General features: G+C 41.9%; 59 protein-coding genes and 1 pseudogene (2 of these 60 running past the window's edge). 50 read left to right on the top strand and 10 right to left on the bottom strand.

Annotated elements, in window-relative coordinates:
* On the top strand, window positions 1-989 hold the final stretch of the coding sequence (locus DWX62_RS12470; RefSeq protein WP_029257221.1) for a type IA DNA topoisomerase. It extends 1,108 nt beyond the left edge of the window; only the last 989 of its 2,097 coding nucleotides appear in the window; its start codon lies beyond the left edge, outside the window; its stop codon occupies window positions 987-989.
* A 5-nt stretch (window positions 990-994) separates the two neighbouring features.
* On the opposite strand, the gene DWX62_RS22130 is transcribed toward DWX62_RS12470, so the two are convergent.
* Window positions 995-1,168 (bottom strand): hypothetical protein, encoded by a 174-nt coding sequence (locus DWX62_RS22130; protein WP_172986020.1) that lies wholly within the window; start codon window positions 1,166-1,168, stop codon window positions 995-997.
* A gap of 19 nt (window positions 1,169-1,187) precedes the next feature.
* Between DWX62_RS22130 and DWX62_RS22125 the strand changes: the two genes are divergently transcribed.
* The 14 genes from DWX62_RS22125 to DWX62_RS12405 all read left to right on the top strand — a co-directional run bounded on the left by DWX62_RS22125 (window position 1,188) and on the right by DWX62_RS12405 (window position 13,647).
* On the top strand, window positions 1,188-1,424 hold the full coding sequence (locus DWX62_RS22125; RefSeq protein ID WP_172986019.1) for a hypothetical protein: 237 nt from the start codon (window positions 1,188-1,190) through the stop codon (window positions 1,422-1,424).
* Window positions 1,425-1,808: 384 nt separating this feature from the next.
* Entirely contained in the window at window positions 1,809-2,027 is a 219-nt protein-coding gene (locus DWX62_RS12460) for a hypothetical protein (RefSeq protein ID WP_005644267.1), read from the top strand.
* Between the two features lie 37 nt (window positions 2,028-2,064).
* Window positions 2,065-3,015 carry a PRTRC system protein E gene (locus DWX62_RS12455; RefSeq protein WP_119216143.1) on the top strand — a complete coding sequence of 317 codons (951 nt, stop codon included), beginning with the start codon at window positions 2,065-2,067 and terminating at the stop codon, window positions 3,013-3,015.
* Window positions 3,016-3,019: 4 nt separating this feature from the next.
* Window positions 3,020-3,241, top strand: a complete 222-nt coding sequence (locus tag DWX62_RS12450) for a PRTRC system protein C (RefSeq protein WP_119216158.1) — start codon at window positions 3,020-3,022, stop codon at window positions 3,239-3,241.
* 5 nt (window positions 3,242-3,246) lie between these two features.
* The gene (locus DWX62_RS22290) at window positions 3,247-3,414 is read left to right on the top strand and encodes a hypothetical protein (RefSeq protein ID WP_227225234.1); all 168 of its coding nucleotides are present in this window, start codon (window positions 3,247-3,249) and stop codon (window positions 3,412-3,414) included.
* Window positions 3,415-3,452: 38 nt separating this feature from the next.
* Window positions 3,453-4,361, top strand: a complete 909-nt coding sequence (locus DWX62_RS12445; protein ID WP_243636272.1) for a hypothetical protein — start codon at window positions 3,453-3,455, stop codon at window positions 4,359-4,361.
* Window positions 4,362-4,366: 5 nt separating this feature from the next.
* Window positions 4,367-5,068, top strand: a complete 702-nt coding sequence (locus DWX62_RS12440; protein WP_120172907.1) for a prokaryotic E2 ligase family D protein — start codon at window positions 4,367-4,369, stop codon at window positions 5,066-5,068.
* Window positions 5,065-5,853 carry a PRTRC system ThiF family protein gene (locus tag DWX62_RS12435; RefSeq protein ID WP_005644258.1) on the top strand — a complete coding sequence of 263 codons (789 nt, stop codon included), beginning with the start codon at window positions 5,065-5,067 and terminating at the stop codon, window positions 5,851-5,853. Before DWX62_RS12440 ends, DWX62_RS12435 begins: the two co-directional genes overlap by 4 nt.
* Before the next feature lie 498 nt (window positions 5,854-6,351).
* Window positions 6,352-7,560 carry a site-specific integrase gene (locus DWX62_RS12430; RefSeq protein WP_009276712.1) on the top strand — a complete coding sequence of 403 codons (1,209 nt, stop codon included), beginning with the start codon at window positions 6,352-6,354 and terminating at the stop codon, window positions 7,558-7,560.
* Between the two features lie 462 nt (window positions 7,561-8,022).
* On the top strand, window positions 8,023-8,559 hold the full coding sequence (locus DWX62_RS12425) for a UpxY family transcription antiterminator (protein WP_009276713.1): 537 nt from the start codon (window positions 8,023-8,025) through the stop codon (window positions 8,557-8,559).
* Window positions 8,560-8,569: 10 nt separating this feature from the next.
* Window positions 8,570-9,715 carry an MraY family glycosyltransferase gene (locus DWX62_RS12420; protein WP_120172906.1) on the top strand — a complete coding sequence of 382 codons (1,146 nt, stop codon included), beginning with the start codon at window positions 8,570-8,572 and terminating at the stop codon, window positions 9,713-9,715.
* A 12-nt stretch (window positions 9,716-9,727) separates the two neighbouring features.
* Window positions 9,728-10,525, top strand: a complete 798-nt coding sequence (locus tag DWX62_RS12415; RefSeq protein WP_120172905.1) for a polysaccharide biosynthesis/export family protein — start codon at window positions 9,728-9,730, stop codon at window positions 10,523-10,525.
* A gap of 9 nt (window positions 10,526-10,534) precedes the next feature.
* Window positions 10,535-12,925, top strand: coding sequence for a polysaccharide biosynthesis tyrosine autokinase (locus DWX62_RS12410; protein WP_120172904.1), 2,391 nt, complete (start codon window positions 10,535-10,537; stop codon window positions 12,923-12,925).
* An 8-nt stretch (window positions 12,926-12,933) separates the two neighbouring features.
* On the top strand, window positions 12,934-13,647 hold the full coding sequence (locus tag DWX62_RS12405) for a CpsB/CapC family capsule biosynthesis tyrosine phosphatase (RefSeq protein WP_120172903.1): 714 nt from the start codon (window positions 12,934-12,936) through the stop codon (window positions 13,645-13,647).
* Window positions 13,648-13,935: 288 nt separating this feature from the next.
* Here DWX62_RS12405 and DWX62_RS22005 read toward each other — a convergent pair whose 3' ends face one another.
* Window positions 13,936-14,079 carry a hypothetical protein gene (locus tag DWX62_RS22005; protein ID WP_165859019.1) on the bottom strand — a complete coding sequence of 48 codons (144 nt, stop codon included), beginning with the start codon at window positions 14,077-14,079 and terminating at the stop codon, window positions 13,936-13,938.
* A 271-nt stretch (window positions 14,080-14,350) separates the two neighbouring features.
* Between DWX62_RS22005 and DWX62_RS12395 the strand changes: the two genes are divergently transcribed.
* The 16 genes from DWX62_RS12395 (at window position 14,351) to DWX62_RS12305 (ending at window position 30,374) form a co-directional block, all read left to right on the top strand.
* Window positions 14,351-14,668, top strand: coding sequence for an Arm DNA-binding domain-containing protein (locus DWX62_RS12395; RefSeq protein WP_120172901.1), 318 nt, complete (start codon window positions 14,351-14,353; stop codon window positions 14,666-14,668).
* Window positions 14,669-14,828: 160 nt separating this feature from the next.
* A complete protein-coding gene (locus DWX62_RS12390) occupies window positions 14,829-15,140 on the top strand; it encodes a glycosyltransferase family A protein (protein WP_120172900.1) in 312 nt (103 codons plus the stop codon).
* A gap of 678 nt (window positions 15,141-15,818) precedes the next feature.
* Complete coding sequence (locus tag DWX62_RS12380; protein ID WP_120172898.1) at window positions 15,819-17,273, top strand: oligosaccharide flippase family protein; 1,455 nt, start codon at window positions 15,819-15,821, stop codon at window positions 17,271-17,273.
* A complete protein-coding gene (locus tag DWX62_RS12375) occupies window positions 17,243-17,884 on the top strand; it encodes an acyltransferase family protein (RefSeq protein ID WP_120172897.1) in 642 nt (213 codons plus the stop codon). Before DWX62_RS12380 ends, DWX62_RS12375 begins: the two co-directional genes overlap by 31 nt.
* Before the next feature lie 665 nt (window positions 17,885-18,549).
* Window positions 18,550-18,912, top strand: coding sequence for an acyltransferase (locus DWX62_RS22495; RefSeq protein WP_279387160.1), 363 nt, complete (start codon window positions 18,550-18,552; stop codon window positions 18,910-18,912).
* A 2-nt stretch (window positions 18,913-18,914) separates the two neighbouring features.
* Window positions 18,915-20,189 carry a hypothetical protein gene (locus DWX62_RS12360; protein WP_120172895.1) on the top strand — a complete coding sequence of 425 codons (1,275 nt, stop codon included), beginning with the start codon at window positions 18,915-18,917 and terminating at the stop codon, window positions 20,187-20,189.
* 14 nt (window positions 20,190-20,203) lie between these two features.
* A complete protein-coding gene (locus DWX62_RS12355; protein WP_120172894.1) occupies window positions 20,204-20,995 on the top strand; it encodes a glycosyltransferase family 2 protein in 792 nt (263 codons plus the stop codon).
* A 13-nt stretch (window positions 20,996-21,008) separates the two neighbouring features.
* Window positions 21,009-22,109 carry a glycosyltransferase family 4 protein gene (locus DWX62_RS12350; RefSeq protein WP_120172893.1) on the top strand — a complete coding sequence of 367 codons (1,101 nt, stop codon included), beginning with the start codon at window positions 21,009-21,011 and terminating at the stop codon, window positions 22,107-22,109.
* Window positions 22,106-23,380, top strand: a complete 1,275-nt coding sequence (locus DWX62_RS12345) for a nucleotide sugar dehydrogenase (protein ID WP_120172892.1) — start codon at window positions 22,106-22,108, stop codon at window positions 23,378-23,380. Before DWX62_RS12350 ends, DWX62_RS12345 begins: the two co-directional genes overlap by 4 nt.
* A 248-nt stretch (window positions 23,381-23,628) precedes the next feature.
* On the top strand, window positions 23,629-23,937 hold the full coding sequence (locus tag DWX62_RS12335; protein ID WP_165859018.1) for a hypothetical protein: 309 nt from the start codon (window positions 23,629-23,631) through the stop codon (window positions 23,935-23,937).
* Window positions 23,934-25,049 (top strand): glycosyltransferase family 4 protein, encoded by a 1,116-nt coding sequence (locus tag DWX62_RS12330; RefSeq protein ID WP_120172889.1) that lies wholly within the window; start codon window positions 23,934-23,936, stop codon window positions 25,047-25,049. Before DWX62_RS12335 ends, DWX62_RS12330 begins: the two co-directional genes overlap by 4 nt.
* Before the next feature lie 16 nt (window positions 25,050-25,065).
* Complete coding sequence (locus DWX62_RS12325; protein WP_133303672.1) at window positions 25,066-26,400, top strand: hypothetical protein; 1,335 nt, start codon at window positions 25,066-25,068, stop codon at window positions 26,398-26,400.
* Entirely contained in the window at window positions 26,397-27,605 is a 1,209-nt protein-coding gene (locus DWX62_RS12320) for a glycosyltransferase family 4 protein (RefSeq protein ID WP_120172887.1), read from the top strand. The genes DWX62_RS12325 and DWX62_RS12320 overlap by 4 nt, the downstream gene beginning before the upstream one ends.
* Entirely contained in the window at window positions 27,602-28,507 is a 906-nt protein-coding gene (locus DWX62_RS12315; RefSeq protein WP_120172886.1) for a phosphotransferase, read from the top strand. The genes DWX62_RS12320 and DWX62_RS12315 overlap by 4 nt, the downstream gene beginning before the upstream one ends.
* Before the next feature lie 8 nt (window positions 28,508-28,515).
* Entirely contained in the window at window positions 28,516-29,616 is a 1,101-nt protein-coding gene (locus DWX62_RS12310; RefSeq protein WP_165859017.1) for a glycosyltransferase family 4 protein, read from the top strand.
* A 5-nt stretch (window positions 29,617-29,621) separates the two neighbouring features.
* Entirely contained in the window at window positions 29,622-30,374 is a 753-nt protein-coding gene (locus DWX62_RS12305) for a WecB/TagA/CpsF family glycosyltransferase (RefSeq protein ID WP_120172884.1), read from the top strand.
* A 386-nt stretch (window positions 30,375-30,760) separates the two neighbouring features.
* Here DWX62_RS12305 and DWX62_RS22000 read toward each other — a convergent pair whose 3' ends face one another.
* Window positions 30,761-30,937, bottom strand: coding sequence for a hypothetical protein (locus DWX62_RS22000; RefSeq protein ID WP_165859016.1), 177 nt, complete (start codon window positions 30,935-30,937; stop codon window positions 30,761-30,763).
* A gap of 895 nt (window positions 30,938-31,832) precedes the next feature.
* On the opposite strand from DWX62_RS22000, the gene gmd reads away from it, so the two are divergent.
* The 10 genes from gmd to DWX62_RS12250 all read left to right on the top strand — a co-directional run bounded on the left by gmd (window position 31,833) and on the right by DWX62_RS12250 (window position 43,528).
* Entirely contained in the window at window positions 31,833-32,924 is a 1,092-nt protein-coding gene (gene gmd, locus DWX62_RS12300; RefSeq protein WP_120172883.1) for a GDP-mannose 4,6-dehydratase, read from the top strand.
* On the top strand, window positions 32,921-33,865 hold the full coding sequence (locus DWX62_RS12295) for a GDP-L-fucose synthase (RefSeq protein WP_036657607.1): 945 nt from the start codon (window positions 32,921-32,923) through the stop codon (window positions 33,863-33,865). The genes gmd and DWX62_RS12295 overlap by 4 nt, the downstream gene beginning before the upstream one ends.
* A gap of 18 nt (window positions 33,866-33,883) precedes the next feature.
* Window positions 33,884-35,230, top strand: coding sequence for a sugar phosphate nucleotidyltransferase (locus DWX62_RS12290; protein ID WP_120172882.1), 1,347 nt, complete (start codon window positions 33,884-33,886; stop codon window positions 35,228-35,230).
* A gap of 324 nt (window positions 35,231-35,554) precedes the next feature.
* The gene (locus tag DWX62_RS12280) at window positions 35,555-37,828 is read left to right on the top strand and encodes a Helicase associated domain protein (RefSeq protein ID WP_120172881.1); all 2,274 of its coding nucleotides are present in this window, start codon (window positions 35,555-35,557) and stop codon (window positions 37,826-37,828) included.
* 226 nt (window positions 37,829-38,054) lie between these two features.
* Window positions 38,055-40,367 carry a hybrid sensor histidine kinase/response regulator gene (locus DWX62_RS12275; RefSeq protein WP_120172880.1) on the top strand — a complete coding sequence of 771 codons (2,313 nt, stop codon included), beginning with the start codon at window positions 38,055-38,057 and terminating at the stop codon, window positions 40,365-40,367.
* On the top strand, window positions 40,342-41,652 hold the full coding sequence (locus DWX62_RS12270) for a sigma-54 dependent transcriptional regulator (RefSeq protein WP_120172879.1): 1,311 nt from the start codon (window positions 40,342-40,344) through the stop codon (window positions 41,650-41,652). The genes DWX62_RS12275 and DWX62_RS12270 overlap by 26 nt, the downstream gene beginning before the upstream one ends.
* Before the next feature lie 306 nt (window positions 41,653-41,958).
* Entirely contained in the window at window positions 41,959-42,375 is a 417-nt protein-coding gene (locus DWX62_RS12265) for a hypothetical protein (protein WP_243636271.1), read from the top strand.
* A 215-nt stretch (window positions 42,376-42,590) separates the two neighbouring features.
* Window positions 42,591-42,908 (top strand): helix-turn-helix domain-containing protein, encoded by a 318-nt coding sequence (locus DWX62_RS12260; RefSeq protein ID WP_008777760.1) that lies wholly within the window; start codon window positions 42,591-42,593, stop codon window positions 42,906-42,908.
* A 15-nt stretch (window positions 42,909-42,923) separates the two neighbouring features.
* The gene (locus DWX62_RS12255) at window positions 42,924-43,220 is read left to right on the top strand and encodes a helix-turn-helix domain-containing protein (protein ID WP_008777759.1); all 297 of its coding nucleotides are present in this window, start codon (window positions 42,924-42,926) and stop codon (window positions 43,218-43,220) included.
* The gene (locus DWX62_RS12250) at window positions 43,217-43,528 is read left to right on the top strand and encodes a helix-turn-helix domain-containing protein (protein ID WP_005644200.1); all 312 of its coding nucleotides are present in this window, start codon (window positions 43,217-43,219) and stop codon (window positions 43,526-43,528) included. Before DWX62_RS12255 ends, DWX62_RS12250 begins: the two co-directional genes overlap by 4 nt.
* 68 nt (window positions 43,529-43,596) lie before the next feature.
* Here the strand turns inward: DWX62_RS12250 and DWX62_RS12245 are convergent, their stop codons facing one another.
* The 4 genes and pseudogenes from DWX62_RS12245 to DWX62_RS12225 all read right to left on the bottom strand — a co-directional run bounded on the left by DWX62_RS12245 (window position 43,597) and on the right by DWX62_RS12225 (window position 49,527).
* Window positions 43,597-44,898 carry a site-specific integrase gene (locus DWX62_RS12245; protein WP_120172877.1) on the bottom strand — a complete coding sequence of 434 codons (1,302 nt, stop codon included), beginning with the start codon at window positions 44,896-44,898 and terminating at the stop codon, window positions 43,597-43,599.
* Window positions 44,899-44,919: 21 nt separating this feature from the next.
* Window positions 44,920-46,143, bottom strand: a complete 1,224-nt coding sequence (locus DWX62_RS12240; RefSeq protein ID WP_120172876.1) for a site-specific integrase — start codon at window positions 46,141-46,143, stop codon at window positions 44,920-44,922.
* A gap of 591 nt (window positions 46,144-46,734) precedes the next feature.
* A pseudogene (locus DWX62_RS12230) lies at window positions 46,735-49,230 on the bottom strand (DEAD/DEAH box helicase family protein); the annotation flags it as partial.
* Window positions 49,231-49,317: 87 nt separating this feature from the next.
* Window positions 49,318-49,527, bottom strand: coding sequence for a helix-turn-helix transcriptional regulator (locus tag DWX62_RS12225; RefSeq protein WP_106068618.1), 210 nt, complete (start codon window positions 49,525-49,527; stop codon window positions 49,318-49,320).
* Between the two features lie 123 nt (window positions 49,528-49,650).
* Between DWX62_RS12225 and DWX62_RS12220 the strand changes: the two genes are divergently transcribed.
* Both DWX62_RS12220 and DWX62_RS12215 read left to right on the top strand, forming a co-directional pair.
* Entirely contained in the window at window positions 49,651-50,478 is an 828-nt protein-coding gene (locus tag DWX62_RS12220; RefSeq protein ID WP_119979495.1) for a GIY-YIG nuclease family protein, read from the top strand.
* A 91-nt stretch (window positions 50,479-50,569) separates the two neighbouring features.
* Complete coding sequence (locus tag DWX62_RS12215) at window positions 50,570-51,082, top strand: DUF6155 family protein (protein WP_119979477.1); 513 nt, start codon at window positions 50,570-50,572, stop codon at window positions 51,080-51,082.
* Window positions 51,083-51,183: 101 nt separating this feature from the next.
* Here the strand turns inward: DWX62_RS12215 and DWX62_RS12210 are convergent, their stop codons facing one another.
* Entirely contained in the window at window positions 51,184-51,459 is a 276-nt protein-coding gene (locus tag DWX62_RS12210) for a hypothetical protein (protein WP_032585669.1), read from the bottom strand.
* 877 nt (window positions 51,460-52,336) lie between these two features.
* Here DWX62_RS12210 and DWX62_RS12200 point away from each other — a divergent pair.
* The 7 genes from DWX62_RS12200 to DWX62_RS12175 all read left to right on the top strand — a co-directional run bounded on the left by DWX62_RS12200 (window position 52,337) and on the right by DWX62_RS12175 (window position 56,861).
* A complete protein-coding gene (locus DWX62_RS12200) occupies window positions 52,337-53,248 on the top strand; it encodes a helix-turn-helix domain-containing protein (protein WP_120172875.1) in 912 nt (303 codons plus the stop codon).
* Between the two features lie 99 nt (window positions 53,249-53,347).
* A complete protein-coding gene (locus tag DWX62_RS12195) occupies window positions 53,348-54,454 on the top strand; it encodes a site-specific integrase (RefSeq protein WP_120172874.1) in 1,107 nt (368 codons plus the stop codon).
* Window positions 54,455-54,588: 134 nt separating this feature from the next.
* Window positions 54,589-54,888, top strand: coding sequence for a glutaredoxin-related protein (locus tag DWX62_RS12190; RefSeq protein WP_117887529.1), 300 nt, complete (start codon window positions 54,589-54,591; stop codon window positions 54,886-54,888).
* 2 nt (window positions 54,889-54,890) lie between these two features.
* Window positions 54,891-55,214 (top strand): alpha/beta hydrolase, encoded by a 324-nt coding sequence (locus tag DWX62_RS22280; protein ID WP_243636270.1) that lies wholly within the window; start codon window positions 54,891-54,893, stop codon window positions 55,212-55,214.
* A gap of 36 nt (window positions 55,215-55,250) precedes the next feature.
* Window positions 55,251-55,481 (top strand): hypothetical protein, encoded by a 231-nt coding sequence (locus DWX62_RS22275; RefSeq protein ID WP_243636269.1) that lies wholly within the window; start codon window positions 55,251-55,253, stop codon window positions 55,479-55,481.
* A 261-nt stretch (window positions 55,482-55,742) separates the two neighbouring features.
* Window positions 55,743-56,426 (top strand): hypothetical protein, encoded by a 684-nt coding sequence (locus DWX62_RS12180; RefSeq protein WP_120172873.1) that lies wholly within the window; start codon window positions 55,743-55,745, stop codon window positions 56,424-56,426.
* 66 nt (window positions 56,427-56,492) lie between these two features.
* Entirely contained in the window at window positions 56,493-56,861 is a 369-nt protein-coding gene (locus tag DWX62_RS12175; RefSeq protein WP_120172872.1) for a helix-turn-helix domain-containing protein, read from the top strand.
* A gap of 274 nt (window positions 56,862-57,135) precedes the next feature.
* Here the strand turns inward: DWX62_RS12175 and DWX62_RS12170 are convergent, their stop codons facing one another.
* The gene (locus DWX62_RS12170; protein ID WP_120172871.1) at window positions 57,136-57,333 is read right to left on the bottom strand and encodes a hypothetical protein; all 198 of its coding nucleotides are present in this window, start codon (window positions 57,331-57,333) and stop codon (window positions 57,136-57,138) included.
* 8 nt (window positions 57,334-57,341) lie between these two features.
* Window positions 57,342-57,671 carry the 3' portion of a hypothetical protein gene (locus tag DWX62_RS12165; protein ID WP_120172870.1) on the bottom strand. Its footprint extends 168 nt past the window's final position, so only the last 330 of its 498 coding nucleotides appear in the window; its start codon lies beyond the right edge, outside the window — the gene reads right to left on this strand; the stop codon is at window positions 57,342-57,344.

The following is a 57,671-nucleotide window of genomic DNA, read 5'->3' as shown; positions in this document are numbered from 1 at the left end:
CGCTGATTATCACCGGTATCGTCCCTGAGGGATTGTCCGAAGCGGAATCCACGGTTTATACTCTGATAGCCGGCAGGATGCTGGAAGCCTTCTCTCCCCCTTGCGAGAAAGAACTGCTGCTCATGGAGTGCGTATGCGGGGGACTGGACTTCCACTCCCGTTCCACTGTTATCGCCAATCCGGGCTGGCGGGCGGTGTTCTCCCGAAAGGAGGACCGGGAAAAGGACGAGCCGGAAAGAGACGAAGGCACAGCATCTTTTACAGAGGGTGAGGAAATACCGGTCATGGGACATGGACTGTCACAGAAAAAGACATTGCCCAAACCTCTTTATACGGAAGCCACCCTGCTCACGGCTATGGAGAACTGCGGCAAGGAAATCACTGACGGACAGGCACGCGAAGCGGTGAAGGATACGGGTATCGGTACGCCTGCCACCCGTGCCGCCATCATCACGACCCTGCTCAAACGTGACTACATCGAGCGTTCCGGCAAGAGTATCCGTCCGACGGAAAAGGGGCTTTATCTCTATGAATCGGTAAAGGACATGATGGTGGCTGACGCGAAGCTGACCGGCACATGGGAAAAAGCACTGGAACAGATAGAGGGGCGTACCCTCGATCCGGAAAGCTTCATGCTCTCCATCAGGGAATACACGGGAAAAGTGACCGGCGAGATACTGCGTCTCAAATTTCCGGAGCCGTCATCATGCGTCCTTGCCTGCCCCAAGTGCAAGACCGGCAACGTGGTGGTGAAGTCCAAAGTCGCGAAATGCGACCGTGAAGGATGCGGACTGCTGGTGTTCCGCCATTTTCTGAACAAGGAACTGACGGACCAGCATCTCGAACAGCTTTTCTCTTCCGGTTCCACCCGACTGATCAAGGGTTTCAAGGGCAAGAAAGGGGTGTCTTTCGATGCGGCAATCATTTTTGACGAAAGTTTTAACCTGAAACTTTCTTTTCCAAAATCCAAGGGCGGGAAAGGTAAATGATACCGTCATTCCAATTCCGGGGCAAAGGTAGCGGAACCGCCCGTTTCCACCTGCAAGGTCGGGCCTTGCAGGTTTCGGGGGAAAATCATCCTCGCCCTGCTCCGGTATTTTCCCCGAAAACCTTGCCTGTGGAGGCGGTCCGCATCCTGGCCCCTGAAATTGGAAATGACATGTTTCACCTTTTAATAGCAAATGATCATGAAAGCAAAGGAATGTATCGAAAAACCGAGAACCGGCAAATGGATAAAAAGAATGGCACTGGCCGCCGCAGCCTTCATAATGTTCAGTTATCTTTATTCAAGAGGGATTTCACCGGTATGGGCGGCAGTCGCCATCGTCTGTTTCAGGGGATTCTTCAGGTTCCTCTATAAAATCGCCTGCCTTCTGGTAGCGGCGGCGATACTTTTCTGCATCCTCAGCTGCCTGGTATTCTGATTCCACCGGCATACAATATCGGGAAATGAAACAAATGCGGCATATAAACCACTGCAACACCTTGCAGGACAGGGCTGTCCCAACGGACGGCTCTTTTGGTATCCCATACTTTATGAAGACAAGGATGACGGGATCAGGGACGGAAAGGAAAGAGAGGCATATACAGCCATTGGCAGACCGGGAACTACAGGGCAAAGTTGGCAAACGCTTCTTTTCGGACGGCAAGGCCGGGACCCTTCGGGTTTCGCGGAAAAATCATCCTCGCCCGGAGGGCTTGCGGTATTTTTCCCGAAAGCCTTGCCTTTCCGGAAGCGTCTGCCGTAAAGCCCATGTAGTTCAACGGGCTGCCAAAGCCCGAGTATCCACAATTAAAATGATAAAGTCATGAATCAAGCAATCATCTCAAGACCGCCGACGGCACCGGTACAGATACCAATGCCGATACCGGCAAGAAGAAAGTACCATGTCCCGGAACCGACCGTCAAATTCCCTCCACGGGAAAAGGGCGGACCCGTACACATCTCCACACTGCTGGACCCGATACTGGAGATAAGCAGTCATCCTGACCGGAACAGGCTGCTGGCGGAGTTCTTCAACAGATAGAAAGAATACGGTTATTCACACTTTAATCCATATAATTATGTTTTTTACAGCAATCAACCAGATGATGACAGAAGGAGTCGACCTGACACTCGTCATCCGTAAAGCGAACGGACAAATGGCGGTATCCGTACTGCCGAAGTCAAACGGGCTGAAAGACGAAGCCCAGAACCACATTATCCCGTTGACCCTCAAGGGAGTTCCGCAGGAACTGGATACCGGATTCCTGCAAGCCGTCGCCCGGCCGGTGCAGAAAGCTACGGGACTGATCACCAACATGGCGCAGTTCGAGGCACAGACGGAAAAGGCCGCTTCCGAGAGCAAGGCGGCGAAGGATGCAAAGGCCAAGGAGACGAAAGAGGAGAAAGAGAAACGGGAGAAGTACGAGAAGCATCTCAAGAAAGCTGAGGAACTGATTGCCGCGGGAAACCATAAGGATGCAGTGACGGCTCTCGGACAGGCCCGACTTTATGCCAAGCCGCAGGACCAGAAGAAGATTGACGAGATGCTTGAGCAGCAGAAAAAGGCCATGAACCGGGGAAGCCTGTTCGAGCTGATGGAAGAATCGCCTGCACCGCAACAGCTTCGGTCACAACCACCGGCAGCAACGGCACAACAGTTGCAGCCTGCACCGCACTGTCCACCGCAATCCCAGGCATCAGGACCGGCGGGCGGACAAATTCCTGACGGGCAGCAGCAGACAATGTGGCCGCCACAGCAGCCTGCGCAAAGGCCTGCACCGCATCAGGCTCCCCCACAGCCGCAATACGCCGGACAACGGCCGATGAGCCGCCAGCTCCCTCCACAGCCTGTATATGCGGAACAACAGATTTCATACCGGCAGGAACAGGAGCAAAATCCCGAAGACCTCTATCCGTACTATCAGAGGGGACAGGAAGTCCCTACCTACCGCCCGGAAGATTATGAGGAATATCCCGATTTTCCGCAATCCATGTTAGAACCCAATGTTTCACATTATCAAAGCATTTAATATTATGGCATTAGAAATCAAGGGAATGACACGTTCATTCACATTCAAGAAAGGCAACGGTATGATCACACTCGATGACCCGAACACGTCGGACAGCCCCGAAATGGTCATGAACTACTACTCGAACTTCTATCCGGAACTGACCACGGCAACGGTGCACGGGCCGGTCATCAAGGAAGACAAGGCGGTGTATGAATTCAAAACTACCATCGGGATAAAAGGATAAAAGCAATGGGAAAGGACAATAAAAAACAGAAGAAATCATGTGTACCATTGGACGAACAGCAGGTGGAACGGCTTGCAAGGCTCATCATCGGACAGACCGTACGCAATATCCGTTACAGTACGGACAGGAAAGAAAGGATTACGGCACCGGGGGGTGCCGTTCCTCTTTTCTGAACGCCACGTTTCAGCCAAAACCTTTACCGAGTCTTGTCGTGGAAGATTCCGACGGGAAAAGGCATAATCTCATCACGCGGGAGAACTACGGATTTCTGCGTGACTCCTTCTTCAGATATGCCTATCTGATGGAGAAGGAGGCGGTACATACCCCGGGCCGGACGTTCGGGGAAGGGATCGCAAGGCTGCACGAGGAGATGGATGACCTTGTCGGTGAGGGGCTGAACGTCAATATTGAAGAGCAAGACGGACGGTTGCTGTTCAAGCTCTGGAAAGCCCATCATTGGGGAAAACTGACACTGTATTATTTCCCGATGAAATTCGTGGAGGCTCTCGGACCGGAATTGAGGCGTATCTCCATCACGTTCATCCATGAATTGATGAAGGCAAACGGAATACAGACCGTTCTAGACGAGGACGACACGGAATATGTTCTGACCTGGATTTCAGAGGAAGTACCGGAAGAGGCCCCGGAGGAAAGGAAAAAACGGCTGAGGCTCCTGCACTCCTACGAGAACGGCAGAATAAAGAGGCTGCTCCAAAGGGTGGAACGCAAGTGCTACTACAAGAACCTGCCGAAGGCACTTGACAGGTATAAAGCTCGGAACGACTACGAACGGTCGCTGGTTTCCGCCATGAAGGAGGGGTTACAATTCCTGTCACCGAAACGCGGCATCATGGAATACTGCTACGATCCTTTTTATGAGGAGGAACCGGAGTTCCACCCCATGTACCTCTACCAACAGATACGTGTAATCTATGACAGTTACGATATGGTGACGGACTATCTCGTGAATTGTTACAATTCCCACAGTAGGGAGACTTACGACATCATACCGGTCACGACACTCGCCCTGTCTCCCGAAACGGGAGAGCTGTTCCGCATGGATGACTACCCGGAACGCTTTTTCAAATGGGCGGACAAATTCATCAACATAATAATTTGAACACTATGATGGAAACAAACGAACTTACAAGAACTTTGAAGACCCAGCTTATCCCCAAGGCGGCACTGATAGCCTACGCCTCGGAGGATGACAAGAATTTTTTTCTGGAGATACGGGACATAAACGATCGTGGAAACATGGCGGAAGGCAGGCCTATAACGCAGGAATTCATGAACGAGCTTGTAAAGGGATATTCGGAAAGGCATAGCAGCACGCCTTACGGAAAAGTACCGTCCAACCTAATCTATTGCGATTCACGCAAGGGCAGCGAGCGGTATGTATGGTACAATCCCCCGCATAAGCGGATGATGTTCTTCAGCTCCGACCTCAAAATAGAAAATGCGGAATACAACCTGCCGGGAGTGATTTACGAGGCGGGGGAACATGGGATGAGGATATATGCTTACAAGGATGACATGCCCGGCAAGGATACGCTGCTATATGTCGCGCCGTTCTTCAACGTGACCGGCTCCAGCGTATGCCTGGGCTCTGCCAATATAGACTTGCCAAAGAACCTGACATACGAAAGCCTGCTGCAATACTGGGAAAAGAAATTCTGGCTGACGGAGTTTTCGCACTTGGGAGGCAACGGAAATCCGACCCGGTCGAACCTTGTGCTAGTAACGAAAACGGCCAGGAACAAACCATTCGACCTCAAAGAGTTGAAACCGTTGAACAATATGAAACTTAAAGACATACTGACATGAAAAGAGTACATTATACCGACAGTTACCTGATGAGTCCGCAGCATCCGGTAACGGTAAACCTGATCGGAGCGGGAGGAACCGGGTCGCAGGTACTCACCTGCCTGGCACGTCTTGACACAGCTCTGAGGGGACTCGGACACCCGGGACTGTTCGTTACACTGTATGACCCCGACACCGTGACGGAAGCCAACATCGGTCGCCAGCTTTTCGGACCGTCCGACCTGGGACAGAACAAGGCACAATGCCTCGTCACCCGGATAAACAATTTTTTCGGGAATGACTGGAAGGCGCAAGCGGACATCTATCCGGCAGTATTGAAGGATACCAGACGGGACAACCTGGCCAATATCACGATTACCTGTACCGATAACATCAAGTCACGGATCGACTTGTGGAATCTGTTGAGGGCTTTGCCGCAACCGACATACTGCACTTACGAGACCCCCTTGTACTGGATGGATTTCGGAAACACGCAGACCACGGGGCAAGTCGTGCTGGGTACCGTACCGAAGAAAATCAAACAGCCGGCGTCCAAACTTTATGAAACCGTCAATTCGCTAAAAGTCATCACCCGCATGGTGAAATACGCGAGAGTGAAGGAAACCGATTCCGGCCCGAGTTGTTCGCTGGCTGAAGCGTTGGAAAGACAGGACCTGTTTATTAACTCCACACTGGCACAACTCGGATGCGGCATCCTATGGAAGATGTTCCGAAACGGAGTGATCGAGCATAACGGATTGTACCTGAATCTGGACACGATGAAAGTGAACCCGATAATCATATAGACAGGTCAGCAGTTATAAATTCTTTCGCTTGAATGGAAAGAGTTCAGGAAACAGCCTCTCCATTTTGAGTTTTCCATTTTCTATATGGCAAGATATTCTTTGCATTGGCTCTGACACTCCGTTTCAAGTCTTCACGCAATATACAGAACGCGGTCTTTTACTTTATCATAAGTAGATGTTGGAAATTAGTTATACATTAAAATTTCGTTATTGTACTGTAGCTGCTTGTTCTGTACTCAGCTATGTGACTGAGTGCAGGGCGAGCAGATGCGGTGCAAGAACGTGATTTTAAGTATAACTAATTCTTAAGAATAGTATAAACTAATTTTCAACATCTACTTATTATGTCATATTACTCAATACAATGCTTTAGATAAAAATAATTAAAGCGTCTTTTATCAATCAAGAATAGTTTAGCTGGAGATATACATAACAGCTTGAAGTTTTTTGAATTACTTCCTGTTTTATTCCATATGTTAAACTAATAATTGATTGTTTATGACTAGTGTAAAAGTAAAATTCAGTCCTTCATCCGTTATCCTTAAAGAGGGAACGGTTCATTATCAAATAATTCATCATTGTAAAGTACGGCATATCCGCACCGGTTACAAACTGTTTCCAAGTGAGTGGATTTCTGCTTCCGGTGAAATCAATGTCTCGGCAGGAAGTGGAGAAGGCCGAAAAAGCTATCTTGCCGCATTAAAAAATCAAATTGATAAAGACCTTTTCCGAATAAAGAAATGCATCAACCGATTGAATCAGGAAGACAGCCCTTTCACTGTGGACCGTATAATAGAACTTTACACTGCTCCTGAAGGGAATTGCACTTTCCTTTTATATGGAAAAGAACTGCTGGTAGAATTGAGGCAGATAGGTAAGGTACGCACAGCTGGTACCTATCAGTGTGCCTTGAACAGTTTTGAACGTTACTTGAATAACCGTGGAGATGTCCCGTTGGATGAAATGGATTCCAATCAGATGATAGCTTATGAAAGCTGGCTCAAAGGGAATGGCATCTGCCCGAATAGCTGTTCGTATTATATGCGTAACCTCAGGGCCATTTATAACCGGGCCGTGAATGAAGGGCTTGTTGTTCAACGAAATCCCTTCAAGCATGTCTATACCGGCATAGACAAAACGAAGAAACGGGCGGTTTCCCTCAGCGTGATTCGAAGAATACGGGATTTGGATCTTAATAAGAAGTCTCTCATTTTTGCCAGAGACATCTTTATGTTCAGTTTTTATACACGTGGAATGTCCTTTGTGGATATGGCATTCCTGAAAAAGAAAGACCTCCAGAATGGAATCCTGACCTATCGGAGAAAAAAAACCGGTCAGCAATTGTTTATCAAATGGGAAAAGCCCATGCAGGAACTTATTGATAAATACAATACCTCTGAAACTTCCTACCTGCTACCAATTATTCAGAACAATGGTGTGGACGAATGGCATCAATACCAAAATGAAGCGCACCGTATCAACAGAAATCTGAAACACATTGGCAAACAAATGGGTCTGGGTATTCCACTTACCACCTATGTTGCCCGCCATGCTTGGGCCAGCATCGCTCAAAGTAAAAATGTTTCTTTGCCTGTCATCAGTGAGGCACTGGGACATGATTCGGAGCAAACCACCCGAATTTATCTTGCCTCTTTAGACACATCTATTGTAGACAAGGCAAATAGTCTCATTTTGATGTCTATATAAATAAATACCGAAAAAGGTACATATCTTCTTAAGAGAAGTATATTTCGTTTGCAAAAGTACGAAAAAATCTAAAAATCAAGGCATAAAGCGAACTTTTTTTACTACTTATTTTTAAGAATCTTCAACATAATGCGTAAAATGAAAAACAATCATCCCCATATATCCTCTAACATGACTTTGTTTATCAAGTTATTATCGCTTTATAACTAAAAGATGTACTTCTCTTAAGAAGATAAAGTGACTATCGCTACTCTTTCAAGTTCATTATATAGATGTACTTCTCTTAAGAAGAGTAGTATGTTTTAGTATAAGTGAACACTTGCCTTTTAGAATAGCGATGCAAGGGATGATTAAAGGAATAAAAGATTCCTACTTTTGGAAAGTATTTTGTAACTGCCTGATTATTAACAAATAGAATAATCGTGCAGGATTGGTGATATTTGCCTGAACTAAAGTATATCAATGGGAAATACTGAATACGCACAATGGTATGTCATGCGTGATTTAAAACGGTGTAATGCTAAAAAGCCGGCATACAAACAACTGCAAGAAGCAGGAGTAAAGGTGTTTGTCCCCTTGAAGTGGCAAATCATTTTGCAAAAGGGCAAAAAGGTGCGTGAGAAAGTTCCGGTCATTCAAGATTTGCTCTTTGTTTATGATTCCCGTCAGCATTTGGACTCCATTGTGGAAAGAACCAAAACGCTTCAATACCGTTGGTTGCGGAATACGTTCCGGGAGCCTATGACTGTGTCTGATTTGGAAATGGACAGATTCATACAAGCCGTCAGCAGTTCCGATTCACCCAAATATTATTTGCCGGAAGAAATAACCCCTCAGATGTGCGGACATAAAATTCGGATTATAGGAGGCGCTCTCAATGGATATGAGGGCTGTTTGCTTAAAATACGAGGCAGCAAGATAAAACGCTTGCTTGTCGAATTAAAGGGTTATCTCGCTGTTGGTGTGGAGGTTCTTCCTGAGTATATTCAATTTGCCTGATACGATATTTATGACTGTTATTTCAAATGTAATGGACAATTCCAGTGCCTTTTGGGTTGTCAACTCCTTGTTTGTATTCGCCTTGAGCGTATTTTGTGCCGGCGTCTTGATTCCACAAATCTTGTTGATATCATTTCGTAAGCGTCTGTTTGATGTGCCTGATGAACGGAAGATCCATCAGGGAGTAGTACCCCGTTTAGGAGGGATAGCCTTCAAGCCGGTTGTCTTTTTCTCGGTGGCACTTGCTTTGGGACTCAATATGTTGTTGGGATACGGTCAGCTTCTTGGTAATATCGGCAGTGAAAGCCGCCCGTTGGCATTCGGCTTCTGTACCATTATGATGCTTTATCTGGTTGGTATGGCTGATGACCTGATTGGTATCCGTTACCGTGCCAAGTTCGCCATACAGATTATTTGCGGATTACTGGTCATTGCAGGCGGGCTGTGGATCAATAACCTGCACGGTTTGCTGTTTATTCACGCTCTTCCTGAATGGATTGGATACCCCATTACCTTATTCGCCGTGGTATTTATTATCAATGCCATCAATCTGATAGATGGGATAGACGGATTGGCTTCCGGATTGTGTGGAGTGGCTATGCTTTTTTATGGATTGGTGTTTTTTATAATAGGCGAATACATTTATGCCCTGCTCGCTTTTGCGACACTTGGAGTGCTCGTCCCCTTTTTCTATTATAACGTATTTGGAGATCCTGCCAAAAAGAACAAAATATTCATGGGTGATACCGGCAGCTTGACGATTGGTATGATGACTTGCATTTTAAGTCTGAAACTGCTTAACGGGTTTCCGGTAAATCCCTCTATGCAACAGCCTAATGCTTTCTTTTTAGCCTATTCACCGCTTATCATTCCCTGTTTTGATGTGGTACGGGTTTATTTGCACCGTGTGCGAAACGGAAAGAATCCCTTTTTGCCAGATAAGAACCATATCCATCACAAAATGCTTGCCATTGGTATGAAGCAGCGTACAGCCATGATTACCATTGTGCTTATATCCGTCTGTTTTACCCTGTGCAATATTTTGCTTTCACGTTATATAAATGTAACCTTACTTTTAGTACTGGACATCTTTATATGGACCTTGGGTAATCTATGGTTAACCCGTAGAATCCATATAGCTCATTCGAAACTATAGTTTTATATCAATATGAATTTTTGCAAAAATTTAATTGGGGCAATATTACTCCTGTTTTTAGGAGCTTGCTCAACTTCAAAAGAAGTCGTTTATTTTCAAGATTTACGTCCGGGCGAAAGTGAATTGGCACTTACTGATCCGGTAGAGATTAAGATTCAGCCGAAAGACAAATTGTCTATTTTAGTCAACAGCCAGGATTTGCGCCTAACCAACCTGTTTAACTTGCCGATTGTTTCTCAACAGATCGGCATGGAGGGCTCTTCCGGTTCTAATCGTGGTGTGTCCGGTTATACGGTAGATTCCAAAGGGAACATTGACTTTCCCGTGTTGGGAGAAATCCATATAGCCGGTATGACCCGTGAAGAGGTGGCTACCTATATAAAAAAAGAGCTACAGTCGCATGATTTGATTAAAGACCCTGTTGTTACGGTGGAATATATGAATCTCAGCGTAGCCGTAATGGGTGAAGTGAACAATCCCGGCCGTTTTAGTATCGACAAGGATAACCTTACCATCCTGGATGCCTTAAGCCAAGCGGGAGACCTCACTATTTACGGAAAGAGAGAAAAGGTATTAGTATTACGTAAAGAAGAAGGAAAACAGCGGGTTTATGGTGTCAATCTCTGTTCGGCTGAGCATCTTTATACTTCACCTGCCTATTATCTGCAACAGAATGATGTGGTATATGTGGAGCCTAATGCCACCAAAGCCCGTCAGTCTACCGTAAACGGGAACAATGTGCGCAGCACCTCTTTCTGGATTTCCCTGGCTTCTTTATTGACCTCCATCGCTGTACTTATCGCTAAATAAAAAAGAGAAATGGCTACTATTCAGAATAAATCAACAGTACAAAATACGCAGGATTTCATTACCATACAGGATTTGTTTTACCTCTGTCTCAACAAATGGCACTGGTTTGCCATTTCATTGGCCTTATGTTTGGGGGTTGCGACCTTTTATCTGTTGAGAACCCCATCGGTATATGTCAGAACTGCCTCTATTTTGATTAAGGACGATTCCAAAGGGAAATCTTCTTCTACGGATATGGAGTCTTTTTCCGATCTGGGACTGTTTACGACCAACACCAATGTCTATAACGAGATGGGAACTTTGAAGTCTCCCGACATCATGCGTGAAGTGGTGTCTCGATTGCATTTGGAAATGAATTATCAGACAGACGGACGTTTTCATAAACAGACTGTGTATGGAAACCAACTTCCTGTCCAGGTGGTGATTCCTAATCTTTCCGAGAATGAATCCGCAACTTTCGAACTGCATCTGGCAAAGGATGGTGCAGTGGAATTATCCTCTTTTACACGGAATGGAACAGAAATAGAAAATGATGGTTTTGTGAAAGGCAATTTGAATGACAGTATTCAAAGCCCCCTAGGTCCTATTGTCGTTATTCCATCGGCTGCTTATTCAGGCAAAATAGAAAGTACCATTTATGTAACCCGCCAGTCTTTGTCTGCGGCATCAGCTGGCTGTTCTGCTCGCTTGAATATATCCCAGAACGATGAGAAGTCCAATATCATCACGCTGTCTTTCCAGGATGTGTGCACCCAACGGGCGGAAGATGTGCTCAATACCCTTATATCCGTTTACAATGAGAACTGGGTAAGGGACAAGAATCAGATAGCGGTCAGTACATCCATGTTCATCAATGAGCGTTTGGGTGTGATTGAGGGTGAGCTTGGCAATGTGGATGATGATATATCTTCTTTCAAAAGTGAGCATTTGCTGCCGGATGTACAGGCGGCAGCAAATATGTATATGACTCAAGCCAATGAAGCCAATGCCGCAATTCGTGAATTGAACAACCAGACATATATGGCCCGATACATAAAGAACTATTTGACCAATGAAAACAATAAACATCAGTTACTCCCTGCCAATTCCGGCATTGAAAATGCAAACCTTGCCACACAGTTGAATGAATATAATACCAAGTTATTGGAGCGCAATAGCTTGGTGTCTCATAGTAGTGCCAAGAACCCCTTAGTCAGGGAAATGGACAAGTCGTTGGATGATATGCGAAGCGCTTTGATCACTTCCATTGACAACCAAATGGTAGCTTTGCGTGCACAAATCAGAAGTTTGGAGGCCATTGGGGGACAGGCAACTTCGCAGATTGCCTCCAACCCGAAGCAGTCCAAATACCTGCTTAGCGTGGAGCGCCAACAAAAGGTGAAGGAGTCACTTTACCTATATCTGTTACAAAAACGTGAGGAGAACGAGCTTTCTCAGGCATTTACGGCCTACAATACCCGTATTATAACAAAGCCTGGAGGAAGCATGATTCCTACCGCTCCCGTAAAGAAGAACATTTTCCTGGTGGCTTTTGCCTTGGGTATATTGATACCGATAGTCATTGTGTTCATGCGTGAAAACATGAATACCCGTGTTCGTGGAAGAAAAGACCTGGAGGGCTTGAGCGTTCCTTTTATCGGAGAGATTCCTTTGTCTATACGTGGCAAGAAAAGAGTAAAATCACATGAGGAACATACCATTGTGGTTAAAGAAGGAAGCCGTGATATTATGAATGAGGCTTTTCGTGTCTTGCGTACCAATCTGGAATTCATGATTGGCAAAGATCAATCCTCCAATGTGATTGTAGTTACCTCGTTCAATCCGGGCAGTGGAAAATCGTTCTTGACCATGAACATAGCCATGAGTCTTGCCATCAAAAATAAAAAAGTATTGGTTATTGACGGCGACCTTCGCCATGCCTCTGCTTCAGCTTATATCCATTCGCCCAAAATTGGTTTGAGTAATTATTTAGGAGGACAAGTGGATCGGATTTCTGACATTATTGTTACAGATGAGAAACATGCTTCATTCAGTTTCATCCCCGTAGGTACCATCCCTCCCAATCCGACCGAACTGTTGTTTGATGACCGGTTACGGGAAGCAATCGATACTTTAAAGCAACAATATGATATTGTATTGATTGACTGTCCGCCGGTTGAACTGGTAGCCGATACGCAAATCATAGAGAAACTGGCCGATCGTACGATTTTTGTGGTACGTGCAGGCCTGTTGGAGCGCAGCATGCTTCCAGAGTTGGAAAATATTTACCGAGAAATGAAGTACAAGAATATGTCTGTAATTCTCAATGGAACGGAAGGATCTGGCGGACGGTACGGTTATCAATATGGTTACAAGTACGGCTACAATTATGGATATGCCGGATATACGAAGGAAGAGTAAACGGAAAGATGTGGTCTTTTAGAAAGCGTATCAGCCTTGCTGACAGTGGAATCTTTCGGGAATTCACCGACTGGCACTGTCATCTGCTCCCCGGAGTGGATGACGGCGTGCAGACAATGGAAGAGAGTCTGCAAATCCTATCCCTCTATGAACAGTTGGGTGTAAAAGATGTTTGGTTGACTCCGCACATCATGGAGGATATGCCAAATACGACATCCGTTCTGAAAGCCCGTTTTGAGGAATTGAAAACTGTTTATCAAGGAGACATCGCACTGCATCTTGCAGCTGAGAATATGCTCGATAACCTCTTCGAGGAACGCTTGGCGAAGAGTGACCTGCTTCCGTTGAGCAAAAACGGGAAGCACCTATTAGTAGAGACTTCCTACTTCAATCCTCCGATGGGACTGAACAACATCCTACTCCGCATCAAGTCGAAAGGATATACACCTGTTCTGGCGCATCCTGAACGGTATAATTACATGGAGGAGAGCGACTACCGTCAATTGAAAGGATTGAGTGTAAAATTTCAACTTAATCTCTTCTCTTTGGTCGGTGCATACGGAACAGAAGTAAGGAAGAAAGCCAGATGGCTGATGAAAAAAGGTTTCTATGACTTGGCGGGTAGCGACACACACGGTCTCGCTGTCTTGGAGTCAACTATATACAAACAAAAATTACCACAAACCGGCTATGAACAGGTGTTCAAAGCCGATCTATGGTAACTGAAAACAGATTAAGTAGCAGATTCAATGTTATGGTATTCACACATTCGTAACTATTCAGCGATAAATATTTTCACTAATGGTTGTATTAAGAAGAAAATAGTTTTATATTGAAAAAATAAAAAAGAATATGTAAACAAATAGAAAGTAGATGTATCTATTTTGTATGCTTTTCTCTTTTTCTTAGCAAACACTATCATCGGAAACATCTGATTATCAACATTGTTTAATCGCTGAATAGTTACATACATTCTTTTAATTGTTAATTATGTGTAAAGTAAATTTGTATCATGTCAGAAGGACACGGACATGATGTACCGCACCGGACACTTTATCTTTATAATCGGACTCTCCGAAGTCTTCCAATGAACTGCGGATCGTATCCGTGAAATGTTTCTTATTTCTGAAAGCCAAGCCATCATTGCCAACCATTATGACAACATTTATAAAAAATAGATAGTGTGTCCAGTTTGATGTCCTAGCTTTTAGTTCAAAAAAGATATGATATAAGTTCCAAAGTTCTGATAATCACACCTCTTTAAAACATAATGACCTCATGAATTAGCAATACTTTTTCGTCTGTTAAAATTGTACCTAAAAACAATACTATTTTAGTTAATAATCAATAGATTAAGTTGTTAATTCAATATCAAAAACGAGAACGTAGAACTGGACACCCTAAAAAATAGATGCTTACAAGAGAATGCCTACAGTCGTTGCACGCTTAGAACCAAGTAAGAAAAATGCCGGGCGTGGTACGGTCTATTATCGAATCTACAAAGGGCACAATCGGAGGATGGAATTTTCTTCTCGTCTTCACATATCTGTTATTTCTTGGGATGAAACCAAGCGGACAGTAAAAGGAGATAATCCCGAAGCTTGTCGCTTCCGTACCCAAATCCGGACAGACCTTGAACTTTTGCGCAAAATCATTACGGAAGATGATGCCGGTCTTCTGACTATGGGCGACATAATACATATTTTCAAACGCCAAAGAACGGTTTTTCATCATCCAAAATAGAAAGATGGAAATTTTTAAAAAACTTTTAACGGATGTAGGGACTATGTCAACATGATGTATAGTAAAATCACTTTGGCTGTAAGTTACTATTAAATTCAGATTCTATATAGATTTTGTTTAACATTTGGCATATTTAAAATATTAAATTAAGACAATCTTTATGAAATTATCAATTATCATACCAGCTTACAACGTTGAGCAATATATAGGTAAATGTCTGGATTCCGTTTATAAATATCCCTCATCTGAAAGGGACTTTGAGGTGATAGTTATTGATGATGGTTCATCGGATAACACCTTGACTATTGCAAATGACATAAAGTATGCACATACGAATCTAAAGGTAATCCACAAGGAGAATGAAGGTGTGTGTACTGCTAGAAATTTAGGATTGGAGGAAGCAAAGGGTGAATATGTCATGTTTGTAGATGCCGATGACTGGATAATGGGGGGGGGTAAAACAGCTTATTGAAAGTATAGATAGGCATAAAGGGGCAGAAGTAATAGCTTTCCGTTGCTATTTGGATGACGGGACAACAGAGTTCGGAAAATGGAACTTCCCAACATACAAAGTATATAAAGGAACCGACTTGTTCTTGTCACATGGTTTTGTCCGAGGCAGTGTGTGGGGGGGCTTTCTATTCCCTGAAATTTCTGAATAGGTATTCCATAAGATTTCCGCTTGGTATCACACACGGTGAGGACACATTTTTCTCTACCCTTGTAGGAATGTATGCAGAAAACTACCAATTTGAAGACAAACATATATACACCGTTTACGCAAGACAAGGAAGCGCATGCAGGACACATGATATGAAACGGGTATATCGATATAAAAACAACTTGATAACCATTAACGAATATCTGAACGATCATCCAAACCTTACCGAAGAACAAAAAAGCATGATGAGAAATCTCTTATTCAATGTGCTAAGTAGTTCCATCATCATGTATATGTTCGTAGGCGGGCGCAATCCATGGTATCTAAAACGAATGTTAGGAATCAAGCAATACCTGCCCATCAGTATCAACGGTGTATCAAACATGATAACGAAAAACAAGATACGGTTAATGAATTTCTCGTACGTACTGTATTTCGTATTGTATCAAATGTATTTTAAATTCAAGAAAATAATATAGGATTACAATAATGGTAAGCAGTGTAAGAAGCAATTTCCTTTGGAATTTATTACTTAATATATCAGGTTACTTATACTCCATTCTCACATTTCCATATGTAACACGGGTATTGGGAGCTGAAGGACTTGGTATTGCGAGTTTTGCTTTGAGCATCGTTGATTATGCAATACTGTTGGCTTCACTCGGAATAAGTGCAGTAGGAATACGTTATATCGCACAAAATAGCGACGATGAGAAGAAAAGGACAGAACTGTTTAATGGGTTGACTTCGATACATTTGACTTTGTCGCTTGTTTTGTTACTAATTTACTTGCTTTTTGTTACCTATATTCCCCAATTAAGCGAATATAAGACACTTTATTGGATAGGCGGAACAAAGATATTGTTCAATGTCTTTCTCGTGGAATGGTTGTTTCAGGGTATGCAGGATTTTAGATATATCACACTGCGAACCTTGTTTATAAGGACACTATATATTTTAGGTGTCTTCCTCTTTGTCAGGGATAGAGGTGATTATGATAACTACTTTTATGTGACCATTGGTCAAATAGCCATCAATGCCACAATAAACTGGAAATATTCAAGGCGATATGCCAGATTTAAGTACAGTATTCGGAAATGCAAAGAATATCTTTTTCCTATCTTATCTATGGGAATAGACAAGATACTGCTATCCTTCTACGCTACATTCAATGTCCTGTTTTTGGGATTCAGTTGCGGGAATCTTGCAGTAGGCTACTATACAGCTGCAATAAAGTTATATACAATCATCCTGTCTGTAATCGTTGCATTCAACTCTGTATTCGTTCCCTATCTTAATGATATCTATGCAAAAGGTAACCTGAATGCATTCCGAGAGATAATCATAAGGTCGATACGACTGATTAGTACAGTATCTATACCTTTAATTGTAGGTGGAATCATACTGGCACCACAGATAATCATGTTAGTCGCAGGGTCAGGTTATGAGAATGCAGTCTTCCCTTTCAGGGTGATACTCATTCAAGTCTTGTTTGTCGGCTTGGCACAAGTATTCAAAGACCAGATATTATTGACATATAAAAAATTCAAGCAGATACTTTTTGTCACATGTTTGACAACCAGTCTTTCACTTTTGATGATTGTCATATTAGTTCCTCATTATGCAGAAAAAGGAACGGCATTGGCTGTTGCAGTACCGCACCTGATTGAAATTATCATGTTTACTCACTATGCACGTAAATGCATAGACATTCCCCCTATATATCAGCATTTGGCTACTAATTGTCTGATTAGCGTTCCCATCATTGTAATATGCGAAATCGCAAAAACATATATAAACCATTATGTGATAGTATTGGTGACAGCTATCATTATTTCTTTTATCTATTGGACTTTTGTGAAGTTCTATATCATAAAAGACACACTTTTGTTAGATCAAATAAAAAAGATAATATGTCAAGTTGTGCCGAAAAAGAACGGGTAGTTTGGATTGACTGGGCAAAGGCATTACTAATTTATTTTGTCGTAGTGGGACATGCCGGTTGTAAAGACAATGTACAAATCATATTGTATGCATTTCATATGCCCGCATTCTTTGTCATTTCCGGCTATCTGTATAGACCTAGACAATGCCTGAAAACCATCAAGTGTCTGGTCATTCCCATTATCATCTATTCCACCGTTAATTTAGTTTTCAAGTTTGCCTTGGACATGACAAGACACGGATGCATAGACCTATTCCATTATGCTACGATGTCTTGGAGGGCTTTTTATGCAGTGGCATGGGGGAAGGATGGTTACGTCACCTTATTTGTCGGAGTATGGTTCGTCGTTGTACTCGCCTTGTGCCGTTGTCTTATGGGAGATGTGAAGTACTTCAAATTCATCAGCCAACATTACATTGAATTAGCACTTTTGATGATGTTATGGATGGTTTGTGAAAAACATATATTTCCGACTAATTCGAGTGATATACAAGATATGTATCTTTATAGAGTACTATCTTGTTTCCCATTCATGGCATTAGGGAAATTCATAAAAGAACAACAGCTACAACTTGTTGGTTTTATGAGTTATAAATTACCCCCCCCCTAAAAATCTGCAGGGTACATTAAGCAAAATACTAATCTTGATATTGGGTATTATTGTTGTACTGGACAATGGATTGGTCTATGTATGGAGTAATGATTATGGTGATAACACGTTCGTGTTTTTCACAGGTGCAATCATTCTGTCATTTTCATTGTTCAAAGCCTGCAACTATTTAAAAGCAAATATGTTTATCAAGACCATAAGTAACGGAACACTGATGATATTGGGTGTGCATAGCATAACAATAGTAGTATTCCATAACGCCCTTGAATTGTGTCATATAGCCAATACATCCATCGAACCGTGGATAGTCGGATTGCTAACAATGTTTGTTTGCTACTATCCTATCCAGTGGTTATCTTTAAAATTTCCCATCTTGTTGGGTAAATAAAATCAATCCATGCAACAGTTTCAGAGTTTATTATGTAACTTCTACCTCTTTGTGAAATATTTGCTGGGGGGGGGTAAAACGACGTTTGACTCAAACAATTGTCGTCACAATATTAAAGAACGCGAAAGCCAATTTTTATGAAAAGAGTATTATTTTTTATGGAATGCCTGTCTTGAACATTCAAAAAGGAGCGAATATCTTCATTGGACAACATTTTATATGCACATCAGGCATACAATATCCAATAGACAACAGAATATGCAGTAAGATCAATGTCATGAAAGATGCCACATTGTCCATAGGGGATGATGTGGGAATGTCGAATACGTGTATTCACTGTCATAAAAGCATTACCATCGAAAAGGGAACAAAGATAGGTGCGGGATGCTTGATTGTTGATACGGACTTCCATAGTCTACATTGGGAAGACAGAGCCGATCATACAGACATAGAAAAAAGACAGTGTAAGCCAGTCCATATAGGAGCATACGCATTCATCGGTACTAACAGTATCATACTGAAAGGTGTAAATATCGGAGAAAAAGCAATAATAGGAGCAGGGAGTGTCGTGTCAAGAGATATTCCATCCGGTGAAATTTGGGGTGGTAATCCTGCCAAATTCATCAAGAAGATACCATAGTCATGATAAAAGAAATCGAAGTAGTAGAAGAGAGGTTGATATTCCAGGATTATATTCTATTTATCATCATCTTTCTCTGCACATATTTTAATTGGGGAGTCTGGAGTACGGTGACATCATTTTTGCCGCTACTGAAATTAATGGGTGCGCCATTGTTGTGCTTTATTCTTTCGTTCTACTTATTTTCCCATTCGCTAATGAGGAATTATAGAACCTTGTACCAACCTCTCCATTTATTAATCATCATAGCTTCCTTTTGGACTTTTTTCAAACTTTTCCAAACCATACAGACCACAGGATTCAATGCCGCTTTTACCGTATATCGTCGCAATTATATCGTTCTACCCTCATTCCTGCTGTGTATGCCCTATATATCAGCAATGAGTATTCAACGACTTGAAAAATTCGGTGGTCTAATACTGAAATGGATTATTCCGCTGACAATCTTGTATGTACTACAATGCTGTGGCATCCCATTGTTCTCCAGCAATATTACCTACCAAACAAGTGGAGAAGTCACAGTACTTCGCAACATCTTAGGTATGCCACCTGTACTTCCTGTGATTTTAGCATTTTGCTTTGTTTGTTACCTCAAACTCCACGAAAAGAGATTCTTGAAGTTTGTATTGATTGCTCTTTTCGTAACCTTTATTTCGTTTACGCGCAGCCTGATTGCATCTGCCGCTTTTGTAGTCACACTTGCAATGCTATTTTATATTTGGAAAAATGGTATGCACTCCCGCTTGTTCATGTTGGTGTTCTATGTCTTACTGGCTACAATGCTACTGATGATCATCTACCCCTCGGCATTTTACTTTTGGGACAATCTGATAGATAACACCCTAAATTCACAGCTTGCCAAGAATCAAGGCACCTATGCCTTTAGACAACGACTGATTGAGAAAGTTATCATCAAGTTAGAAAATCATGATGATATTCTAACAGGATTAGGCTATGTGAGAGATGTCGCCAAAGGAAAATACAGCTTCGTCTTAGGAGGAGATACATATATTGCCCCCATTCTATGGTGCGAAGGCTTCATCGGACTTATTTTACGATGCTTGCCGTTTGTATATCTCTTATGGAGCGGTTTTAAGTTGTATAGCCATTCTTTAGACGAAATGGAAGAAGTAATTGGAATAGTGATTCTGGCTTGCGTACTTTCAGAAATTCCCAATTACGTGCAATCATCGGTTATCATGCATTATAATCATGTGATGGGAATGTTATATATGCTTTTGGTATATGCATATAAAAGACGTAATGAAATTGATTAAAACAAGATAGCTATATGCTTAAAATTTCAGTTGTAACAGTGTCGTTCAATCAAGGACGATTTATCCGTCAAAACATAGAATCGGTTTTGAATCAGGGATATACTAACTTTGAACATGTCATCATAGATGGTGGCTCCACTGATGAAACCATCTCTATACTGAAAGAGTATCCACACCTAAATTGGGTTTCAGAGAAGGACAAAGGACAATCAGATGGACTAAACAAAGGGTTCAGAAAGGCAACAGGGGAAATAATAGTTTGGATAAACAGTGACGATATGCTCGCACCTGGAGCGTTGCATATTATTGATGATTTTTTCTCCAATAGCCCGGACAAGTATCTGCTTACAGGGCATCAAGTCATCATTGATGGTGATGGAAATAGACTTCGTGTATTGAAAGCACATCCTTTTACATACGACCATTTACTCAATGATCCGTCGTCTGTAATGCAAAATTCCACCGTATTCAGACGTTCAGTATTAGAAGATGTCGGGTACTTGGACGAACGATTTCACTACACGATGGATCATGAACTGTTCGTGAGGATAGTCCGTAAATATAAAAGCTATACCGTAGATGCGGAAATTGGTTATTTCCGAGTATGGGAAGAAAGTAAAACGACTACATCTCAAATATGCTTTTTCAAGGAATTAGCTCACATGAAAATTAAACATCATGCACGCTTAATTTCCAAAGGAAATGCTTGGTTGGTTTGGCAATTTATCAAAGAGCCATTCAAACGGATACCGGGTTTTAGAAACCTAATAAGAAGAATAAAAGGAGTAGAACCTATACATTATTGATTAGTAGGGTAATATGGCTGTAAATGTATTGATTATCTCGTCTGCTATCAGTCCAAACGGAGGTACGATAGGCAAAATACGAAAACTTATAACTACATCCAATGGCATTAATTATTCTATCTATTTTGTGTGCAATAAACAGAATATAGCCAATGCGAAGGAAGAAGACAGTTTTTATAGGTGCAATGGCATCAAAGCCTTTTATGGCAATTATGGGAGGAATCTGTTTCGGTTTGCTTTGGATATACATAATGTGGTAAAGCAGGAAAAAATAGATATTGTACATTTCTATTTTAATGTTGAACATTCATTTGTTTTGGTTTTAAAGCTATTGTGCCCCAAGACCATCTATGTACGCTCTTTTGTCGGATATATTCCTCTGTCCGGGCTGCAAAAGAGGCTGATGTCACTGGTTATACGCATGGTTGATAACTATATCTATATCTCCAAATACATAGAAGCTATGTATCAAAAAGATTTCAAGCAATTGAAATCAAAAAAGGGGACAATCATTTATAACTGTCCAGTGAATGTAGCTAAGGTTTCAGATAGTCAAGAAAGAAACCTTGTATTGTATGTAGGGGGACTCAATAGGCATAAGAACGTATTCCTTCTTGTTGAGATGATGAACCAAGTTGTGAATACATACAGACGTTCAGACATTATCTTGACAATCATTGGTGACGGCCCATGCCGTGAGGATTTAGAGAAGATGATACATGAGTACGGGATCGCAGATAATGTCCGGCTGTTGGGATACAAGAAGAATATAGCGGATTATTTGAACAAAACACAGATTTACGTGCATCCCGCAACAAACGAGGGATTTGGAATCAGTGTGGTAGAAGCTATGTTTATGAAATGTCCTTGCATGGTAGCCAATGCCTCGGCATTGCCCGAACTGGTTGATGAGCATTGCGGATACATCCTGCCACCATCGGATTCTACAGCCTGGGCAAAACAGTTGATAGCGATGGTAGATAATCCATCATTATGTTGTAGGATGGGGGAAGAGGCCTCTAAAAGAGCACGAAAAATGTTTTCGGAAGAGGCGTTTGTCCATAATCACGACAATTATTATCGTAGTTTAATTAAAAGTAATCATAGACAATGAAAGAAATTGAAATTGCAGTAATCGGACTTGGTTATGTGGGATTGCCATTAGCAAGATTATTCTCCACCAAATTTCGAACAGTGGGATTTGATATGAACAAGGATCGGGTCGAGAGCCTGATGAGTGGACACGATGCAACTCTTGAGGTAGAAGATTCGTTGCTCCAAGAAGCGATTCAGAAGAATGGATTCAAGTGTACCACAGACTTGGAAGATATAAGAGACTGCAACTTCTATGTTGTGGCAGTTCCAACTCCTGTGGATGAGAACAACCGACCCGACCTCAAACCATTGTGGGGCGCGAGTGAGACCGTTGGTAAGGTAATCTCTAAGGGAGATATTGTGGTTTACGAATCCACCGTATATCCTGGCGTGACCGAAGAAGAGTGTTTACCCATGGTGGAACGTGTGAGCGGATTGAAATTTAATGTTGATTTCTACGCCGGTTACAGTCCTGAACGCATCAATCCCGGTGACAAACAGCATACCGTCGAGAAAATCAAGAAAGTCACCTCGGGATCTACACCCGAAATTGCCGATATCGTAGATGGTGTGTACAATTCGGTACTCATCAACGGTACACACAAAGCACCTTCGATAAAAGTTGCAGAGGCATCGAAGATAATTGAGAACAGCCAGCGTGATGTAAACATTGCCTTTATGAATGAATTGGCCAAAATATTTAATGCCATGGGAATCGACACGCATGATGTTATTGAAGCGGCAGCCTCGAAGTGGAATTTCATCAAACTAAGCCCAGGTCTTGTGGGAGGGCACTGCATCTCTGTTGACCCCTATTACCTGATTCAGAAAGCACAGGTGTATGGTGTGCTGCCACGTGTGATGTCGAATGCACGTCGCCTTAACGACGGCATGGGAGAGTATGTGGCACAACAGGTCATCAAACTGATGAATAAAAAAGGTGTGCTGGTAAAAGATGCGCATATCTTATTATTGGGCATCACATTCAAGGAGAATTGTCCTGATATCCGTAATACCAAAGTGGTGGATATTTATCATACACTAAAGGAATATACAGCCAATATGACTGTTTGTGACCCATGGGCTGATGCAGATGCTGTAAAGCATGAATACGGAATCGACATTGTCAAAGAAGTTATAAACGATGAAAAATATGATGCAGTGGTACTTTGTGTAGCACATCATATATTCCTGAACATGGATATACGTAGTATGCTACGTGATGAGACCAGCGTAGTGTATGATGTGAAAGGGACGCTTGACCGTACGGTAATTGATGGGAGACTGTAACATGACAATACTCGATCTTATCAAGACAGATCTCGCAGCCATACGCGCAAAGAGTGATATGTGGCATATCATCTTATACTTCCTTTTCAGTCATGACAAGCGCGCCTTACTCCTCATCAGATTAGTGAACTTGGGGGGGGGTAATTTCAAGGCTTTGCAAGCATATACTTAAACATTATTATTTTATTGAAGCTAATTGTAAGGATATTGGTCCTTATTTCCGGATGCCCCATCCTTATGGAATCATATTGAGTGCAGAAAAAATCGGTCAGAACTGTCTGATAGGGCAATATGTGACATTGGGAGGCAATAATTGCAAAGAACGCCTTGAGGAAGGAAAATGTATAAGGACACCTATCGTAGGCGACAATGTAAATATCCTTGCAGGAAGTGTCGTGGCAGGACCAATTATTATAGGAAATGATGTAGTCATCGGATCCAATAGCACTGTTACGTTTGATGTAGAAGCCAACACCTTATTATACAATAGACCGATTGTATCAAAACATAAAATCATTGTCCCTGGTTACAAAGGGGCATTTATTAAGCAAGAATGAATCATACATCCCGTCTGTTAGTTTTCCATCGCACCATTGCGCCATACCGCATTGATTTCTTCAACGATTTATCGGAGGCATTTGATGCGCGTGTGTGCCTACAGTACAAGAATCTGCTGAATCAGAAGTTCGACTACGACAAGATAATCGAACAGTTTCGTTTCAATCCCATCTATCTTAAAGAGCTGGTACGTGTAAAATCGCTCATCATTAGCTGTAACTATTGGAAGCAACTGGACGAACACCGCCCGGATATTGTATTGGTCAGCGAATTCGGTCTTGACTGCATTGCAGTACTGTTGCATCGCTGGCTGAAACGAAGAGCATACAAGGTGGTATCAGTCTGTGACGACAGTTATAATATGGTGGCGGAACACAACGACTTCTCCGCATTGCACCGCCGGCTTCGAAAATGGATAACTCCCAAATTGGATGAACTGATTCTGGTGGAACCGAAAGTGACGGAATGGTATAGATACCACTATGGCAAAGGTTATTGTTTCCCTATATTGAAAGAAGACCATCAGGCTCGTGAGGTGTACAGTCGCCTGCTTCCTAAAAGTAAAATATTGGCAGAACGGAATCGATTGACAGACAAACGTGTGATTCTATTTGTAGGTCGTCTGGTAGCACTGAAGAATGTGGAGACGATAATTGAAGCATTCACCGCCATACAAACGGATGAGTGTGCTTTGGTGATTGTCGGAGACGGACCCGAACGGAAGATGTTGGAGCAATTGGCTGCTGGAAAAGATGCTCACATTCTTTTTACAGGGCGCTTGGAAAGCGATGAATTGTATGCTTGGTATAATATCGCAAGTGTATTTATATTAGCAAGTTACCAAGAGCCTTTCGGGACTGTGGTCAATGAAGCACTGCTGGCAGGATGCAAGAGCCTTGTATCTTGCCGTGCCGGATCGTCCTGCTTAATAGAAGAAGGGAAAAACGGATACACATTCGATCCAACCGATGTGAATGATTTAGCTGCAAAGCTGAAAAAGCTGAACGCTAAAGTACAACCCGCTACTTTTGATATGCTACGATCGTCACAGATGAAACAGACTTATGGTGCGTCTATGCAAGGACTCATACACCATCTTAAAACTTTATAAAATCGACAATATAGGAATGAAATCGAATACCATCACCTTGTCGCTGTTCAGACTGCTGAACGAGCGGCAGGTCAACTATTGTGTGCTACGTCACTACGAAGAACTGCCTGAATCGACAAATAAGAGTGATCTTGACATCTATGTAGCCCCCAAAGACCACAACGCATTTATTCAGATTTTGGACGATGTGTGCAGAGAGACTGGGGCTAAATTGGTGTCATATAAAGCTGATAAAATGTGTCCACAGTTTACACTGTGTACATATCTATCTGGTTTGCAGATAGATATGTACGATGGTTTTGCAAACCATCGTACATGTGTTTATATAGATGAAGATATTATTACTGCCAATACGTTCGTTACAGAAAAGGGCATTCGAGCACTTTCGCCCGAAGCTGATGGTCTGATGAGCTTTCTGAAGGAGACACTGAATAATAAGAAATGCAAGGAAGCCTATTGTCGGAAAGCGCAGATGGCCATAGCCGGAAAGGATGAAGCAACAATCAATCATATCCTGAAAGCTTTCTCGCCAAAAGTAAGGAAACTGATCGTTGATACTCTACGAGAAGGAAGTTTCGATAAGCGGCACATCAGAGAGGTAGGCATCGCAGCCTCCAATGACCTGCAGAGTATGGCTTCTCGCATACACTACTATCTCGGTCAGTTGGGTAAGCTGAAACGATTCGGGAAACCACTGGGCTACACCGTGGCTTTCCTTGGTACCGATGGCTCGGGAAAGAGTACTATCATTGATGCCATTACGCCCGTACTCAGTGAGGCATTCCACAAAGGCGTTTATTACGAGCATATGCGCCCCAACTACTTGCCTGCACTGGCAGTGTTAACGGGAAAGCGATGCAAAAACGCACCGATGGTAGTGTGTAGCGACCCGCATGCCGGGAAGACCTCGGGGGTCTTGGGCTCACTGCTGCGCATCAGTTATTACTGGATAGACTACACCTATGGTTATTTCAGGAAGATATATATGGACAAGGCGGTGAAAAACCACGTATGGATATTCGACCGCTACTTCTACGATTATATTAACGACCCTCAGCGTGCCTGCATCGGCTTGCCCAAATGGTTGCTGAAGTGGTATGGGCTGTTTGTACCGCCCCCCGACCTCGTCATCTGCGTAGGTACAGACCCGGAGAAGATACACCGGCGTAAACCCGAACTGCTGATAGAAGAGGTGCGTCGGCAAGTGGAAACATTGCGGAAATTTGCCGATAAAAGCCATCGTGCCGTATGGGTAGATACAGGAGGCAGCATCGAGGAGAGCGTGCATCAGTCCATGACGGCTATTCTTAACATGATGTCGAAACGATTTGAAAATATATCCCTCCGATGAAGATCTTAGTCAGTTGTTACGCTTGTTCGCCCTACAAAGGGTCTGAACCGGGCATGGGATGGAACTTCGTGCGAGAGATAGCGCGAAGACATGAACTGCATATTTTGGTGGAAAGCAAGTTTCAAAATGATATAGAACGATACTTGGTGCAGTACCCGGAAGAGTGTATCAACAAGCATTTCTATTTTATCACCAAGCAGCGTCATAAATTGCTTCGGAAATTATGGCCACCTTCGTATTATTGGTTCTATCAGGAATGGCAAAGGAAAGCATACTGCAAAGCTTTGGATTTGGACAAGATACATCACTTTGATCTCGTCCATCAACTTAATATGGTGGGCTACCGTGAACCTGGCTATCTGTGGAAATTGAACAAGCCATTGGTGTGGGGACCCATCGGAGGATTCAACATCACTCCGTGGCGGATGCTCTGCTCCATGGGACTGAGAGGTGCGATGTTCTATTTCTCACGGAACGTGATTAATCTGTGGCAGATGCGTACCAATCGGCGTGTGAAAGCGGCAATGCGGCATACCAAGGCTCTGATAGCCGCCACGCAGAATGAGGCTGATACAATAAAGAGGCTTTATGATCGTGAATCCACCATCATACCAGAGGTGGGATTTTCAGGCAAAGGAGAGGAATACACATCTCATAGCAAAAGTAAAACATTGAAAATCTGCTGGTCTGGTCAATTTACGCCCAGAAAATCACTGAACCTGTTGATAGAGGCTGCGGCACAAGTGCAGTCTCCCATTGAGCTGCACATCATCGGCGACGGAGCGTGTGAGAAGCGATGGAAAAAGATGGCGGCACGCTATTCTCAACTCCAAATAGAATGGTATGGATGGGTGGAGAAGGCAAAGGCTATGGTTATAATGCAAAAGTGCGACTTGTTTTGCATCACCAGCTTGTCGGACTTGACCTCCACCGTGCTATTGGAAGCACTTTCTTATGGATTGCCGACAATAGCGTTGGACCATTGTGGCTTCACAAATGTAATAACAGATGAATGTGGAATCAAAATATCTATCCGTGGAAAAAGACAAGTGATAAAAGACATAGCTAAGGCTATAGATGAAATAGCAACGGACGATGAAAGAAGGAAGAGAATGTCTATTGCGGCCTATCGTCGTTCATTGGCGTATGGTTGGGAAGAGAAAGGCAAACAGATTGACCGAATTTACAAAAAAGTTTTAGAATGAAATACTATAGATTCAAAACATTCCGTACATCCTATTATTTCCCAAAAACAGATTTGCGGTCGAGATTTCTATACGGCGTTTATCATCCATACGGGAGTCTGCTGGTGAGACTTTACTGGAAGATGTTCATGTCTTGCAAATGGGTACGTGCTCTATCTTCTATAGATGAAAGCCGATTGGATTTTCCTTACCGGAAGATTATGGATATGTGTCCGGAAAATGCTTTGGTTTCATTTAATTTGGGTACACCGGGAGATGAACAGAAGATTTCCATGTTAGGGTATATTCCCGAAGAAAACAAAAGCTTTTTCGCCAAGTATTCTATCAAAGATAAGGCTAAAGCACTATCAAGGAATGAAATACGGGTATTAAGGGAATTGGAGGGAAAGAATCTTTCTCCGGCATTGCTGAATGTTAAGGATAACGGTGAAGAAGTGTTCTTTGTCACTTCAAGAGTGTGTGGAAGAGCTTATTTTTCGTTTGACTTGTCCGACCAAATTCTGGATATACTTATTTCTTTAGGTTCAATCAAATTGGAAGATGATGCAACAAACGAGTTGGAGACTTGTCTTTCCCATGGTGATTTCTGTCCATGGAATATGTTGCAGGATAGTACGGAGATTCGGTTGATTGATTGGGAAATGGCGACTAACCGTCCTTTGGGTTACGACCTATTTCTATTCATTATACATACCCGGTTGGTGATGGGGGCTGATGAAAGAAGAATACTGGTGCTGCTGAAAGAAAATGTCGATTATATCCTTAAATATTTCAATGAATTCAATATCTCCGACTATCGCCCTTATCTTCTTTTTTTCCTTACAACACGTTTGAAAAGCGAAAAGGAAAAAGGGAACACACAAATGGCAAGATGTTATCAGCAAATACTTCTAAACATATAAACTGCATTATGATGGTAAAAAAAAGGATTCTTTTTATCATTCCTCTTCCGCCTCCAGTTCACGGCTCTGCCATGATGAATCAATACATTAAGGAGAGCAAGCTTATAAACGGGGCGTTTGATTGTGACTTTGTAAACCTTTCCACTTCACGGCGGATGGATGAGATTGGCAAGAAGCCGCTACTGAAAATGGTACGTTTCGTATGGGCTTATTGTTTAGTCTTAGGAAAATTGATGCACCGTCGTTATGACCTTTGCTACTTGGCCATAACCTGTCATGGAATAGGTTTTTTAAAAGATGCTCCGTTTGTGCTGCTATGTAAACTGTTCGGGAAGAAGATTGTGATTCATCAGCATAATAAAGGGATGAGTCGGGATGTGAAGCAGTGGCCCTATCGTTGGCTGTTGCCTCTGGTTTATCGGAACACGAAAGTGATATTGCTTTCTTGGCGGTTGTATCCAGATATAGAGAATGTGGTAAGGAAAGAACAGATATTGATTTGTCCTAACGGTATCCCGGAAGAGACTCACAGGATGAAAATAACATCTCATACCATTGCCTGTATTCTTTTTTTATCTAATCTATTGATAGATAAAGGCGTTTTGACTTTATTAGATGCCTGCGAGATACTTAAGGTCAAAGGGGAAAAATTTATGTGCCGATTTGTTGGTGGCGAAACGAAAGACATAGACAGTAGGATGTTTGCAGAAGAAACAAAGAAACGCCGTATAGATGATTGCGTGTTTTACGTAGGAAGAAAATACGGTAAAGAAAAGGCAGAAGCATTTTGTGATGCTGATATTTTCGTGCAACCCACATTTGATGATTGTTTTCCATTGACGGTATTGGAAGCCATGCAATATAAGTTGCCAATAGTAGCGACAAGCCAAGGTGCCATTGCCGAAATGGTGGAACACGGTAAGACGGGATTGATTTGCCAAACGAAGGATGCGGCAGATTTGGCAAAGAAATTGAAAGTGTTATTAGATAATCCACAATTAAGATTACAATATGGGGAGGCTGGTTACGAACGTTTCAAATTTCGATATACGCTGGATAGATTTGAAAGATGTATGGTTTCGTGTTTGTCCTTCTGTGTAAATGAATAACTAATATGCAAACTTATTTCAATATCCGTTACGAATTCGATAAAGAACTTGTAGGGACTCGTATAGCCCAACAAGTGACAAAGAAAGAAGCAGATTATATCTGTGTGGCCGATGGTGTGATACTGAATGTGGCAAATCGAAATTCTAACTATCTGAAAATAGTGAATGGGGGAATGTTCTCTATTTGTGATAGCAGTTATGTCCCATTGTATATTCGCTGGATTTACGGAAAGCGGTATGAGCAATATTGCGGAAGCCAAATCTTCATGGATATTATCCGCAGCAAGAAGTACCGGATGATTTTCATGGGAACATCGCAAGCCACGCTGAAAGGTTTGCAAAACAATCTATTGAAAGAAAATATAGATGTGAAGAGTATGACATTCCTGGAACTTCCATATAGGACGGTGGAAGACTTTGACTATGCGGGTATTGCTAAGGAGATAGAAGCGGATAATGCCGACATTATATGGATAGCCTTGGGTGCTCCCAAGCAGGAGATATTTATGAGCCTACTGAAACCCCATTTGAAACGAGGGGTGATGATTGCGGTGGGGGCTGTCTTCAAGTTTTACAGCGGGACAGATACTAAGCGTGCTCCGCAATGGATGATAAAATGGCATTTAGAATTCGCACATAGGATATTCAAAGAACCAAAGAAACAAATAAAACGGTGTAGCATGATTTTGTTGACATTGCCTAAACTGTTTATGAAAGAGATGATATGCAAACATAGAAAAGAAAGATATGTAGAATAGAAAAAGATACTATCGTTTGAATTGTTCCTTTCATTGTCTTCGACCGAGTTCTGCCTATAGGAAACCCAGACTATGGATGTTTTCATGGGGGCAACTATAGGGATATCTTTTGGAATGGCTATTGGTAAAGCTGCTCCGGGGGTAAGGTGGGAATGTGACATCGCTGGGAGGTGACTGCATAGGCACTTGTGCCGGTGGTGAATCAATACGGGAACTGCTGCTAATGTACAACTGAACATGGTGATGTTTTTCTAACCAACATGCTTTGCTGACATCAACCGTGACATACAGCACCAGCAGACGTGTGACAGGTATTGACGGAAATGACCTTTTGGCTACTGTCTCCATGAACGGTGCATCCGCTACAATTCAAACGGACGGAATATTCATATTCGGTAGCGTGACAGCAGATACTTATGCATTAACAGCATCAGCAAGGTATCCAAGGAAACCATCATGACCGTGAGCGATGGCAATAATAATCCGGTGTAGAACGTGACATTGAGCAATGAGAATAAATCGTTTATCGCAGCCACTGACGGTTTGGCAAGTGGCAGTGTCACATCCGAAACCTTGAAATATAATGAAGGGGTGAGATAAAAAAGACTATGACAGCGTCAAATGGTGCTGTAGAGATCGGTGTGGAAATCATAGTCAACTTTCCTTTACGCAGTTGAAGTGACTGAGTAAACCACACTTCGTTCAGTTGGTGCGAAAGCTATACGGGCTGTCAGTACGAGGGCTATAGGAAGTACTTTGCTGCATGGTTAATGCTTCTGCTACATTAAGAAAACCGATAACATTGGAATACGACTTGGATTCGGATATAATTGCTGTCATCACCGCACAGAAAGACGTGAACGGACAATGAAGGATGCGAACTGATGGTAGGAGCAAACAGGAAAGTCACGATGGCAGCAGATCAACTCACATCCTACTATTTTCTCTGTACCGCAACCAGTACTTCATCGATAACTTTTGAAACTCTCCACTTCTCTATCGACGAGTGGAATAACCTATACGGAAGTAGTGGCATATCGGTTCATTCTATATCCTATTCTTGCAAGATAGGTACAGAATTATCTCTTCCGATACAAGCAAAATTACCTCTTATCTGATAGAAATAGTGGTATGTACCGCAGGTATCGGCGTGGCAACTGCAATAGGTACTTATCTCATCAATGGACCTTACCGGTTGGTGTAGCCATGAGCATCAGTGGTCGGCAGGAAGTGACCACGCTAGCCGCATCCGCACTTGGGTGTGGCGTTCTCGGCAGATAGTACAGAACTGTGTATGTTATTACAAGAACTTGGAATCGTAACCATATAGAAGGTGGAAATGTAGGATAGATGTAAGTGAATTTAATTACTTTACTGAGAAATAGACTTAATAATTGATATTGTTGGAAGGTATTGCGCAATTATATATTTTGATATTCTCCATTTATTTTTATAAATATGAAGAAAATAGCTTTAATTACTGGAATTACCGGGCAAGACGGTTCTTTTCTTGCGGAATTTTTATTGGACAAAGGATATGATGTTCATGGTATTATTCGTCGTTCTTCGGTAGATTATCGGGAACGTATTGCCCATTTAGAAGGGAAACCTCATTTTCACTTGCACTATGCGGATATGGGGGACTCTATGTCTTTAGTGAAATTAGTGGGTAAAGTACAGCCTACTGAGATTTACAATTTGGCTGCTCAAAGCCATGTACAGGTGTCGTTTGATGCACCTGAATTTACAGCTGATGTGGACGCTGTAGGAGTGCTCCGCATATTGGAGGCGGTTCGTACCAATCATCTGGAGAAAACCTGTAAGATTTATCAGGCTTCAACTTCCGAACTTTATGGCAAGGTAGAAGAAGTTCCTCAAAATGAAAATACACCGTTTCATCCTTACAGCCCTTATGCCATAGCCAAACTTTACGGCTATTGGATTGTGAAAGAGTACCGCGAGGCTTATAATATGTTCTGTTGTTCGGGTATCCTGTTCAACCACGAATCGGAACGCAGAGGCGAAACCTTTGTAACGCGCAAGATTACATTGGCTGCTGCCCGTATTGCTCAAGGGAAGCAGGATTGTCTGTATCTGGGTAATTTGGATTCCTTACGTGATTGGGGATATGCTAAAGATTATGTGGAATGTATGTGGCTGATTCTTCAACAGGACAAACCGCAGGATTTCGTCATTGCAACAGGTGTACAGCACACTGTTCGCGAATTTGCTACATTGGCATTCCACTATGCCGGCATTGAACTGAGTTGGGAAGGTGAAGGTATAGATGAGAAAGGTATTGATGCAAAGACCGGAAAGGTACTGGTAGCAGTCAGTGAGGATTTCTATCGTCCTACGGATGTTGTCAACCTATGGGGTGATCCTACGAAAGCTAGGAATGAATTGGGATGGAATCCGCAATCCACCTCCTTTGAAGAGTTGGTGAAAATTATGGTGTCTCATGATATGCAAAAAGTGGCTGCGGAACATGTGGCCAACGTAATGCGTACCAACTTGGCCGAATATCTGGAGAAAGGAATCGTAAAATGATGGATAAGAACGCAAAAATATATGTGGCAGGACACCGTGGGATGGTGGGTTCTGCCATTGTCCGTGAGTTACATCGGCAAGGGTATATGAATATTACCACTCGTACTCATGCAGAATTGGATTTGACACGGCAAGAAGCTGTGGAAAAGTTTTTTGCGGAAGAAAAACCGGAATATGTCTTTTTGGCTGCTGCCAAAGTAGGTGGCATCATTGCCAACCAATCTGCATTGGCTGATTTCATGTATGACAACATGATACTGGAGATGAACGTGATTCACGCAGCTTGGAAGAACGGATGTAAAAAATTGGAGTTCTTAGGTTCTTCATGTATCTACCCGCGTTTAGCCCCTCAGCCCATGCCGGAATCTTGTTTACTGACATCAGAACTGGAGAAAACGAATGAGGCGTATGCCTTGGCTAAAATATCGGGGTTGAAGTATTGCGAATTTTTGAACCGACAGTATGGCACAGACTTCATCAGCGTGATGCCGACTAACCTCTATGGTCCCAATGACAACTATCATCCTGAACATAGTCATGTACTTCCTGCTTTGATTCGCCGTTTCCATGAGGCGAAAGAGGCGGGTCTGGATGAAGTGACTTGCTGGGGTGATGGCAGCCCGCTCCGGGAGTTTCTATATGTAGATGATTTGGCTAATCTGTGCGTGTTCTTGATGAACAACTATTCGGGGAATGAAACTGTGAATGCAGGAACCGGTAAAGAATTGACCATTAAAGATCTTACAGAATTGGTGGCTAAGGTTGTAGGATTTACAGGCGAAATCAAGTGGGATACGACACGTCCGAATGGTACACCCCGAAAGCTTTTGGATGTATCGAAAGCCATGGCTTTGGGGTGGTCTTACCAAACTGAATTGGAAGATGGTATCCGATTGGCTTATGATGATTTCTTGCATAATCCTATGCGTGCAGAAAGGTAACGATTTAAAACATTATTTATGCAAATTCTTTTATTATCCGGAGGCTCTGGGAAACGCCTTTGGCCTCTGTCAAATAACAGCCGTTCCAAACAGTTTATAAAATTACTCAATTCTCCCGATAGTCAAAAAGAGTCGATGGTACAACGGGTTATTCGTCAATTGGGAGAATCCGATTTAAAAGGTCATGTAACCGTGGCTACCAGCTTGTCTCAGGCTGATGTTATTTACAATCAACTGGGTGAATACATCGATGTAGTGGTGGAGCCAGAAAGACGTGATACATTTCCAGCCATTGCTTTGGCTGCTTCATATCTGAAATATGAGAAATCATGTGCCGATGAAGAAGTAGTTGTTGTTATGCCTTGTGACCCTTTTACGGAAGCAGGATATTTCAAAGTTATTGAGCAGATGGTGCATGCGGTGGATGACAATGTAGCTGAGCTGGTTCTTATGGGGATTACTCCAACCTATCCATCTGTTAAATATGGATATGTAGTGCCTGATGAATCGAAACTGAAAGGTGGAATCTTTTCGGTCAAACGGTTTACGGAAAAACCGAATGTAGCTACAGCGGAATATCTTATAAAAGAAAATGCATTTTGGAACGGTGGCGTATTTGCTTTTAAGTTGGGATATATGATGAATATTGTGGAGCAATATATCCGGGCTGTTTCTTTTTCGGAAATCCGTAACAGATATAGTGAATTCCCCAAAATCAGTTTCGATTATGAGGTGGCAGAAAAGGCCAAATTGGTAGCAGTAGTTCCTTTCTCTGGCAAATGGAAAGATTTAGGGACTTGGAATACACTTACAGATGAGTTGGAAGACCATGTAATAGGTAATGTTATCACAGATGGAGAGGCGGAAAATACACATATCATTAATGAATTGGATCTTCCGATTATGTGTATAGGAACCAAAGATTTGGTGATTGCAGCATCGAATGATGGTATTTTAATTTCCGAAAAGAGCAAGAGCGAGAACATAAAAAAATATGCAGACCGGCTACAGTGTTGTCCAATGTATGAGGAAAGACATTGGGGAGAATACAAGATTATTCATAATGTTCAATATTCAGATGGCTTTCAGTCGTTGACGAAGCAATTAATTATAAAGGCAGGAAAAAGTCTCACATATCAAGCTCATCATCTACGGAAAGAGGTATGGACGGTTGTTGACGGAGAGGGACTGTTGGCTATAGAAGGAAAAATTACCCCAGTTAAACGGGGAGATACTGTTTGTATCCTTCAAGATATGCGCCACGGTCTAAAAGCCATAAATGACTTGACCCTGATAGAAACGCAAACCGGAAGCGATCTTCTTGAAGATGATGTGGAATTGTTTGATTGGAATTGGCAAAAGTAGATACAAAGTTTGGCGAGAACTTCCAGATAATCAAATCCGATTAAATATTTTACACAAAATTCAGTATTATAAAAGGTAAGGGCTTTTGTGATTCTTCCATTGATTATGAAAATCGAGTTTATGGGAGAATCAAAATTTATATTGCATTCCAAAAATGCAAATGTTCAGTGGACAGTATCAAAATATTCCGGTGTTAATCCATTAAGAATTTATCTTATGCTATTTCGTATGGGAATGAAGAAAGAACAAGAAGTGTTGGAACAAACTGCGTCTTGTACATCACTTTTTGTTCTTTTGATATCTTGAAAACATTGATTGTATAACATGGTTTCTTCGTTATCGGTTTATTATCGAAAACTTGCTTATCACGTAATAGAATCGGACGGCTTCCTATGGGTCGGATTCAAGCCGGGAATGGTACATTTTATTGCTAAAGAGGTTTGGAATATTCGCCCCTTGACCCGAACGGACGTTGAGAAATATTATGAGGAGTTTACAGTATTAACCCAAGGTAAAGGGAGTCTTTATTTTCGGATTGTAGCTCATGGTGGATTTCTGAAAGAGGCGTTGGCTTATGAGTTGCATGGTTTGACTGTTTCTGACGACAACTACCTCAGAAGCCTTAATTCCGGCAGACATGTAGAACTTTACCCGCATAACGAGAAAGCTTATCGTGCTATTATAAAAGGCTTTGAACAGCATCGTATCGGTACCGTTGTGCAAGCGACCGGGACGGGAAAGTCATATCTGCTGGCTCGTTATATATCAGACCATGCCACAGAACGAATTTGCGTATTTGCTCCAAATGTCACAATCCTGGAGGAGATCAAAAAGGCGGTAGGCTTTACCTCTCCTTATATCTGCTATCGAACGTTTCAGTCATTGATATATTATCGAAAAAATGATAAACAACTCAAAGCAGATCATATTTTGATTGATGAGTTTCATCATTTCGGTGCAGAAATATGGGGGGCTGCTTTGCAGGAGGTAATTGAATCCAATCCGCAGGCCTATATATTAGGAACATCGGCCACTCCTATTCGCCCGGAGGGAATGATTGATACGGTGGATCTTTATTTCGAGGGAAATCTGTTTTATGAACTTACCTTACCTCAGGCTTGGTATTACCGTATTTTACCAGTCCCAATCCTGGTACAAAGTGCCTATGGATTAGACGGTGAACTGAATCGTTTACAAAAGCGATTGGATCGAAGCGGATGTTCAATTCGACGAAAAGAACAAGTCCAAAAGAAACTGGATGTGGCTCGTGTTGATTTTAAAGGGGCGTTAGGAGCTCCTGAGGTAATCCGAAAGTTCTTGCCCAAAGATGTACGTAAACTGCTGGTTTTTTGCCGTGATCTTGCCGACCTGAAACAGATGGTTCCTGAGGTGTGTGGCTGGCTGACACAAGCCGGACGGGTAATCACACCATTTGAGATCCATCACACTCAAAGCGAACGGACTAATAATCAAATACTAACGGCTTTCCAAAAAGAATCTGGGAAATTGCATGTATTGTTCTCTGTCAATATGCTGATAGAAGGACTGCATGTGGAGGGCATAGATGCCGTCTTGTTTCTACGGAGGACAGAATCCTATATTGTTACCCTGCAACAGCTGGGCCGTTGCTTGGATGCCGGAAGCGGGAAACAGCCTGTCGTATTGGATTTTGTGAATAACCTATCGGGCAAATCTGTATATGACATGATGGCCTTGCACATGGAACGCCTTGCCTGTCAGCCTTCACCCAAGGGATTTGAAGGGGTGACCTCTTTTCTGACCACAGGTTTCCTATCAGACATACGGCTTCGTATTGAGGAGATATTGACAGAGTTAGAACCTTGGCGGATCATGTATGAGAGGCTTATTGAGTTCCGTAAAAAAGAAAATGACTGGCCTTCGGTTACAGAGGGGAAGCTGGGCTTGTGGTGCAATACGCAGCGCATGGCTTACAAACGGGGTAGACTTTCGGAGGAGCGTTACAAACTGCTAGAGTCTGTCGGCTTTGAATGGAACCTGCTGGATTCAAACTGGATGAAGGAATTCCAATCATTGAAAGTCTTCTTTGCGACTCAAGGTCGCTGGCCCAAACGGGAGGATGGTGCCTTGGCTACCTGGTGTTATACTCAACGGGAAAGACGTAAGAAAGGACGTTTGAGCAAAGAACGTATTCGTGTGTTGGATGAGATCGGATTTGTGTGGAGTCAGGACTTGAACGGTGAATGGATGAAAAATTATGAAGCGTTGAAAATCTTTCTTGACAAACAGCAGCGCTTTCCCAAATCAGCCGAAGGTTATTTGGGCGAGTGGTGCAGTAGACAGCGGAAAATGCGCAAGCAAGGGAAACTTTCCCCTGATCGTCAAACACTATTAGATCGAATAGGATTTGTCTGGTCGGTGGAGCAGGTCTGGCGAAGCTACTTGGAACAGTTGCACCAGTTTCATGTCCAAAATGGACGGTGGCCTGGATGTCGTGAAGGGGCGTTGGGGCGTTGGTGTACGGTTCAAAGACGGAATTATCGAAGAGGAAGCTTGTCGGATCAAAAAATCGCCCAATTGGAACAAATAGGATTTATACCCTTGAAAGGAGACAAGTAATACAGAAGAAATGGAAATACTCTCATTTCATACGAAACAATAGAGTTTCCGCAGCCTTATTATCGCAGTTCAAAGTACACTATGATTTTAGAATACAATATACCCAATCGCTTTTCGTACTAATAGGCATATTACCGTTTATACAAGCCTCCCTTAAATTTCGGATAGAAGGACTGGTTGCTTTCCACATACATATAGTGTCTAAATAAACAGCAAATATTGATAAATGAGTATTCAATATAAAATCATCTTTGGATATATGGTGTTGATTGTGGCTATAATCGGTATGATTATAATCATGGTACGTGAGCGGAATAGGGTTTTGGTGATTGAAACTGAGGCACAAACAATTCATCGGGTTCAACACAATGGAAATATAGTCCAGCATCACATTACGATTCTCTCAACTTATGGTGAAACAGCCCTTTCTTGGGAAGAGGAGGATTTTGCGAACTATCATTCTCTTCGTCTGCATATCGATTCCATGTTGCAGGCCATGCACAAGGGGTATGAGGAATTTGTCAGCCAAAGTCAAATAGACTCGCTGCGCTATCTATTATCCAGTAAAGAAGAGCATTTATACCAAATTATGCAACTTTTCCATAGTCAGAACAGTCAGGAAGGTATGCAATTCTCTCATTTACCAGCGGAAGCTCAACCGCGTACTGTTATTCGTAAAAAGAAAGGTTTTACAGGATTTTTAGGGGCAAAAGAAACTCTGGAGATAGTTCCTTCCGCATCTACAATTCTCAAGACATTGAACAAGGAATTGCTATCCATGCAGGAAGAACGGCAGGAAAGTATCAATGCTTATACCGATAGCCTCCGCAACCACAACAAGGAACTCAACCGAAAGCTTCGCCATCTGATAACCACGATGAACAACCAGACAGAACGTGTACTTGAAGCGAAGGAATGTCATCTTAGAGAATCTTACAACCGTTCCATATGTGTCATCTCCTGGCTGATTATCTCTGCCATTATTCTGCTTGTCATATCCTATCTGATTATTCAAAAAGATTTACGGGAAAAGGCAAGAACAAGGAAGCGTTTGGAAGATACGATACAACAAAACACTGCGCTGTTGGAAATGCGCAAGAATATTATCCTGACCATATCGCATGACATACGTGCCCCTTTGAATGTCATTGACGGCAGTGCCGATCTGGCAATGGATACACGTGAAAAGAAACGGAGGAATATCCATCTGAATAATATAAGGAGGGTGTGCAAGCATGTGGTACATCTGCTTAACAACCTGTTGGATGTGTATCGGTTAAACGAGGCGAAAGAAATACGGAACGATGTCCCATTCGACCTGCATGAATTATTGGAACGTACCGCTGCCGGTTTTTCTCATATAATCAATAATAAGGGTATCCTGTTCAATTGTGATTTTAAGGATACGGAAGTCAAGTTATATGGTGATGCAGACCGCATAGAACAGATTATAGACAATCTGCTTACCAATGCAGTTAAGTTCACGGAGACTGGCACAATCAATTTCAATGTGCACTATCTCAATGGACTGCTGGTCATGGAAATAGTGGATACCGGTGTTGGTATGAGTGAGGAGACACTTTCCCGTATCTTTCGTCCTTTTGAACGCCAGACCTCTGCAACCAATGCGGACGGATTCGGATTGGGGCTTCCGATCACGCAAGGACTTGTCAATCTTCTTGATGGGACAATAGAAGTAACAAGTTTGATTAATTGTGGAAGCACATTTCGTGTGACCCTTCCCATGCCGGAAACGGATGAACCGTTGGAAAGCGAAAAACATGTCCCGGCGCATTCCACACACCTGCATCACAATGTACTTGTTATTGATGACGACAGTATGTTGCAAGCTGTCATTAAAGAAATGTTAGAGCGTAATGGCATGACCTGTACAACTTGTACCACAGTCAAAGAGGTAGTAAAAGCCATGAGGGAAAAAGATTATGACCTGTTGCTTACAGATATCCTGATGCCTTACACCAACGGGTTTGAATTGTTGACTTTGTTACGTAACTCAAGTATTGGCAATTCAAAGACTATACCCATTGTCGCTATGACTGCACGTGGAGAGAAGGAGAAAGATGCTTTTTTGAATGCCGGATTTACAGCCTGTATTTATAAGCCGTTCTCATCTACAGAATTGATCGGTCTGTTGTCAACTATAGAAAGAGGTTGCCCTGACAAAAAGCATGATGTAGATTTCAGCATGATGTTGTGTGAGGTGAGCGACAAGATAAAATTATTATGTTCCTTTATTGACCAGTCGAAAAAAGATGTTGAAGAACTCAATTCGGCCATAGAAAATTGTAATAGGAAGAAATTGCGTGAAACGGTTCACCGTATGCTGCCGATGTGGGAATTATTACATAATGAAGAAATGTTGTTCGCTTATCGTTCTCTTTTAAAAGATGAAAGGGCCAGTGACACTGCTTTAAAAGAATATACTCAACGGATAATAAATCATACCGATATGTTGATGGCAGCAGCAAAAAATGAAATAAAAAGACAGACAAATGAAACGGAAAATACTGATAGTTGAAGACAATATCAGTCTGTCTCAGATGCAGAAGGACTGGTTTGCACAAGCTGGTTATGATGTCGTGACAGCTATGAACGAACCGATAGCCCGTTCACTGATACGCAAAATACAATTTGATCTGATTCTATCGGACGTACGTCTACCCGAAGGGGACGGAATATCTCTACTGGAATGGCTGCGCAAGGAAAGAAAGGATATTCCTTTCATCATCACGACCGAGTATGTGTCGGTTCCCGATGTGGTGCGCACTATTAAGTTGGGAGCGATAGACTACCTTCCCAAGCCGGTACGCAAGGAACATCTGCTGGAACTGGCAGAAGATGTGTTCCGCCCCATGGTTACGGTACGGAAACAGGAAAAGGTACTGTTTCACCGTACAAGTCCGAAGATCCTACAAGTGGAGAAACTTGCCAGACTGGTAGCTCCATCGGAAATGTCGGTGATGGTACTTGGTGCCAACGGTACAGGGAAGGAGTCGGTGGCACAGAGCATCCATCTGGGCAGCGAACGCCGGGAGATGCCTTTCGTGGCGGTGAACTGCGGGGCACTGCCACGTGAACTGGCCGCCTCGTTGTTCTTCGGTCACGAGAAAGGGGCATTTACCGGTGCCGACACCGCCAAGACCGGATATTTCGACATGGCGAAAGGCGGAACTCTGTTTCTGGACGAGATAGGTACAATGTCCTATGAGATTCAGTCCATGTTGCTGCGCGTGTTACAGGAGAATACCTATACTCCGATAGGCAGTGACAAGGAACGGGTAGCGGACGTGCGTATCGTTACCGCCACAAATGAGAATTTGCAACTGGCCATCAAGGAAGGGCGGTTCAGGGAAGACCTTTACCACCGCCTTTGCGAATTCGAGATACGTCAGCCTTCATTGGCGGAATGTCCGGAAGACATCATCCCTTTGGCTGAGTTTTTCCGTGAACGCCATTCGAAAGAACTGAAAAGGGAAACACAAGGCTTTACGGAAGATGCCAAGCGCAGGATGCTTACCTATTCATGGCCGGGCAATGTCCGGGACTTACAGAACCGGATCAAACGTGCTGTATTGATTGCGGAGACTCCGATGCTGGATATGGAAGGATTGGATATTGAGATCCGCCAAAGTGGAGATACGCACTCCCCGGCAATTCAGCCGTTGAAGGATGAGTCATTGGAGAAAATGAATATTATCAATGCTCTTAAAGCTTGCAACGGACACCGGGAACAGGCTGCCGCACTGCTGAACATCAACCCAGCAACACTGTACCGGAAGATGAAGAAATACGGGGTGAAATAAAAATGAGCCTGCCGTTAGTGCAACTCTCACTGAATATGTGTACATTTGCAAACAAATAGAGAAAAATCGACATATTGTCTCTAAGACAATTGCTGACTGTATATGACATAAGACCGCAAGGTGTTTCTAATGGGAATCTGGAAAATTAACATTGAAAGGAACTATTGCGTGATTGCTTATGCTATGCCTACGCATAGCGTGCATTCACCTATTCCTTTCAAAGGCATTCCAGAGCCTCCATTAGAAGTAGCGTGTTTGCACGCTTCTTTTTTTGACGGCTTACGGTCCGGTATCAAAACAGAATTTATGCCAAAAGTCCAAGCTGTAACGGCGATGACACTGGACGGCTTCCTGCCGGAAACCGACAACGTGCTGATGCGATGGGTAATGAACCACAGGAAAGGTTTTGCCCGTTGGCGGGAGCGTTGTGATGCCCGGATTTTACCCCATTACATACTAGACCTTCTTTGTGAAAAAGACACTAAAGGCGATTCCTTTATCTACCTGGCAGAAGTTTCTGATGCAGAAACATTGGATCTCCTGCGTGGCCTCTTCCATTACAATCTTGTGGAAGGACTTATTATCTACCTTTTTCCTTATTCCGCCGGCAAAGGGAATTCCATACAGGCCATCTTTCCCGTCCGGCAATGGCAGTTACACAAGGCCGTTGTCCTGCCTGGTGGCATCTGCCGTCTGATTTATCGTAATCCTTGCAGGATGTAACTTGCAGATTGCGAGAATCCTTGCATCCTGCAAGGTTAATTTCCCATCAAATATTTCTCCTTTATTTTTTATTGTACTGTATTTCAACGGAATAGCTATGTCATTTCGTGAAATACAGAGCAATTGGCACGCCGTTAGCCCTATATCATAATATAACCTGTTGCGCGACAAGGTGTAACCAGTCAATTATTTACACTTTAAAGACAGACCGTATTATGATACAGACAGACCGTGAGACCTTCCAGATGATGCTTCATCAGATTATGGAAAGGTTCGACAGGATTGAAGACAGGCTGAGCCGTATGAACCGCCAGACCTCCGCGCTTGACGGAGACAAGCTGCTGGACAACCAGGACATGTGCGAGCTGCTCGGCATTACCAAACGCACTCTCGCGCGGTACCGCCAGAAGAAACTCGTGACCTATTACATGATAGACGGGCGTACCTATTACAAGTCCTCCGAGGTCGAGGCGTTCCTCAACCAAAAGGGCAGGCGTTTGCCGGCGAGACTGAAAAAACAGATGGAAAATTAATATAAATGAAAGAATATGGAACTTGTATGTATTGACAAACAGACTTTTGAAGAACTGCGTGTCCGTTTTTGCGAATTTGAGGACCGGGTGACACGCCTGTGCCGTCCGGTCGAGGATCTCGGCCTGAAAAACTGGCTGGACAACCAGGAGGTGTGCGACGTACTCCGCATCAACAAAAAGACCCTTCAGGCGTATCGTGCCAAAGGTCTCCTTCCTTTCAGTCGCATCAAAAACAAGCTTTTCTACAAACCGGAAGATATACGGAGATTATTGGAATTGAGTTACCACCCTTTAATAAAGAGCAAATTATGAGCTATCATTTTATAGACAAGAAAGACCCACGCATTGACGTGATGTTCCAGGGACTGGAGAAAATGGAGAGGATGCTTTCAGTAATGGAGGATGTACCGAGATCACTCTTCAACGGTGAACGTTTCCTTACGGACGAGGAACTTTCCAAAGTCCTGCGGGTAAGCAGGCGTACATTGCAGGAATACCGTACATTCGGTGTAATCCCTTACTATCTGGTGCAAGGGAAGGCACTCTATAAAGAGTCCGATATCATGAAAATACTGGACGATGCCTACAAACGGTGCCGGGAGGAACAGCGCTGGGTATAGTACTGCTTCTTTAATCAAGCACGGAGAAACTGCCTGCTGTCAGCCGGGCAGTTTCTCCGTTTTCCATTTCATACAGCCGGTGATTTTATTTTCCGCTTTTTCCTGACGGTGAAATCCTCCTCGCAAAGGTCTATCCTGTTTCCGAAACCTGTGGACCTCAACCGTTTCATGTCCTCGTCCACTTTCGTGTCTGTAACCTGCGCGTAAATCTGCGTGGTGGAAATAGAGGTATGTCCCATCATCCGGCTTACCGTCTCTATCGGAACGCCGAGCGAAAGGGTGATGTGGGTACCGAAATTATGCCGGGCCTGGTGAAAGGTCAAATCAAAACCATATACCTGCCCCAATTCCCTAGTCAACAGGATAAAATACCTGCGGGCATAAATATTGAACACCTTGTCTCCGCTTCTTTGGCCGCGGTATTTCTCTATGATTTGAAGAGGAATATCCAGCAGACGGACAGAAGAGAGCGTATCGGTCTTTTTCCGGTGGATATGAATCCACCATGTGCCGTCGCCGGCCTGCGTGATGTCCTTGTCCGAAAGCCGTTTCAGATCCGCATACGCCAGTCCGGTAAAGGTTGAAAAGATGAACATATCCCGCACGAATTGCAGTTGCGGTTTCTCCACCGGAGTGGTCATGAGTGTTTTAAGGTCTTCCAGTTTCATGTGGCGGCTCTTCCTTTTGGGCAGTTCGGGATGCAGGCGGCAATAAGGGTCGCGTCGCAACGTGCCCTGGCTCACAGCCCGCATCGTGAGCTTTTTCAAACGGTACAGGTGTTCATGCACGCTTTTGGGTTTCAGGTTGCGGTCAGTCCGCAGGAATACCTCGAAATCGTCATAAAACGTCCGGTCAAGGCTTCGCAGCGTCACATCTTCCACGCCTTTCTTTTCCCGGACAAAAGCGGAAAGATGCTTGTAGGAACGCTGATAGGAGTCGTATGTTTCCTGTATGCGGTCTATCCCGACTCGTTTCCTGAACTCCTCGTTATGCTCCCTGAAAAGAGCCAGCAGGGTAAGCGGTTTCTGTCCGATACCCTTGACTGCGTTTTTGACCAGTTCAGCCGTGATGAACCCCAGGCTGTTTCTTATCCGCTCATAATGTCCGGCAATCTCACGTGTCAGGTCATCTATGGCACGGTTCACGGTAACGGCATTCTCGCTCCTTCCGTTGGCACGGCCTTTCTCTGGATTCCAGATGCCCGGATTGACAGAGACTTTGGTTCCTATCTGTGCCCATTCGGCATCAATGCTCACCTTGCACAATAGCTGGCACATTCCGTCCTTTCGCACTTTCGTGCGGTTAATATAAAACAGCACGGCAAAAGTGCTGCGTCGTTTGACATTCTGTTTTTCAGTATTCTTTTCCATATTCTTTTCATTTAAAAGTTATTAAATGACGACAGAAAAACGCTCCGAGATTTTTCGGTTCAATGCCTTGGTGTCGGCGTCTATCTTCTCATCGGTCACTTTCGCGTAGATTTGTGTGGTCTCTATCTGACTATGGCCGAGCATCCTGCTGACCGTTTCAAGGGGGACCCCATGAGAGAGTGTGATTTCCGTTGCGTATGTATGCCGTCCTGCATGGAAGACCAACGGACGGTCAATGTGGCAGATTCGGGCAATCTCTTTCAAGTAGAGGTTCAGCGTGGAATTGCAATACATTGGCAGCAGCTTGTCACCGGGAGCTGTACCGCTATATTTCTTCAGAATCTGCAACGGTAAATCCAAAAGAGGAATCTCAAATTCTATCTTGGTTTTCTGCCTGGCACTCTTGATCCACCATATTCCATCTTCCGCAAGGCATAGGTTGTCCTTTGTCAGCAGGCGCATATCTCCGTATGGAATGCCGGTAAAACAGGAAAAAAGGAACATGTCACGGACATGATAGAGAGTCTGCCTGTGAAGCGGGGTGGTCATAATCCTGTGCAACTCTTCTGCCGTGAGATATTTCTGCACGTGCTTCGGGCGCACCGGTTCGTAGCCCATGAACGGGCTGGCGGTAATAATACCGTCAGCAATGGCCTCTCCGACAATGGTTTTCAGTTGGACGGTCAGGTTGATGATTGTTCCGGGAGCGAGGTTACGTTCCGTCCGGAGATACAAATCATACTTGTCAATGAAAGAACGGTCCAACGCAGAAAACGGAATATCGGAGAGCTTGTATTGCGCCTGCAAGAATCTTTCGATATGGCTATAGGCATTGCTATAGGCTCTCAGGCTTCCTACCGTACGGTTTATCCCCACACGCTTTTCAAAGTTGCGGATGAACCGCCTGAAATATCCCAGAAGCGTTTCCTGCCCGCTTGCCATTCCAAGCAGTATGCCTTTCACCTCTTCGGCCGTCACACCGTCACGGACAGCCGACTGTTCCATATAGATATTCAATGCCATCGCACGTATCTCATCCAGCCGGTTGTTGATTTCCTTTGCCGCCACGCTTTTTCCGGAAGCGCGTCCCGAAGACCAGCGGGATTGCGGGACTTTTATCTTCACACTGAATGCCGCTTCGGAATATTTTCCGACATTCAACTTTGCCATTACGGGGCAATTCCCGTCGGCATCCGCCTCGCTCTTTTTCAGGTAGAACGACACCTTTACATTTACCTGATTCATAACCAATTCCTTTGTTTGCAAAATTATTATATGCAGAGTAAATGAACGGCATGAAAAATGTAGCGGAACGTAGAATAAGACCCCTCGGCCTGCAAACAAAGCCTGTATTTTTTTCTGATACGGAAAAATATGACTAAGTTTGCGTCAGCAGACATGGAAAAAACAGCGTTCTTTGCGGTGGTAAACGGGGTTATCAATGAAAGACGAAAGCTTGTTTTTCAAGCCTCTTTTTTTATCCCGAAAAGGCAATGGATAAGTAGTGATTTGTCCTCCTAACTCCACCTGAAACTTGCTAAAAGCCCCCTGCGGAAGAATGTGGTACAAAACGACATATCCCTTTTGCTATCAAACACTTTACATTATTTTCTCCAAAGTTATCCGTATGTGAGCGAGTTTTCCTATCTTTGTTGTCATAGTAGAAATGATTTTATCCCACCGGTCAAGACGGGAATCAAATCTACGAAAAATCCCCTGCCGGGCATTGCCAAGCAGGGGTATTTTTATATTGGAATCAAGGGGGTAGGATTATTTTAGCACAAGGGGGCAGAATCGCTTGGTTTTAGGGGGCAGCTTACACTGGATTTTCCAGTTTTGTCCTAACCAAAGATTGAAAAACTGTTTAGAGGTAGTAACTACGCTATCCAATCGTTCGATTTGGTGGAAAGCAAAGCGCACAAGTTGTATGATATTGGTCAATGCATCGCTTTCTTCTTTGGTAGTGGAACGCCTTACCACTTTAGGATTAACTATGGCATAAGAGTTCCAGAGTTGTTTGGATGTAAAATGATTGTTTGCCATTTTGAGTCTGTTCTCCAAATCCTTTAGCATCGAATAGGTTATAGGCTCTCCCTCATTGTTGTAAATGATGCGCAGTGCCTCTATTTCGTCATAGTACTTTTTACAAAAATCTTCAAAAGCCTCTGTCGTATTTTTTGCTTCCTCAATGGAAAACCCTTTGGAGATAAGCGTATCTTCACCCGGCATCAATGTATTGACGAATCCGGCTGCAAGTATAAGAAGGTATTTCCGAGCATCCGCATGATTGGCAAGCGGAGCGACTAACCCCTTACGTTCATTGTTAGGCTCATCAGTGCTTACAAACAATGGAAGAATGCCTTTCTCCAGCGCATCGTATATTCTGACAGAAAGCTCTTTCATGTCATCATGAGACAAACGGACAAACTCTTTCCGTTGCGAATCATCTGCTTTATTGTATATTCGTGCAAGCGTTGCCGCAAGCCGTTTGAGATACTCGTCAGGGATATAGCCATGACTAATACGTTCTAACAACTCCTTTAGAGTAATCGTTTTTGTTGTAGGACCGCCATCTATAGGTGCCACTGTTTGCGCATGTTCTGTCACGCCTACCGCATCAACCAAATAAAAACAATCCTTGCTGAATGCGTTCGGGGTAACATTGCGGAGTTGCTCATCACCAATAGTGCGCACTCCACGCCCTTTCATCTGAATATATAAAGGCAATGACTCCACATCACGCATGAACATCACCACTTCCAGTGGCTTTACATCTGTTCCGGTGGCAACCAACGTACAGGTGACAGCAATACGGAAATCCTTGTCGTTACGGAATTGGCGTATCAGCTCGTTACTGTCGCCTGCTGAATAAGTGATTTTCTGAACAAAACGGTCGTCAGTCCGTCCGAACACCTCTTTAGCTATCTGTACGATATTTGTGGCGTGAGCTTCATTGAGCGCAAATATCAAGGTTTTAGGCAAATAGTCCATATTCGGCTCACGTTGTGGGTCATTAAACAATTCTGTATAAACCACATCCCGATAGGTTGAAAGGATTAACTTTATCTGTGCCGGATTAATGACACTCCGATTAAGTTCTTTATTGGTGTAGGTTTTGGTTTCCTTGTTACTCACAGTCTTAACCTCACCTGTATATCTCGTTTCTTCCTTTACTCTCTCACCCTCTAATATAGCTCCCCCAGTTTCCGTAACTTGCGTTTTTATTCGATACACCCTACAATCCACATTCACACCATCAACGATACTCTTTTCTAAGGTATAATTGACAATGATATTATAGTTAAAGAATTTCTTTGTCTCTTCAATCGGGGTTGCTGTCAAACCGACAAGTCGAGCCGTATCGAAATACTCCAACACCTTGCGCCAGTTCCCATAAATGGAGCGATGGCATTCGTCTATGATAATCATATCAAAGTAATCGTGCGGTAACTTGGGATTGGGAGGCAAGATTACTTCCTCTACAGGTTCGTTCTCATCATCGTCATCGTTATCCTCAATAGTTTCTCCTTTCAAAAATGAGAATAGGCGTTGTATAGTAGAAATAACGACATTGCTATCAGAAGGAATAGAAGACGAACGAAGGCGATTGACCGTAAAGATAGTATTGAAAGCATCCCCGTTCTCTGTCAGACGGAAAGTCCCAAATTCTCCCTCTGCTTGTTTTCCAAGATTATTTCGATCAACAAGAAACAACACTCTACGCATTGGTGTATAAGAAAGCATTCGGTAGGCAGCAAGACAAGCCGTATATGTTTTGCCTGCTCCAGTAGCAAGAACCATCAACGCCCGATTTTGCCCAGCACGGAAACTTTTTTCAAGTTCTGTCACCGCCTCATACTGGCAATCACGAAGTCCCTTCCTTTTCAATGTAGGAAGTCCGGCAAATGTATCCTCAATCCCCAACTTCTTGACCAATTCATGCGGCGTAGGAATAGCCATTATCTGCTTGAAACAAGAATCTTGTTCACGAAAATCACAACAATATAGTTCCTTGCCATTCGAGGTGAAGATAAAAGGCAATGGCTTTTGATATGCCTGATAGATATTCGGTACACTTCTTGCATATAAGGTTGCCTGCTCGCATACTTTGGAAGCAAATGCGTCTGTTTCTTCACGCTTAGCTTCAAGTACCCCTACTGCTTTTCCATTAATGAAAAGGAAATAATCTGCTTCAAGATTTCCTTTCAATAAACCTTCTCTTATGGCTACAGCTGTACAAGTAGGTTCATAATCCTCCCTGTTGACTACTTTCCAACCAGCATCGGCAAACCACTGGTCTATCTTTATTCTTGCTTTTTCTTCAGGAGTCATGTTCTTGATATGTATATTATCGGAAGTTCATAGACTCATCTGTAATAAACTGTAAAAAGTCTTAGAGCCTCCCAACTTAATTAAATACTATTGTAACCTTTCCTTTTTATCGGTTATCAAATCCTTCAAATCGACTTGTAATATCTCCGCAATCTGTTGCAAGGTTTCCAAATTTGGCTGAATCCGATTACAAGCATAGGCATTTACCATACTGAAACTCTTGTCAAGTTTCTTTGCCAACCATGTCTGAGAGATACCTTTTTCAGATAATACAGCCTTTATTCTATTCAGTTTCATTCTTTGATATGATTTTATAATGCAAATATAGCGAATTATATTCGATAATAGTGTATATTTGCATTAAGAAAAGTCAGTTCTTAAATGAGTTATACCTCAAAGTAATTGAATTTAGACATATTTATGGGAAAGACTGTAACAACATATTTAATTGACGGAGATCCTAAAGGAACTCAATACGCATTCATTAGCAACAAAATTTGCCAAATGTTTGTCGTACCACGTTCTAATCTCTCCTATTTGAATACACAAGAGAAGTTACAAAAACCTGCATTCTATATATTACTGGGGGAAGATGAATCAACAAAACCGCAGGCATATATAGGTGAAACGGAAAATTTCAAAGAACGTGTAAAAGAGCACGACAGCAAAAAAGCGTTTTGGCAAAAAGCACTCATATTCGTATCGAAAGATGCCGATATGACCAAAGTTGATGTGCAATACCTAGAACATAAAGCGATAGCCGAAGCCAAGAAAGCAAACGCTTTTGTTTTAAGCGATAATAAACAAATCCCTAAAGCACCGAATCTACCAGAGCATCAACAGGACTCAATGGATGAATTTTTCGAAGATGTGAAGTTTCTGGCATCATTTATCGGTTGCAATATTTTTGATGTATCACAACCCAAAGAAGAACATCTATTCTACACCAAAGGTAGAGGGTGCAATGCAAAGGGTTTCTACAGTTCAGATGGCTTTACAGTCCTAAAAGGAAGTACTGTTGCCAAAACAATGGTTCCGTCTTTCAACTGGAAAGAAAAACGAGAAAAGATGCTTCAAGATTACACTTCTACTGAGAACGGAATATTGGTATTGACGTCAGATAAAACTTTTTCAAGTCCCAGTACTGCCGCAGATTTCTGTATTGGTAGCAGTAATAATGGCTGGTTGATATGGAAAGACAAAGATGGAAACACATTGGATTCAGTTTATAGAAAACAGCTGGATTAATAACATATCAATTGGAAGCATATATGGAAGAAAAAGGATTGTTTGGAAATTAGCAGGAATGTAAAATACACAATCAACTGAAAATCAATCTATGCCAAAAGCAAAGCTAAAAAAACACTTGTTGTCACTTACAAAAGAACAGATAACCGATATTGTTCTTGAACTATACGATGCACGTAAAGAGGCAAAAGATTATCTGGAGTTTTATCTTGCCCCGGATTGCAACGCTGAATTAGAAAAGAGCAAGAAAGCTATCCGAAACGAGTTTTTCCCAACCCGTGGATTTTCCGAAAAGCCGTCATTTGCCAAATGTCGAAAAGTCATTTCCGATTTTCAAAAGCTTAAACCGGAGCCGACCACTGTTGCCGATTTAATGTTGTTCTATATCGAACAAGGATGCGAATACACACTTGAATTTGGCGATATGTGGGAACAGTTCTATACAACACTGGAGGGAAATTTCGACAAGGCTATGCGCTTTATCTTTCTCAACGGATTGTTAGCCTGTTATTACGAACGGATTGAAAAGCTTATTGATAGCGTATCGGATTGTGGCTGGGGATTTTATGATACATTACAAGATATTTATTCTGAATATCGGTAGTGTTTTTTAATCTTTGATAAAGTCTTGCCCTACACAAAAAGTAAGGAACTGAACCTGTGCGCATAATGGCACAGATTTAGTTCCTATCCTGTTCCTTTAAACTACTCCATTGATTCCCGAATAATACGCAAAGTTTCTTTCTTATACTCCTTGCGGTCATATTCAAATCCTCTACACATCCAGCAACTACAGGGAGTTCCTGTAGTTTTGTAAACTTGTGCCCATTTGTCTTTTGCCAACTCAAACCAATGAGGATGTTCATAATAGCTTCCATCCTCACGAATGATGCAATGACCATAAGCGGCATACAGAATCATACGAGCCTTAAACACACGAGCCATTTGTTGGTGTCTCCACAATTTGTTTCTTTTGTCCATCGTCTCTTTCTATTAAAGTTAGGATGAACAATGATGTTACTTTGGTGAGACTTAATATATCCATAGCATAATACTTTTAATGTTAACCCTTTCGGATGCAAAATTAAGACAAAACATCAACAATATACCAGTATGGGTATAATTTGTTTGTATCTTTTAGAGGTACTGTATTACGCACATACATTTTTTAAGCGGGAATAATTCAACCTTATTACACTTTTTCCAACGTATATCACCCATTGCTCTACACTTTTTCAAGCGAATCAAACGTAAACCTACAAAAGTTTTCAGGTTTTATGACCGATTTCCTATCATCCAACACCTTCTGGAAAATAAAAAACACACCGCAAACCACAGAAATTCCAAGAAAACCACTACCTTTGTATTCAACAAGTGTTCTGTAACATATCTGCGGAAATGCCCTATCATTCAACACCTTGTATCTGATAGCGGACATTCGCAAAAAGGCTAAAAGAAAGCGGTACAACATATATATGCAAAGCTATGAAATACAACGATTTGCATTTGTCCCCACATTCTGTGTATTTGTCAAAACAGAGGTTGTACCGATTAAAATGAATAGTCACTGATAATCAGCGATGTAAATATGCTGCATCGGCAAGTAACCATCTGATTATCAATGAGTTAAATTGATTACAATCGATTAATATGGCGCTCTTTACGGGGCGCCTTTTTTGTTGCTCTACTGTCAATATTAGTCATTTATAAGCTTTGTACATCATCTTTTTGTACCGTTTTTGTACCACGAAGCAAAATTCCGGCATTTTACGCTGGACAGATTGTGGAGTGAGTTTACGCCATTTTACAGAATTTTACGGGATTATACAGATTATTGGGTGAAATAAAGCGAAATAAAATGAAAAGTAGAATTGAAATTAAAAGAATTTGTGCCTGGTGCGGTAAAGAATTTATTGCCTACAAAACGACGACAAATTGTTGTTCCCATAAGTGTGGAAACGCATTATATAAGAAACGTAAGCGTGATGCAGCAATAATTGCCAATAATAATTTAACTGAAAAAATTGTTACAGAAAAACCTATTGAGAAGATTAAAGACAAACCTTTTCTGACTATTACAGAAACTGCAATTTATCTTGGAGTAACAAGACCAACAATATATGGTTACCTTAAACGAGGCGATCTAAAAGCAACACGTATAGGAACTAAATTTCTTTTAAGCAAAGATGACATAAACAATATGTTTAATCATCCTGCAGCTGCAGATTTTAAGTTGCCACCTAAGGAGAAACAAGCAATCACAGAATTTTATACTACAGCTGAAATTATAGAAAAATTCAATGTTAGCGAATCATGGATATTTGTGATGGCTAGGAAAAATAAAATTCCAAAAACGTTCAATCGTGGTAAGACTTACTGGAGTAAAAAGCATATTGATACTTATTTTTCCTCGAAGGCTCCAGATGCAGACATTACAGAATGGTATAGTGTGCAAGAAGTTCAGGACAAATTTCAAATGAGCCTTAACGCTATATACTCTTTTGTTTATAAAAATGCCATTCCGAAAAAGAAGGTTGGTATTACTGTATACTATTCAAAAAAGCACTTCGATACAGCAAAGGGAATACGTCAGGCTGAAGAACCCAAATACTATACAGTTCGAGAGGCTATGGAAAAATTCAAAATAACAAGAGACCAGTTATACCATTATACCAAGTATCATCAAATTCCCAAGATTAAGAAAGGAAAATATACTCTTATATCCAAACCTGAGCTCGATAATTTGTTCGAAGATCCTATCATTGAATAATCCCGGTATAAGTTATTTCCCGGTGTGAATACTCACCAAGAAAACACCAGTTTAATTTGTACCGATAATAATAATTTATCAACCAAAAACATTTATATTATGGCACTTACATGTACTAACGTAACATTGAGACAAAGAGTTATCAGTAACGGCAGAATTTCTCTCTACCTGGACTATTATCCGGCTATTCGCAATCCGTACACAATGAAAATGAGTCGTAGGGAATATCTTGGCATTTATATCTATGCCCGTCCTAAAAATGAGATTGAACGTGATTTCAACAATGAGATGCTGAGTAAGGCTGAAGCCATTCGTTGTATCAGAGTACAAGCAATCGTCAATGAAGAATTTGGATTTCTTGACAAGCACAAAATGAAAGCTGACTTCCTTGCCTATTTTCGTGAGAAAGCAAAACTGAAGTATCACAAATGGGACTGCGTTTACCAGCATTTTGAAAAGTTTGTAAACGGCTATTGCACTTTCGGTGATGTAACGGTAGAGCTTTGTCAGAAGTTCAGGCAGTATCTACTGAACTGTAAACAGATCCGTCACCCTAATATCAGCGTTTCGAGAAATTCGGCAGCTGGATATTTTTCAACTTTCCGTGCATTACTGAAAATAGCTTATCAAGAGAAGATGCTACGTGAAAATCTGAATGACTTCATAGACAAGATTGAATGGAAAGAAGTCAAAAAGCAGTATCTCACATTAGCAGAAGTTAAGAAACTGGCCACTACACCATGCAAGATTCCTGTACTGAAACAAGCTTCATTATTCTCCTGTATGACCGGTCTTCGTATCAGCGATATTTTACAGCTTACATGGGATAATATTGAAGTCGGTCCTGACAATGGCTATTACATCAGAATTTGTACGGAAAAGACAGAGACGGAAGCCACTCTCCCCATCAGTAACGAAGCATTGGAACTATGTGGTATTCCTGGTTCAGGCCGAGTATTCAAAGGACTGACCAGAGCTATGACGAATCAGCCTCTCAAGCAATGGATTTCTGAAGCCGGAATCAAAAAGCACATAACCTTCCACTGCTTCCGTCATTCATACGCCGTCATACAAATCTCTTTAGGCACAGACATTTACACAGTATCAAAAATGCTTACTCACAAAAATGTTTCGACTACACAGATTTATGCTGATTTGGTCAATTCCAAGAAGCGAGAGACAGCTAATAAGATTTCGTTGAAATAATATAGCTCTTATCTTACCTACTAACAGGTTATATCTGATAAATCTATCGGATATGACCTGTTTTTATGTTTGCTTTATCTGACAGAATCGCTATCTTTGAAGAAAATAGAGTCTTTAAATGAATAACTACAGCTATGATAAAAATATATGGAATGGAAACTTGTCCGGATTGTACGTATGTAGAAGAGCAAGTAAAAGGTAATAACCAATATGAGGTCATCGATATTGGTCAACACGTAAGAGATTTGAAAGCATTCTTGAGATTACGTGATCATCATCCAGCCTTTAATGAAGCCAAAAGTGTTGGAGCCGTTGGAATTCCTTGCTTTGTATTGGAAGACGGTACGGTTACTTTGAATCCAGAAGATGCCGGATTACGTTCACGTCCTATTAATGAAGGAGCAACATGTAATATTGACGGAAGCGGTTGTTGATTATGGCACAGAAAATTCTTTTCCTTCATGGTTTCTTTGCATCAAGTACATGTATCCCAGCTCTTGCCTTGAAAGAATATTTCAGCGGTAAGGCAACAGTCTTGAGTCCAGACTTACCCCTGCATCCACAGGAAGCTATCGACTTTATCCAAAGATTGTACAACCAAGAACATCCTGATATATTGGTAGGAAACAGTAATGGCTCGTTTTTGGCACAGATAGTAGCATCTAAAAACAATATCCCTGCTTTACTCGGAAATCCCCATTTCGAAATGACAAGCTTCCTGATGGAACGTATTGGTTCGCATGAATACAAATCTCCATGAGCTAACGGAAACCAGCAGCTTGTCATTAACCAAACATTGATTGATGAATTCGCAGAACTTCAACAGCATCAATGGGACAATTGTCAGGTAGCTAACCAAGAAAATATATGGGGGATATTTGGTGAGAATGACTATCTAGCACACTTTGAGCCTTTATTTTTAATGCATTATAAATATTCATACCACTTTCCTGGCGGTCATACTCCAACAGCTGAAGAAGTACAAAAATATTATGCGCCATTAGCGGAACGATTATTGGAATTATAGCGTAACCTATCATATAATATAATATAGAAAGAATACCACTTTTATTTATTATATGATAAGTTATAAATTCATGTCTTATATCCAATCCCATAAATTAATCCGCCCCTATTTCATCTGAACACTTCTTACTTTCCAATAATAATCAAACTATTTATGACAATTAGTGACGTTTGATGAAGTCTGATGTCACTCTTGTCATTTTCTGATAATACATAATCAGTAAACATTACCTTTGCTTACGAACAGTTAAACATATGGCTTATGTATTTGAAGAAATTTGAATATTTTATTTTAGATTCTAGTGTAGCTGGAACATTACTTCTTATAGCACTTGCTATACGCATTGAAGCAGTCAATGCAGGCTTTGATCAATTCAGCTCAAATATTATTTTTATATCGGTCTTTATAATATCTACAGGATTATATATATCAATGCAAATTGCATTGTATGAGATAATCATATTTTTATGTCATCATAGCAAATCTTTGTCTATCCATGAACATCTTAATGATTCTGTGATTGCACCAGAACAAGCATTTATGGAATATGAAAAACTCCGTTCGAATACTATTATAGAACAGAAACGTACGAACGATAAAAAGCTAGAGTTAGTACATATATACATCCATCAAACGATGGCTGCTTATACAAGCCAAGAAAATCTTCAGCGTTTATGTATGTATATTTCGGACTTCTTTCAGGATAAAACTTCTACCAGTATTATTCCTATAAAAATAGATTCAAAATTGAAAGCTATAGATGTTATGCATTTGGGCTGGAACATAGGTAAAGCATTAGGTAAACGACGTTCATATACAGCAGAATTCATAAAAAAGGTATTTGCTGATACCATGAAAGAAAATGAAGTCAACACGATAATCAAAAAGATGTCTCACTCAGAAACAGAGTGCATAATTAAATTAAATCCACATATAATTCAATAAATCAGACTTTATATTCATAAATACTGCATGAACAAGTATCAATCCTCAAAAGTAAAAACAGATAGTATGACAAAAGAACCTATCACATTCGACAAGCTTCCGCAGGCTGTAAGCTATTTAACAGAACAAGTAGAGAAAATTTATCAATTGGTTGAAACCTTACAACCACAGAGACTTGATCATCAGCATCAACTAATTGACATAGATAAGGCTAGCATACTTATCCAAAAATCAAAACCGACAATCTATAGACTAGCTCGTACAGGTCTCATCCCAGCCTATAAACGTGGTAAGAAATTATATTTCTATGAGGATGAGCTCCTTATATGGATAGAGGCAGGCAAAAAGCAAAGCCAACCTCTATCCTATCAGGAACAATCCGCACAAATACTTAAGGGGATGAAACGCAAACCTAGAAACGGGCTTAGTATTTGAGGATGTGTCAAAATTCATTTTTTGAAAATATGAACTTATAACTTGAAACTTGAGTACCTTAGTTTAGTAAAGAAAGGGCCGATAATGACTCTATACAGAGTTTGATACGGCCCTTTTAAACATTATAGTTACAATCTGTAACTTTAGAGAGTCGTTATTTTAGTTTTTGAGACACCTTCACAAATTATAAATTACAAATATAGAATCTTTAATAATATCAGAAGTGTTAAACTTACAGTTATTTCAAAAAATAAAGAACCCCATACACAAGAATTCATAATCCTGACGTAATTATATTTGCAATTATAGAAGCAGCTATACCTAGCAAGAAACCTATTATTCCTCCACCTGCTGCATATTTCACTTTAATTTTTTTATTTTCATTAGTATTGGAAAAATTATTTCCTGTTGATACTTGATTTCCTGAACCATTGATGTTCGGCGAATGATTACCTTTAGAAACTTGTTTCATAATAATTACTATTTTTTTACGATATTATTATTCCCATTAATATTAGGAGAATTATTCCCATATGATATTTGCATAACACGTGTATTTAGCATTGACTTAGCTTCGTATCCGTCTAAAAGATTTATTTGCTTTTCTGACAATATATCCATTAATTCTCCGTAGGATTGTTTATTGGCAACAATTATTCTTTTATTTTTACTATATGAACAATTACATATTTCAATATAAATTTGTTTATCATGAGAATATTTTTGTTTTTCAATTTTTATATAATCTATATACTTTCTACTTTGCTCTGTTTCAAACAAACATTTGAACCAAAATCTAATAGCTTCACT

The organism is Bacteroides sp. AF20-13LB (genome assembly GCF_003603065.1).
Lineage (GTDB): Bacteria > Bacteroidota > Bacteroidia > Bacteroidales > Bacteroidaceae > Bacteroides > Bacteroides uniformis.
Note: the sequence above shows the minus strand (reverse complement) of the source record. Positions and strands in the feature narration are given on the sequence as shown.

What these genes read in the sequence shown, in the direction of transcription:
- DWX62_RS12440 (WP_120172907.1), top strand. Translation starts at nt 4,367, where the DNA reads ATGATGGAAACAAACGAACTTACAAGAACTTTGAAGACCCAGCTTATC.
- DWX62_RS12170 (WP_120172871.1), bottom strand. Translation starts at nt 57,333, where the DNA reads ATGAAACAAGTTTCTAAAGGTAATCATTCGCCGAACATCAATGGTTCA.
- DWX62_RS12460 (WP_005644267.1), top strand. Translation starts at nt 1,809, where the DNA reads ATGAATCAAGCAATCATCTCAAGACCGCCGACGGCACCGGTACAGATA.
- DWX62_RS12345 (WP_120172892.1), top strand. Translation starts at nt 22,106, where the DNA reads ATGAAAGAAATTGAAATTGCAGTAATCGGACTTGGTTATGTGGGATTG.
- DWX62_RS12180 (WP_120172873.1), top strand. Translation starts at nt 55,743, where the DNA reads ATGTATTTGAAGAAATTTGAATATTTTATTTTAGATTCTAGTGTAGCT.
- DWX62_RS12240 (WP_120172876.1), bottom strand. Translation starts at nt 46,143, where the DNA reads ATGAATCAGGTAAATGTAAAGGTGTCGTTCTACCTGAAAAAGAGCGAG.
- DWX62_RS12425 (WP_009276713.1), top strand. Translation starts at nt 8,023, where the DNA reads ATGGGAAATACTGAATACGCACAATGGTATGTCATGCGTGATTTAAAA.
- DWX62_RS12210 (WP_032585669.1), bottom strand. Translation starts at nt 51,459, where the DNA reads ATGGACAAAAGAAACAAATTGTGGAGACACCAACAAATGGCTCGTGTG.
- DWX62_RS12375 (WP_120172897.1), top strand. Translation starts at nt 17,243, where the DNA reads ATGTCAAGTTGTGCCGAAAAAGAACGGGTAGTTTGGATTGACTGGGCA.
- DWX62_RS12175 (WP_120172872.1), top strand. Translation starts at nt 56,493, where the DNA reads ATGACAAAAGAACCTATCACATTCGACAAGCTTCCGCAGGCTGTAAGC.
- DWX62_RS12250 (WP_005644200.1), top strand. Translation starts at nt 43,217, where the DNA reads ATGAGCTATCATTTTATAGACAAGAAAGACCCACGCATTGACGTGATG.
- DWX62_RS12255 (WP_008777759.1), top strand. Translation starts at nt 42,924, where the DNA reads ATGGAACTTGTATGTATTGACAAACAGACTTTTGAAGAACTGCGTGTC.
- DWX62_RS22495 (WP_279387160.1), top strand. Translation starts at nt 18,550, where the DNA reads ATGAAAGATGCCACATTGTCCATAGGGGATGATGTGGGAATGTCGAAT.
- DWX62_RS12200 (WP_120172875.1), top strand. Translation starts at nt 52,337, where the DNA reads ATGAAAAGTAGAATTGAAATTAAAAGAATTTGTGCCTGGTGCGGTAAA.
- DWX62_RS12380 (WP_120172898.1), top strand. Translation starts at nt 15,819, where the DNA reads ATGGTAAGCAGTGTAAGAAGCAATTTCCTTTGGAATTTATTACTTAAT.
- DWX62_RS12305 (WP_120172884.1), top strand. Translation starts at nt 29,622, where the DNA reads ATGCAAACTTATTTCAATATCCGTTACGAATTCGATAAAGAACTTGTA.
- DWX62_RS12405 (WP_120172903.1), top strand. Translation starts at nt 12,934, where the DNA reads ATGTGGTCTTTTAGAAAGCGTATCAGCCTTGCTGACAGTGGAATCTTT.
- DWX62_RS12415 (WP_120172905.1), top strand. Translation starts at nt 9,728, where the DNA reads ATGAATTTTTGCAAAAATTTAATTGGGGCAATATTACTCCTGTTTTTA.
- DWX62_RS22290 (WP_227225234.1), top strand. Translation starts at nt 3,247, where the DNA reads ATGGGAAAGGACAATAAAAAACAGAAGAAATCATGTGTACCATTGGAC.
- DWX62_RS12290 (WP_120172882.1), top strand. Translation starts at nt 33,884, where the DNA reads ATGCAAATTCTTTTATTATCCGGAGGCTCTGGGAAACGCCTTTGGCCT.
- gmd (WP_120172883.1), top strand. Translation starts at nt 31,833, where the DNA reads ATGAAGAAAATAGCTTTAATTACTGGAATTACCGGGCAAGACGGTTCT.
- DWX62_RS12260 (WP_008777760.1), top strand. Translation starts at nt 42,591, where the DNA reads ATGATACAGACAGACCGTGAGACCTTCCAGATGATGCTTCATCAGATT.
- DWX62_RS12325 (WP_133303672.1), top strand. Translation starts at nt 25,066, where the DNA reads ATGAAATCGAATACCATCACCTTGTCGCTGTTCAGACTGCTGAACGAG.
- DWX62_RS22125 (WP_172986019.1), top strand. Translation starts at nt 1,188, where the DNA reads ATGAAAGCAAAGGAATGTATCGAAAAACCGAGAACCGGCAAATGGATA.
- DWX62_RS12270 (WP_120172879.1), top strand. Translation starts at nt 40,342, where the DNA reads ATGAAACGGAAAATACTGATAGTTGAAGACAATATCAGTCTGTCTCAG.
- DWX62_RS22280 (WP_243636270.1), top strand. Translation starts at nt 54,891, where the DNA reads ATGGCACAGAAAATTCTTTTCCTTCATGGTTTCTTTGCATCAAGTACA.
- DWX62_RS12450 (WP_119216158.1), top strand. Translation starts at nt 3,020, where the DNA reads ATGGCATTAGAAATCAAGGGAATGACACGTTCATTCACATTCAAGAAA.
- DWX62_RS12390 (WP_120172900.1), top strand. Translation starts at nt 14,829, where the DNA reads ATGAAATTATCAATTATCATACCAGCTTACAACGTTGAGCAATATATA.
- DWX62_RS12220 (WP_119979495.1), top strand. Translation starts at nt 49,651, where the DNA reads ATGGGAAAGACTGTAACAACATATTTAATTGACGGAGATCCTAAAGGA.
- DWX62_RS12430 (WP_009276712.1), top strand. Translation starts at nt 6,352, where the DNA reads ATGACTAGTGTAAAAGTAAAATTCAGTCCTTCATCCGTTATCCTTAAA.
- DWX62_RS12435 (WP_005644258.1), top strand. Translation starts at nt 5,065, where the DNA reads ATGAAAAGAGTACATTATACCGACAGTTACCTGATGAGTCCGCAGCAT.
- DWX62_RS12245 (WP_120172877.1), bottom strand. Translation starts at nt 44,898, where the DNA reads ATGGAAAAGAATACTGAAAAACAGAATGTCAAACGACGCAGCACTTTT.
- DWX62_RS12215 (WP_119979477.1), top strand. Translation starts at nt 50,570, where the DNA reads ATGCCAAAAGCAAAGCTAAAAAAACACTTGTTGTCACTTACAAAAGAA.
- DWX62_RS12395 (WP_120172901.1), top strand. Translation starts at nt 14,351, where the DNA reads ATGCCTACAGTCGTTGCACGCTTAGAACCAAGTAAGAAAAATGCCGGG.
- DWX62_RS12420 (WP_120172906.1), top strand. Translation starts at nt 8,570, where the DNA reads ATGACTGTTATTTCAAATGTAATGGACAATTCCAGTGCCTTTTGGGTT.
- DWX62_RS12410 (WP_120172904.1), top strand. Translation starts at nt 10,535, where the DNA reads ATGGCTACTATTCAGAATAAATCAACAGTACAAAATACGCAGGATTTC.
- DWX62_RS12320 (WP_120172887.1), top strand. Translation starts at nt 26,397, where the DNA reads ATGAAGATCTTAGTCAGTTGTTACGCTTGTTCGCCCTACAAAGGGTCT.
- DWX62_RS12265 (WP_243636271.1), top strand. Translation starts at nt 41,959, where the DNA reads ATGCCAAAAGTCCAAGCTGTAACGGCGATGACACTGGACGGCTTCCTG.
- DWX62_RS12455 (WP_119216143.1), top strand. Translation starts at nt 2,065, where the DNA reads ATGTTTTTTACAGCAATCAACCAGATGATGACAGAAGGAGTCGACCTG.
- DWX62_RS12350 (WP_120172893.1), top strand. Translation starts at nt 21,009, where the DNA reads ATGGCTGTAAATGTATTGATTATCTCGTCTGCTATCAGTCCAAACGGA.
- DWX62_RS12190 (WP_117887529.1), top strand. Translation starts at nt 54,589, where the DNA reads ATGATAAAAATATATGGAATGGAAACTTGTCCGGATTGTACGTATGTA.
- DWX62_RS12310 (WP_165859017.1), top strand. Translation starts at nt 28,516, where the DNA reads ATGATGGTAAAAAAAAGGATTCTTTTTATCATTCCTCTTCCGCCTCCA.
- DWX62_RS12195 (WP_120172874.1), top strand. Translation starts at nt 53,348, where the DNA reads ATGGCACTTACATGTACTAACGTAACATTGAGACAAAGAGTTATCAGT.
- DWX62_RS12355 (WP_120172894.1), top strand. Translation starts at nt 20,204, where the DNA reads ATGCTTAAAATTTCAGTTGTAACAGTGTCGTTCAATCAAGGACGATTT.
- DWX62_RS12360 (WP_120172895.1), top strand. Translation starts at nt 18,915, where the DNA reads ATGATAAAAGAAATCGAAGTAGTAGAAGAGAGGTTGATATTCCAGGAT.
- DWX62_RS12295 (WP_036657607.1), top strand. Translation starts at nt 32,921, where the DNA reads ATGATGGATAAGAACGCAAAAATATATGTGGCAGGACACCGTGGGATG.
- DWX62_RS22005 (WP_165859019.1), bottom strand. Translation starts at nt 14,079, where the DNA reads ATGGTTGGCAATGATGGCTTGGCTTTCAGAAATAAGAAACATTTCACG.
- DWX62_RS12275 (WP_120172880.1), top strand. Translation starts at nt 38,055, where the DNA reads ATGAGTATTCAATATAAAATCATCTTTGGATATATGGTGTTGATTGTG.
- DWX62_RS12225 (WP_106068618.1), bottom strand. Translation starts at nt 49,527, where the DNA reads ATGAAACTGAATAGAATAAAGGCTGTATTATCTGAAAAAGGTATCTCT.
- DWX62_RS12330 (WP_120172889.1), top strand. Translation starts at nt 23,934, where the DNA reads ATGAATCATACATCCCGTCTGTTAGTTTTCCATCGCACCATTGCGCCA.
- DWX62_RS12280 (WP_120172881.1), top strand. Translation starts at nt 35,555, where the DNA reads ATGGTTTCTTCGTTATCGGTTTATTATCGAAAACTTGCTTATCACGTA.
- DWX62_RS12315 (WP_120172886.1), top strand. Translation starts at nt 27,602, where the DNA reads ATGAAATACTATAGATTCAAAACATTCCGTACATCCTATTATTTCCCA.